This is a genomic window from Streptomyces smaragdinus, assembly GCF_009604385.1.
GTDB lineage: Bacteria > Actinomycetota > Actinomycetes > Streptomycetales > Streptomycetaceae > Streptomyces > Streptomyces smaragdinus.
The window spans coordinates 171430-217144 of the sequence record NZ_WEGJ01000007.1 but is presented as its reverse complement, the minus strand read 5'-3'; the positions used below and the strand labels follow the sequence as shown (position 1 = coordinate 217144).

Genomic DNA, 45715 nt, shown 5'->3' with positions numbered 1-45715 from the left:
CCCCGCACGCCGCCCCTCCACCCGCCGTACCGCCGCGAGGATCGCCTCCCCGGGCGCGGTCGCCGGATCGGGGTCGCCGCGCTCGCGCACCCCCGCCCCAACCCACGCCCAGGTCCGCTCGACCCGCCCCACCGCCGTCGACCCGATCAGATCCGCGAGCGCCATCACGGGCCCGTCGTACCGCACCACATCGGGGTCCCCGCCCCCCAGCGCCGCCAGCAGCCCGGACACCAACGCCTCGGCCCACGCCCGCCCGAGCACGGCGTCGGTGTCCTCGAGATCCAGATCCACGCACAGATCAAGCCGCCGCACACACCAGATCCCCGCCGGCACCTCGGCGGCGTCCAGCGCCCGGGCCAGCTCCCCGCCCACCACCGTCCGGGCCAGCCCGGCCACCCGCCCGTCGGCCTCCGGGGGAGTGGCCGCGACGAACCGTCCGATCGACAGCCGTGCGGGCATCAGCCCACCCGGACCGCGCCCACGGTCCCGTCCCGGTCGAGCCGGGATCCGCTCGACGGCGTACCGACGACTCCGTCCCCGCCGACGGCGACCGCGCCGACCACCGCCGGACCCCAGCGGGCGCCGGGCCCGACCAGGGACGTACGGCCGATGTGCAGGGACCGGCCGATGCGCATGCCCGGCCCGAGCTCGCAGATCTCCGCCTCGGTGTGGGCGGGCCGGTGGTCGGCGAGGATCCGCTCCACGACCGCCCGCTGCTCACGGGTGAGGTCGGCGGGGATCAGCACGCTGAACCGGTGGGCCGCCGTGGCGTACCCGTCCGGCGCGGCTGCCGTACCTCCCAGGGTGCCGTCGCCGAGGGCCCCGCCGGTGCGGACCGTCGCGCCGAGCCGGGCGGGGGCGGTGCTGCCGGGCCCGGCCCCGAGAGTGGCGCCGGGGATGCCGCGCAGCCGCCAGCGCTCCACCAGCACCGGCGGCCGGCCCAGGTAGATCGTCAGGATGCGGGTCAGGGCCGTCATCGTGCCGCGCCGCGCGAACAGTTCGTACGCCTGCGCGATCAGCTCCCGCCGGGCCGCCTCCGGCCAGCGCCGGTCCAGCGCCAGCCCGGCGAAGCCGGCGAGCCAGGCCAGCGCTTCCTGCGGCGTGGCGGCGGGGTCGACGAGCAGGGCGCGCCACACCGCCCGGCCGTCCAGCTCCCGCAGCAGTCCGTCGAGGGGCGCGAGGAACCGCTGTAGGAAACCCGCGTCGTCCTCGTCGCGCGACCAGGCCCGGGGGAGGTGCCGCAGCAGCCGGTGGCCGGGGCGCTCGACCCGGATCTCCCGGACGCGCGGGGTGAGTTCGGTGGTGCCCGTGAGGTCCAGCGCCAGCCACAGATAGCGGCCCGGCGCCGCCCCGACGGGCACCTCGTACGTCTCGAACCGGTCGTCCGCCGGGATCTGGACCCACGGCTGCTCCCGGCCGGTCGGCCGCCGGAACAGCGGGGCGGCGCTCTCCGCGGCGGCCCGGTCGAGGGCCGCCGCACCGGGCAGCGGCGGCGTCAGGTCGGGCCGGCGGACGGTGATCGCGCCGCGCGCCGGGGGAGCGGGGGCGACCGGATCGGTCACGGTGTCGTCGTCCGAGGTCAGGGTGCGTACGGCGACGGATGTGCCGGGCGGCAGACAGGCGTCCAGGAAGATCCGGCCCCAACGGGTGCGGTAGGCGCCGCTGTCCAGGCGGTACGTGACCACCCGGCCGGCCGGCACATAGCGCACGCTCGGCCCGCCGGTCCAGGCGAGGCCTCGCGCCGTCGTACCGCACAGCCGGCCGTGGGACTCCGCCACCGATCCGCCGTCGAAGTCCGGCTGGGCCACCGGGGCGAGCTCGAGCACGCCCTCGCTCAGCGGTGCGTCCCCGAGCGGCGCGAACCGGCGCAGCACCTGCCCCGGCGCGCAGGCGACGGCCAGCGTGCCGTCGGCGCGGACGACCAGATCGACGGCGCCCGGCACGGCCACCACCGGGCGGCCCTCGGAGTCGGCGATCAGCGGCGGCTGATCCCCGCGCCGCCAGAGCACCAGGACGGTACCGTCGGGGGCGGTCGCGATCCGCTCGGCGGCCACCGCACCACGGCACCGCGGCCGGCGCAACGGCGGCCCGGGCAGCGGCCCGCGCCTCCCGGTGACCAACAGCAGCCCCACCGGCCGCCGGGTCAGCACCAGGGCCTCGCAGCATTGCGCCGCCACATCGACCGCCCTGCGTCGGGGATGGCGCCCGCTCGCGACCGGGATCCGGCGCAGCAGCTGCCGGGACCGCAGATCGGCGACCGCCACCCGGGCGCCGGCGTCCTCCACGACGTACAGCCGCTGCAGGGCGTCGACGGCCGTCGCGGACGGGCGCGTGAACGCCCCCGCCCAGTCGAGGTCGGACGCCGACACCGTGCCCGTGGCGGGCGGCTGCACGCTCACGCGGTCGTCCTGCGGCCAACTCCGGTAGGCGTTGCCCCAGCGGTCGAACGCCAGGCCGGACCGGGACGCCGGCAGCGGTACGTCCGTCTCCGGCACGGTGTCCCGCCAGTTCAGCTGCACGCCTCCGCCCGGCACCAGGGCGGTGTTCTCGTGCCGGCAGCGGGCCCACTGGTCCGGGTGCGCCAGCAGGCTGTACGGGGCGGTGTCCATGTACGGGCCCTCAGCATTCGTCGCGCGGCAGCGGCGCGATCACCGCGTCCGGGATGGTCGGCGGCAGCGGGCGGTACGCGCTCCCCGGATCCAGCGGGGCACCCGAGACGACGGTCAGGTCCACGATCTCGGGCAGCTGGTAGCGCTCCAGCCCGACCTCGGGCACCGCCCGCATCCCGTGCGGCGCGGCGGGATCGGGTACGGACAGCAGCAGGCCCTCGAGATACTCCACGCCGTCGACCTGGACGGCCACGGCCTCCAGCTCGGCCCGGCGGACCGTACGCCCCAGCGGCCAGCCCCGGCCGTCCGGCCCGTACGGCGGCAGCGGGGCGAGGAACTGCCGCAGGATCAGCTCGACCCAGCGGCGGACGGCGTCCACCTGGTAGCCGTCGCGGACGACGACTCCCGCGGCCAGCCCGATCCGCCGGTACTCCGGCGGGATCACGTACAGCTCCGTGGTGATCAGCCGCCGGGGGTCGAGATACCGCGTGACCTCCCGCAGCAGGGAGCGGTCCGGCAGCGGCGCGGCGGGATCGCGGACGTCCTCGGCGGGGACGACCAGCACGCTGACCACGCCCGCCGCGGGCACGTCCGGCGTGTCGGGGTGCAGCAGCGGCAGGGTCTCGGCGCGGGCCACGCCGGGGACGCGCAGGGCGAGTTCGCGGAAGTCGTCGGCGGTGACCGCCCGGTCGCGGCGGTGCACCTCTCCGGGGATCCGCTCCAGGGCGGCGTCCAGCGACTCCGCGTCCCGCCCGCCCGCGGCCGGCAGCGGATTGCTCGCCGTGACCCCGGCGGTGGCGGCGACCTGCGTGATCGCCCCGGCGGCCACATTGCCCGCCGCACCGCCGCCGTACCGGTAGGCGCGGACGCGGATCCGCTCGCCGATCTGCGGCACCCGCGGCCCCTGCCCGCCGCTGCCGAAGCGCACCTCGCCCGCCGCGAGGTTCACGGTGTAGAACCGGTCGCCGGGGCGGGCCGCCGCGAAGGAGTCGGCCTCGCTCCACTGCTGCCACCGCCCGGACTCCTCGACGTCCAGCACGACCGTACGGGGCAGGATGCCGCGCTGCACCAGCGGAAAGACCTGCCCGGCCCCGCCGCTGCCGACCCCGAGGAGCTCCGGCACGGTGATCGAACGCGCCTGGGTGGCCCGGACGGCGTTGGCGCCCACCCAGCGGACCCGGTGGATCGGATCACCGCTGCCTGCCGTCCCCGGCTGCCCGGCCGCCAGCGGACGCGTGACCTGCAGCCAGGCGACGACGCGGGCGGCCCGCGCGGCGTCCTCCAGCGGGGGCGGGCTGTCGGCGCCGCCCGACGGCGGCACCGCGGGGTCGGGGAGCACCAGCGGGTCCGGCAGGGTCAGCTCGACGACGCCGGTCGTGGTCAGCCCCTCCGTCGTGTCACGCGCCACCTGTACGGGACTGAGCTCGGCGCCGTCCGCGGTCCACAGCCGCCACAGCGTCGGCGGCAGCTCGGCGTCCAGCCCCGTCGAGCGATACCGCCCGGCGCCCGCCGCGTCCAGGTCGGCCAGCCGGAACGGCCGGTCGACGGACTCGTCGAAGGCGACGCCGAGGAACAGCCCGTGACCGGCCATCTCCCGGGCCAGCGCGGCCGGGTTGGCCCCCTCGGCGTGCAGCACCGCGATCCACAGCGCGCGGTCCACGGCGTCCGCGACGGTCACCGGGGCGGCCTCGGGCGCGGCCGGGTCCGGCGGCAGCAGCCGGGGCCGGAAGAACTGCACCGGCGTCCCGGTCCCGAGCCCCAGCCGGAACAGGGCGTCGCAGCGCCGCGCCCGCTCCGCCGTGTCGTCCTCGGCCGGGGGCGGCACCGCCTCCTTGATCATGCCGAGGGTCTCGACCGGCCACGCGTACACCTCGTCGTCGGTCTCGAACGACACCGCCCCGGCCCGCAACTCGCCGCCGCGCAACAGCTGCACGCCGCCGGGCACCTCGGTGCGCAGCGCGGCGAGGACCTCGGCCGGACGCGCGGGCAGCGCCGGGATGCCCAGAAGCCGCAGGAAGGCGACCTTGGTGGCGTCCGGGATCTGGTTGAACCGGAAGAGCAGGCTCTCGCCGAGGAACGCGAACAGGTCCAGCAGCGCGATGCCCGGGTCGCTGTCGTTGTGGTCGGTCCACTCCGGCGTGAACGTCGGGATGCGCTGGATCAGTTCGGTCCGCAGCTGCTCGAAGTCCCGGTCGTCGAGCACCGGGCCGATCAGGGTCATCGTCCGCCGTTCCGGGCGGTCACATACCGGTTCCGCATGCTCCGATGATCCGCTCACCGACGTCACGGGCGCGTTGCGAGCAGCCGGTCACCGGAGATAGAACGGGTAGACCAGATCGTCCTCGCGCCGGTCGGCCGTCCGGACGTAACGGATCGAGATCCACACCAGCGCGGGGTCGTCCCCCGGCGTGACCGACACCTCGATGACCTGGATGCGGGGCTCCCAGCGGGCCAGCGAGTCGCTGATCTCCTGCCGCATCGACGTGCGCGTGGCCGGGGTGTTGGGGCGCATCAGATACCGGCGCAGTCCACAGCCGAAGGTGGGCAGCATGACCCGCTCACCCGGCTCGGTGTCCAGGATCGCCTCGATGGACTGGCGGACGAGGGCATCCCCGCCGACATAGCCGAACCGGCCGTCCGGGCCCGGACGGAAGGGGAACGCCGGGCCCTGCCCGGTCAACGCGTCGATGGTCATGATCGCCTCCGGGGCGGTTCGTCTCGGCGGGACACCGGGTCAGTCCTCCGCGAAGCCTCCGGAGTGCTGTGCCGCCTGATGGATGGAACGCGGCACCAGCAGCATGATGTTGTCGCCCTCGACGTGGTGCCACGTCAGCGGGTCGGCCGGGTCCGAGCGCAGCGCCGCCACCCGGCCCGCGTCCGGGGTGGTGGTGCCGGGCCGGAACCAGCCCTGCTGCCGGGCGTAGGCCTGGTCGGCGAGGCGGTCGTGCAGCCGGCGGTCCTTGACCGCGAGGTCGGCCCGGCGCAGGAGCACCGTGCCCACGGCGAAGTCGGTGAAGACCGGGTGGTCGTTGACGTACGGGATCGGCCGGTAGCCGGCCCGGACCAGCGCGTCCCGGTTGTTGGGCGTGAAGTCGGAGTTCCCGGGCTCCCCGCTCCACTCGCCCCGCCGGGCCACCCGGTACTTCGCGATCTCCTGCACATGGGCTCCGCCGCCCTCGTCGAACAGGAAGCACAGCGGGTCGTCGGAGAACCGGCACCACTGGCCGGTCCGCCGCTTGCGCCACACGTGGCCGTTGGTGAGGATCACCTCGAAGTCGTACTCGCCGCCGGACAGCACCCGCATGGGCGAGGCCTTGACCACCTCGAACTCGTTGCGCAGGTCGGCGGGACGGTGGGCGAGCTGCCGGCTCGTCAGATTCGCCGACGTCTTCAGCGCGCGCCGCGCCGCCGGCAGCACCTCGATCGTCGCGACCATTCGGCCGGGCGCCTGGGGGTCGGGGGAGAGGAGCAGCGCGGGACGGCCCGTGAGGTCTTTCACCGCGCCCCGGAACTGCACGATGCTCAGCAGTCCGGTGCCGGTGGCCATCAGCGCCAGCCGGCCGTACGCCGCGTCGGCCTGGGCCCGGGTCATCTTGCCCGCCCTGACCGCCTCCTGGATGGCCGCGAACTGTTTGATGAGGTCGTGGCCGGTCACCGCGATGTTGACGAGCTGACTGCCGGCCTCAAGGCGCCGCAGGACGAACCAGACCCGGGTGGCCGAGGCGGCGCGGGCCAGGGCGCCGGCCTCGGCGGCGACGACACCCATCCGTCCCACGCCGAGGGTGACGGCGGACAGGATGTCCTGGGCCAGCTCCCAGTGGAACTGGTCGGTGTCGGCCTGGGTCCAGACGCCGTGCTCCTGCTTCTCCCGCAGCCGGGCGTAGCCCGCCGCGAGCTTGATCCCGGTGCCGAGCGCGGCCGTGACCAGGAACGGCGTGCTCAGCGGGGCGAAGACCAGGCTGCCGAGGACGGCGACGCCCAGGCCGATGCGCCCGAGCCAGGTCCAGAAGGACGTGGGGGCGGTGGTCGCCATGCCGCCGGGGGCGTTGGTGACGGGGTCCCGCCAGTAGAGGTGGCCCTCGGGGAAGAAGTCCTCGTTGTCCAGCTCCTCGAAGATCTTCGGCGGAACGGGCATCCGCATGATCGGCGCCGGGTCGAAACGCTCGCGGCTCAGCCCCTCGATGGCGTTGACCTGGTGCCGGGTGCGGACGTACCGCTTGTCCCGGCGGGGCGCCGTGAGGTCGTGCAGCTGCCACTCGAAGCCGGTCGGGACGGTGCGCTCACTGGTCGGCTCGGGCGTGCGGACCAGGTAGAACTGCCAGGGAATGGCCCTGGCCACCGGGCGGGGGCGCCCCGTCTCGTCCGTCTTCTCCGACACGTCCTCCTTGGGGTAGAAGACCGCCTGCACCTTGAGCGCGTGGGGGTGGGCGAGGAGGAACGCCGCCTGGCGTTCGTGGAGTTCGCGCGTGTACTCGAAGCTCTCGACGAGGTCCTTGCTGCCGCCGGCGGCCCGGAGGTCCGCGAGCAGGAGGTCGTCGAGCTGGCGGGTGGCCCACCGGAACTCGCCGAGAGCGGTCCGCCAGCCGGCGCGGTCCCGGGCGTCCTGGACGGCGTTCACGGCGGTCAGCAGCCGGGTCTCGCGGCGGCCGGCGGGGAGGTCCTTGTCCGGGACCCGGTCCGGCCCGGCGGCCGGCGTGCCCGTACCGGGCCAGGAGGGGTGTACGGGCGGCAGGGTGGCCCAGGGAGCGGCGCCCGACGCGAGGTCGCGGCGCTGGTCCGAGGCGGAGGCGTGGCAGCCCGACGGGCAGGGCGACTGTCCCGGGCGCCGCGGGCCCGAGGGCTGGGAGGCCAGTCGCTGCTCGGCCACGTCCAGGCCGCGGAACAGGGCGCTCACGCTCGCGTAGAAGGCGACGAACCAGGGCCGCAGCGGGTCGGTGACCGCGGCCGGGGCGTCCTGGCCGGCGCTCGCGCGGAACACCGCCTCGAGCACGACCGCCGCCTGCTCCGCACGGGCCCAGCTGTCCTTCGTCCGGGGGCTGAACCGGCTGCCCGCCCCGGGGAGCGCACCCCGGCCCGCGGCCAGCGCGCGGTCGAACAGCTGGAGCCGCAACTGGGCCTCGGCCTGCCGTGACGCGTCGATGTCACCCTGCACGGTGGTCGCCTGCCGGTCGAGCTCCGCGCCGTGCCCGGCCCGGTGCAGACCCGGCCAGCCCGCCCGCAGCGCCGCCTGGTGCTGCTCCTCCTGCCGGCGCCGCTGCTCGGCGGCCCGGCGCTCCGCCTCCTGGCGCTGCTCGTCGGCCGTCTGGTGACAGTTCACGTTGCAGATCACGGTGGTCGAGCCCCGCGCCGGCTGGGCCGCACCCGGGGCGGGCCACTGCCAGGGGCCGGAAGCCGGGGGCTGGGCGCCGGTGTTGCCGCCGCCCTGCGCCAGCCAGGCGCGGATCGCTTCGGTGTCCTGCTCAGACAGACCCCCGTCGCCCTGGGCCACGACCGTCCCCGGGGACGCGGCGGACGAAAGCCCCGGGCGGGACGCACCGCCGGACTGCTGTACGACGTGGGCGATCTCGTGGGCCAGCCGTTCGGAGCCGGCACCGGTGAAGTCGTACAGCCCGCCCGGGGAGACGATGTCGTGGCCGACCGTGAAGGCGGGCAGCCGGGGCGCGTCCCGCCGCAGCCGCTCCGGCGTCCGGTGTACGCGGACGGGCCCCAGATCCGCGCCGGTCCGGCGCTCCAGCGGCTCGCGGAGGTGTACGGGCAGCGGTGCGCCGCCCGGCACCCGGACCGGGGGCTTGCGCAGGGGCGCGGCCGGTCCCGGCGCGGCGGCCCGGGCAGGCGTCCGCGCGGCGCGTGCGAACCGGCGCGCCTCGCTCTCGAATCCCGGCATACGGAACCTCCTTCGCCGCCGCCCTCCAGCCAACCGGTCCTTCGTCACCGGCGCGTTCCCCACGGACGCCTTACGGCGGGCAGAGCGGATCGTCCGGCTTGCCCTCGGGCACGGGCGGGGCGGGCGGTACGGCCTTGCCCGGATCGAGCCCCCGGACCAGATCGCCGACCTGCGTGGGGTCGTCGTCGAACAGCGGGACGTCCGCGAGCTGGCCCGCCGCGTCGACCGTCTCCATCACCTCGTCGAGCTCGGCCCGCAGCTCCGCGGACATGGCCTCGAGCGTGCCGCCGCCGTCGAAGTACGCCTCCAGCTGGGCCAGCGCCGTCGCCTCGCTGGGCAGACAGAAGCGCAGGATCAGCAGCCACCACAGCTGGAAGACGAACACCACCACCGGCAGGAACAGACTGAACACGAACATCGAGACGATCACGAAGATCTCCAGCGCGAACGTGCACCGGCTGGTCGTCAGACCCAGCCCGGCGCTCGGCGTCGGCGGGAAGCCGCTCGCGTTCATCCGCAGCTGCGACCCCGGCGGCTGGACGATCTCGACGCCGCCGGGCCCGGGCGGCCGGCCGGCGCGCGCCGCGACCGCCCGGAAGTCGGGCATGGTGATCGTCACGCGGTGGTTCTTCGTCCCGTCCGGGTCCATGTGCGGCGCCACCCGGTACGGCAGGGTCGGCTCGCTCCAGAACAGGCGGTCGGGGCAGTGCTCGTGACCCGGGCCGGGATGCCTGCGGGCCAGACAGCGCACCCGGTAGACGGTGCGGTCGTCCAGCCGGGGCCGGCCCTGGTCGTCGACGTCCGCCGCGTGGGTGGGGACGACGCCGAACCACAGCGACCGGCTGCGGGCGGGGGCGCAGTCCCCCTCCCGCGGGGGCAGTTGATACATCGGCAGCTCCAGCTCGCCGTCGAGCAGCGCGGGCGGCGCCTGGTCGTCCACGGCCCGCCAGCCTCCGGTGCCCGCGGGGCCGGTCACCCAGGCCTCGACGATCCGCCGCGGCCGTACGCGCTCCAGCAACTGCCGCTGCTCCGGGGTGAGGGGGAGCCGGGCCGCCGTGCCGGCGAACGCCACGTCGTCGAGGTCGTCGGTGTCCGGGACGGCCGACGGGACCGGCGACGGGTACTGGGCCCGGTACAGCGAGTCCGTCAGACTGCGGGCCAGCTCCCGCAGGGCCTGGGCGTCCGCCACCTCGGTCCGCTCCCGCCGTACGACGAACGACAGGTCCACGCCCTCGACCTGACCGGGGCGGGGCAGCCCCGGCTCGTCGCAGAACAGCTCGACGACCACCGCGTAGAACCGGGAGTGCAGCGGCTGGTACAGCTTGCGCAGCGGCGACAGCACCATCGCCTGGTCGACGAACCGCAGCCGGCCGCTGCCCCTGCCCCCCTTGGGCACCGTGACGGGGAAGCCCCAGCGGTCCTCGGGGAGGAACCTCAGGCTGTCGCGGGGGTCGGCGAGCAGCCGGTCCACGAAGTCGGCGCCGCCGTACTTCTGCAGGGCCGGCCGGCGGGCGTCCGCGTCGAACGGGGTGAGTCGGTCGCGCTCGCGTACGTACCACGGTGCGCGCAGGGCGTAGGGGTGGTCCATTCCGATCACCGTCACAGGAGGTTGCAGACGCCGGGGGAGTACACCGGGGAGGCGACGGACGCGTTGGCCTGCAGCACCTCGCAGCGCACGATGCCGCTGAAGGTGGCGACCGGGGTGTCGACGTCCACCTTGGCCGCCGTCACCGAGACCGAGGCCGTGGCGCGGACGTCCACCGACGTCGCGGTGACCCTGACCGAGGCGCCGCCGGCGATCCGCACGGTCACCGTGCCGGTCCCGGCGTCGTCCAGGGTCACGTGGTGTCCGTCGCGTGTCCGGATGCTGATCCGGGCCGAGGCGCCGTCGTCGAACTCCAGCCGGCTGCCGGAGCGGGTCTTGAGGACGCGTACATCGTTGGCCCGGGTGGCCGGAACGGGCAGCGGAGCGGTGCCGTTCCAGGCGCAGCCGATGATGTACGGGCGGCGCAGGTTGCCCGCCTCGAAGGCCACCACCACCTGGCTGTCCGGCTCCGGCAGGATCTGCAGGCCCTGGTCGCCGTCGGCGTACGGGGAGCACAGGGTGGCCCAGGCCCGTACGTCCCGGTCGCCGTCGGTGCCCAGCCAGGGGAAGCGGACCTCGATCCGGCCCAGCCGCCGTGGGTCCACGACGTCGGTGACGACCGCCGGATAGACGCCGAAGTAGCCGGGGGCGGAGCCGTCCGCCGGGGTGTCCGGGGCCATCACGCCACCTCGTTCACGGTCGCCCGTTCGGCCTGGACGCCGGTACGGAAGCCCGCGACCTGGTCGAAGGTGTGCCGGACATGCGTCACGTAGTAGCCCCCGCCGTCGAACGGGGCGCCGACGTCGGACAGCTCCAGCCGGCCGCCGACGACCACGTCGGCGTTGCCCCGCAGCACGCCGCTCATCGTCACGAAGCGCCGGCCCCGGCGGAGCATCTCGGCCCGTGCGTACGACCGGGCCTCCGCCGTCGTGAGCGCCGCCTCCCGGACCCGGTAGGCGGCGGCGTCGCAGGCCAGCGCGTCGCGGACCAGCCGGGCCCCGGTGCGGCCGCCGGAGATCTCGGCGTCCAGCACCTCCGGTCCGGCCCGCTCGTCGATCACCCGCTGGGTGTCCGCGTCGTACCCGGTCACCGTCACGCTCGAACGCTGGTGCGCCAGATCGGCGCCGATCCGCGCGGACAGCAGATGGTTGCCCTGCACGGCGACGACCTTCGTCCCCTCGCGCTGATCCCTCGTACGGAAGTGCAGCGTGCCGCCGGTGCACCAGAGCTCGGCCCGGACGAGCCGGGCCCGCTCGCGCAGGAACGCCAGATCGCTCTGGTTGAACTGCTGGACCACGTCGTACGTCTCGCCGGCCGCGGCGACGTCCGCCTCGAGGCCGTGCGCGCGGGCGATGTCGCGGGCGATCTGCTCGTCGGTGGTGTCCCGGTACGTACGCATCCGCCGGGTCATCCGCAGCCGCATCAGCCGGTCCTCGGCGTAGAGGATCACCACCGGGGCGCTGCCGTCGCGGAATTCGGCCTCGACGGCGGAGACCGTGCCGTCGAAGACGTGCCGCTGCCGGTCGTCCGGCCCGAGGCTGACCTGGATGCCGCTGCCGAGGTCGACCTCGCGGCCGTCCAGATGCCGCATCCGGTGCGGCGGGCCGGTCGCGGCGGAGTCCGTGGCCACGAGATGCAGGCTCATGGTGCGCAGGCCCTCCGTACCCTCGGCGATCTCCAGCCGGACGCAGTCGCGGGCCAGGTCCGGCTGGAGCCGGTCCCGCACCCGGAAGACCGGGGCGGCGACCGCCGGGGAGGTCTCAGTCATCGAAACCGTCGGCGCGGGTGCGGGCCTCGATCCAGTCGAGCCGGCCGCGGGTCTCGCGCCAGCCCGCCTCCGCCGCGCCGGGCACCACGCCGGGCTGTCGCGGGCGGCCGGTGTCGGTGACGATCCGCGTGTGCACCTCGTCCACGCTCACCGTGCTCGCCCCGGAGTCGTTCCCGTCCATCAGCACTCCCCTCCCGGCTTCCACCTCATCGTCGTCGGACGGGCGTCACGGGCGCGTTGTGCGGCGTCGGCCTCCGCGCGTCCGCGGGCGCCGGGCGTGAGCCGCTCCCACGGCGTGCCGCCCCGCGCGGACACCGGCGCCTCCCGCGGCCGGGCCCGCGCGGTGAGGCTGGTGGCGCCGCCCGCGCGGCCCTCGGCGGCGGTGGCGGCGTGGGGGCGGGCCCGCAGCGGCAGGCCCCGGCCGTAGCCGAGCAGGCGCGGATCCGGGGGACCGGCGGCCTCGGGTGCCGTCGCCGCCGGTACGGCGAACGAGCCCCGGGCCGCCGCGACTTCGGTACGCGCCGACGTGGCCGCGAGCCGCCCGGACGCCGCGGTGACGCCGCCGGCGGCGGTCAGCTGTATCCCGGCGGGGAGCAGACCGGCCGAGGCCGAGACGGCCGCGCCCGCCACCTCCGCGGCGTCGTCCCCGGACCGGGCGCCCACGGTGGCCCCGGCCGCGAAGCCGGGGCTGACGCCCACGCCCGCCGACAGCTCGATCTCGGCGCCCGCCCGTACGGTCAGCCCCGCCGTGAGGCTCAGCGGGTCGTCGACGCCGCCGGCCAGGGCCCGCCACGCCGCCGGATTCCCCCCGACCCGGACGGCCAGCCCCGCCAGGCTCTCGCCGTCCAGCGCCGCGACCGCCAGCCGCGGGCCGGCCGTGCCGCTCTGTCCGGGACCCGATCCCGGCGGCGCGTCCAGCGGCCGGGGCGCCGGTACGGGCCGGGGGGCGCCGCCCGGTTCGGCGGCGCGGTCGTCGGTGCGCGCGCCCGGGCCGACGGCGTTGGCCTCGAGCGCCGGGTCCTGCTCGGTGATGCTCAGCGTGAGCTTGGCCCGCAGGGGGCGGCCGTCGGGGCTGAAGTAGTCGATGTCCTCCGTGACCTGGGTGACCCGGCCGTTGAAGAGGAAGCTCCCCCACAGGAACTGGACCAGCGGGGCCGGGTCCTTGGGCTTGTCCCGCGGCGGGCGGACGAACCGGCGCACCGCGGCGGTGAGCGTGCGGACGTCGACGTCCGGGGTCTCGGCGGTGTCGTACTCGAGGTCGAACGACAGGACCGCGGGCTGGACCGACGCGTTCTGCCGGGACTGCGCCCTGGACGTGACGCCCCCGGCGTCGGCGTTGTTCGCGTACGTGACCTTCATCGAGGTCGGGTTGAACTGGACGTCGATGACCTGCTCGGGCGGCGAGAACGTGGCCCGCTCCCGCTTGGTGGCCGCGGTCACCACCCTGACGATGCCCAGGGACGCCTTCACGAACTCCGCCATCAGGGCACCAGCCTCAGACCCTCGTGCACGATGTGCAGCTCCTCGACGGCGATCTCGCCGGTACGGGCGTTCAGCGCCGGGCCGGCGATCCGGGCCGGCAGCCCGCGGACGAACCGCCAGGTGGCGAGCGGGGGCTCCCGGCGGGACCCGTACACGTGCACGGTCCCGTTGACCCGGCGGGCCGGCGCGTCGCCGCGGACCATGTCCTGCAGCCACACCCACAGCGCCGGATCGACCTGCTCGCCGGGGCTCCTGGCGAACATCCCGCGCTTGAGGACCAGCGGCTGCAGCTTCACCCGGCCCACCCGGCGGATCACCCCGTCGTTGCGCCCGCCCTCCAGGTACTCGCGGACGTCGGCCTGGAGGTCCAGGCCCGTGCACTCCTGGAACGAACCGGTGCCGAGGGTGCCGGCACCGCTGTCGCCGCCGGGGCTGTCGGTGAGGGTCACCTCGAAGCGGAACGTCTGGAGCACGTCCCGCGGCTGCGGATTGGCCTGCGGCGGACTAACCACGGGGCACCTCCTGGACGTTCACGGCGTCGTCGTCCCGGGTGATCCGCAGGACGACGAACTCCAGCGGGCTGCTGGGGGCGATCCCGACCTCGAGCACGATCCGGCCCAGCGCGATCGACTCGGGCGGGTTGAGATCGGTGTCCGCCCGTACGAAGTACGACTGCTCCGCGGTGGCCCCGGCGAACGCCCCGGCCAGGAACAGGCCGTGCAGCAGGTCCGCGACCTGCAGCACCAGCACCTGCCGCAGCGCCGCCGTGTGCGGTTCGAACACCGCCCACTGGCTCTCCCGGTCCAGGGTCAGCCGCAGCATCGTGACCAGCCGCCGGACCGTCAGCCGGCGGTAGTCGGGGTCGCGGGAGAGGGTCCGCGCCGCGGTCAGCCGGAAGCCGTCGCGTTCGGCGCGGAAGACGTTGATCCCCTGCGGATGCAGCAGGGCGTGCTCGGCGTCGGTGACCTGGTCCGCGGCCGTCACCGCCCCGGCGGCGAGCTCGTTGGCGGGCCCCGTCGGGAGTCCGGCGGCGAGTTCGCGCGCGGCGATGATGCCCGCCGCGAAGGCCGAGGGCGGGGTGAGCCGGGCGGTCGGCGCGGGCCCGTCCGGCTCGGGCGGCAGGGCGCCGAGCCAGGGGTGGTACGCGGCGGCGTATCCGCTGTCGAAGCCGGAACACCAGTCGGCGACGGCGTCCGCCGGCAGGCGCCGGGGGGCGTCGAGGAGGACGACGAAGCGCTGCGCCGCGTCGGCCAGCTCCGTCAGCCACCGCTGCCGGGCCTGTAGTACGGCGAGCTCGTCGGGCAGCCGGGCGTCGAGACAGGCGGCGTCCACGCCCGGGGTACGCAAGCGGGCGGGCGGCCGACGTGCGGCGCAGGGGACGAAGCCGTCGGGCGGCGGGTCGGGCGGCTCCTCGGTCTCCCGGGCGGGGACGACGCCGTTCCAGGCGAGGTCGGGGACCAGGAGCAGCCCGAGGTCCTCCACCCGGGCCAACTCCTCCGCGCCGCGGTGCGGCCGTTCACCGGCCGGGTCGGTGTCCGGGGGCTCGGTAGCGGGGCGTCCCAGGAGGTCCTCCTCCGCGACGTCGGCGTACCGGTCCGTGCCCGGGCGCTCGAGCCGGGACCCGATGCGGGGCAGCAGGGGGTCGGGGAGGGCGATCCGCAGATCGCCGCCGGCCGCCTCCCGGGCCCAGTCGGATTCCGGTACGACCAGCAGGGATTCGGCGGCCAGCACGTCCGCGAGCCACCGCGGATGGCGCGGGGCGAGGCCGACGTCGAAGGTCTCGGGCGTGGGCCCGGCGGGGTCGTTCACCGTGACCGTGGCGAGGATGAGCGCCAGCGGCCGGTCCGGGTCCGGCAGGGGGGCGTCCAGGACCCAGACCGTACGGCGCAGTCCCGGCCGTACCTCCCGCTCGGCCGTCTCCTCGATCCAGCGGACACCGCCGGCGGCCGGCTGCAGCAGGGATCCGGCGGGCGCCCGCAGCCCCGCGGGAGGAAGCACCGTCCGGTCGGTGCCCGTCGGTTCGACCGTGAAGCGCCGCCCGCGGACCGCCGTCAGCGTGACCGTCAGCCCGTCCCCCCAGGCGCCCTCGTCCCGGGCGGTCCAGCGCACGGGCAGCGCCCGCCCGCCGTCCCCGGTGACGCACAGCGGGACCCAGCGGCCGTCGGTGTACGTGCCCTGCCCGACCAGCGCGTGCGCCTGCTCCGACGGCGGCGGCGCCACCCGCAGCACGTGCGCCAGCCGGCCGCCCTGGGCGAAGAACGCCGCGACCGCCGGCGCCAGCAGACCGGGCCCGAGGCCGAAGCGCGCCAGGAACTCCGGCCAGCCGCGCACCGCGACGGGCACGTCCACCGGCCCGCGCGGCGCCACCCCGGCGAAGCCGGCGGCATCCAGCGCGACCGGCCGCAGACCGGTGTCGCCCTGATCCGCCGGAACCCGGTACACCCCGGGGGCACCGAGGCGGAGGCCGCCCGTCATCGTCAGGTGTTCCGGAAGTCGATGGACTCCGCGACCAGATGCAGCTCCTCCATGGCCACCTCACCGCCGCCCTTGCCGCTGAGCGTGGGGCCGACCCACTTCTTGGGCTGGGCGCTCAGCAGCGTCCACGAGCAGGCGTCGGCGCCGCGCTCGTCCATCAGGACGATCACGACCGTACGCGGGTCGAACTCGCCGTCCCGGGTGGCGTCCAGCCACTGGAACAGCCGCAGATCGCCGATGACACCGCGCTTGAGGGTCACGTCGTCGGTCGTGTTGATGTTGGCGATCTTGCGGACGTGGTTCTCCGCGTCGTTGCCGTTGCGGTACTCCGCGTACTTGATCTCGTTGCCGAGCCCGCTGACCTCGGAGAAACCGGCGACGAAGCCCTCGTCGGCCTCGTCCCCGAGCTTCACCCGGAACTTGAACGCACCGTAGGGATTGTCCCTGGTGGGCATGATGTCCTCCGATCGATTCTCAGGAGCGCTGCGCGTCGGCGGTCCACTGACCGATGCGGAAGATCACGAACTCGGCCGGGTAGGTGGGGGCCACGCCGATCTCGCAGATCAGGCGGCCGTTGTCCAGGTCGTTCTGGCTCATCGTGGTGCGGTCGCAGCGTACGAAGAAGGCCTCCTCGGGCTTGGTGCCCAGCAGCGCCCCGGTGCGCCAGACGACGAGCAGGAAGTCCTCGACGGACTGGCGGATGTTGCGCCACAACCGTTCGTTGTTCGGTTCAAAGACGGCCCACTGGGTCGCTTTGTCGATGGAGTGCTCGAGGTAGATGAACAGCCGGCGCACGTTCACATAGCGCCACTCGGGGTCCGAGCTCATCGTCCGCGCACCCCAGACCCGGTTGCTGCGGCCGGGGAAGAACCGCAGCGCGTTGATGCCCTCCGGGTTGAGGACGGCCTGCCGTCCGACGTTGACCGCGGTCTCGAACTTGGTGAGGCCGAGCACCACCTCGTTGGCAGGCGCCTTGTGCACCCCGCGGTTGACGTCGCTGCGGGCGTAGACGCCCGCGACGAAGCCCGACGGCGGCAGCATCAGCGTGGCCGGGGCGGAGCCGGGGTCGGGGCGCTGCGTGGGGTCGGTGATCTGCATCCACGGGTAGTAGAGCGCGGCGTACGTGGTGTCGAACTGGGAGCGGAACGCGCGGACTTCGGACAGGGAGCTCTCGGCCGGCGGGTCGACGATCGCCATCCGGTACCGGAGCCGCTCGCAGTGCCCGATGATCGCGTCGGTGGCCGTCTTGATCTGGCCGGCGTCGTCCATCCGGACGATGTCGGGGGTGGCCACCAGCGCGATGTCGTCGATCTCCGCGAGGGCGTTCAGCCCCGTGCCCGGGCGGGTGGGGTCGTCGTCGTCCGGCTCGGTGCCGAGCAGGTCGTCGGGGGCGAGGGCGGCGCCGTCGGTGCCGTTCGTCCCGTCGGTCAGATAGCCCTGGCTGCCTGCGTCCAGGAGGGCCACCGCGAGCTGTCCGGGGGTGGGGGCGGTCGCGTCGGCGGGGACGGGCTGCAGCCACACCTGGGCCAGGTCGTCGGCGGGGTCCGCGGCGCGCAGCACCCGGTACACGGAGCGCGGATGGCCGGGGTGCGGGGCGAGCTGGGGGTACGTGTCCGAGCGGCCGTCGGCGGAGGAGACGGTGACGTCCAGCTCGAGCTGGTAGCCCGAGGTCCCGGGGTCGACGGGGGTGACGCCGCCCTGCCCGTCGTCGAAGCCCATGACCCGGTCGGGGCCGCGCCGGGCGACGAACACGGTGGCCGGGTCGATCGGGTCCCGGGGTCCCGGCACCGTGCCGCGGGGGAGGACGACGACGGCCGCGAGCTCGCTGACGCCCACCAGCCGGGCGACGGGCGCGTTGCCGACGGTGTCGACGACGATCCGGTCACGTCCGAGCCGGCGGGTCACCGTGACCTTGATCCGGCGGCCGGCGGATCCCGGCCAGCGGGCCCGCCAGACGGGCAGCGCCACGGGGCCGCCGCCACCGGGCGCGGCGAGGGCCCGGCGGGCGAACGCCGCGTCGAGCTGCGCCGGGTCGATGTCGCCCTCGCCGTCGCGGAGCCAGGGGAAGACCCGGGCCACGTAGAGCCGCCGGCCGCCGTTGGCGAAGAAGGCGCGGGCCGAATGCGCCAGGTAGTTGGCCTTGCCGTCGTCCGACGGGGAGGCCAGATCACCGAAGGCCCGCTCGAACTCCGCGTACGAGGTCACCAGGGTGGGCGGTACGGGCACCGCCGTACCGTTCGGCAGCACGTACGGCAGGGGGCCGTAGCGGGTGAGACCCGCCATCCCGAAGGTACTCGTCGGCACGCCCTCGATCGATGTGGACCGGTAACTCGTCTCCTCGACGTAGACACCGGGAGTCAGGTACTCGGGCATGTGCGGGGCTCCTTCGTGACGAAGCGGGTCAGGGGGTGAACTGCAGGGGCTCGGGCAGGAGCAGGAGATCGCCGACGGCCACGTCCACCGTGGGCACCGGCGCCGTCGACGGCACGTACCCGGCGGGCGGCGACACGCCCCGCAGCAGCGGGTTGTCGAGGTCCGCGGGCAGCGGCGGGGACGACGAGCGCGGCACCGACTCCAGCGGCAGGTCCGCGAGGGGGTCGGGGGACGGCTCGTCGAGGTCGCGGGCGTGCACCAGCAGGTCGACGGTCAGCTGCGAGGGGACCGGCGGGGGCAGCGCGCCCGGGCCGGTGAGGGGGAGCAGGAATTCGCCCCGCTCGTCGCCGTGCGTACGGCCGACGACGATCCCGCCGGGACCGCGCGCCGCGATCCGGGGCCAGCGCACCGGCACGTCACCGCGCGCGACCCGGCCGCGGACCGCGGTGAACCCCGGCCCCGGCGCGCCGGCCGTCCCGGGCGCGAGCCAGACCCGCAGCAGACGGGAGGCGGCCGGGACGAAGGGGCCCGGGGGCACCTCGTCGGCGGCCTCCAGCTCCGCCGGGGCCCACAGCGGGATCCGCAGCCGCCGGGGCACCGTCTGCCGGGTGGCGTCCGTGATCCGCAGGTCGGCCCGGTCACCGGTCCCGGGGCGGGCGCGCAGCAGGAAGCGCCCGCCGCCCACGGCGAGCAACTGTCGCCGCGAGCCCTCCCGTCGTACCTCCACAGGAGCCGTGACCGGGCGGGACGTGAGCGCGCCCAGCACCTCCACCGCCAGCGTCAGACGGTGCAGCACCCGCTGCCCGCCGGGGAGGACGGTCACGGCGCCACCCGCCCCGGCCGCAGCCCGGCAGCCACCGTGGTGACCCGCTCCGCGCTCTCGCTCCGGCGGCCGTCGATGCGGATCACCCGGGCGAGATACGGCAGACAGACCCGGTAGTCGGTGGTCAGCGCCTGGAACGCCTCACTCATCGACTCCAGCGCCACGTCGTCCGGCACCACCGAGACCAGATCCGACGGATCCCAGTCCCCGGAGGGATGCAGCAGCGGCCCCGCCAACAGCCCCTCCGACTCCAGCACCTGGCCGGCCAGCCCCAGCCACTCCAGCTCGCTCTCCGCGAACGTGTCCCACGCCGCGACCAGCAGATGCATGCGCAGCGGCAGCCGGGCCGGCCCGTCGGCGGTCGCCGTCGCGGAGCGGGTCTCGCGGTCGATGGACAGCCGGTAGCAGTACACGGACACGGCCGGGAACTGGATCACCGCGCCCGGGCTGCTGACCTCGTCGAAGTCCCGCGTCGTGGCCAGCACGGCGGTGGGCCGCCCGGGCCCCGGCAACGCCTCGGCGAACCTGCGGTTCAGCAGGTCGACGATGCTGCGCCCGACCGCGGCCAGGGCTCGGTATCCGGCCATGACGGCAGGGTGCGGTGCCCGGCGTCACCAAGGCGTTGTGCGCCGACGCCGCCCGGCACGGCGACGCTCCGGTGACAGCGCCGCCCCGATACTGCGGCGAGTACCGAGCAGGGCGAGCACCCACCAAGGAGGGACGATGGCCATCAGCAACCCGGGGCGGACCAGGCCCGATCGCGACCACCACCACTGCGCACCGCACCCCGAGGACTGCGACCTCAGCGGTGTGGACGACCTCGCCTGCGAGTCCAGGGGGGTCGCGGACCGGGCCAAGTACATCGCCGACCACGAGGCCGCGCTGAAGGAACGCCGCGCCACGTACGACACCACCCGGACCGCCTACACCACGGCGCGTGCCGCGGCGGCCGCGGACGTGGCGGCGATCCGCAAGGATCTGCACCGGATCCGCGAGCAGTTGCACTGCCAGCTCGACCAGGACACGACCGAATGCCTCGACGAGGCGTGGGACGAGATCCGCGAACGCCTCGGGCACTGCGGCGTGCCGCACGCCGGATGCTGCGTCGAGGACTGCGACTTCGACGAGGAGTGCGCGGGCCACGAGGACGACACCATCGACGAGCTGACGGCCCGGATCACCCGGATCGACGGCCGGGTGACCGCCGCCGAGGCCTGCTTCGACGCGCTGACCGGCGAGCCCGCCGCGCTGACCGCGCGGGTGGCCGGCCTCAGGACCGCCGTCGACGCCCTGCTCACCGAGATCTCCGACCCCAAGACGGTCGACCCGAAGCACGCGTACGCGACCCTGCGCTGGCTCTGGAGCCGGTACGACGGCATCTGGTGGGGCTTCCCGCGGGTGCGGGACTTCCAGGACTGTCTGTGCCGGGCGCTGACTTGCTCGGTCACCGGCCGGCGGCTGCTGGGCGTGCTGACCGGCCGGCTGGGGGTCCTGAAGTGCCGCAAGGAGGCCGCGGACCAGCGCTGCGAGACGCTGCGCACCCATGTGGTCGACGAGGTCCTGGCGGCGTACGCCCGCCGCTGCCGCCCCTGCCCGGACGGCGGCTCCGGGTCCGGATCCGGTTCCGGTCCGGCGGACGAGGCGGAGGACGGGGACGACTGCGGGGAGGAGAACCGGGCGGGGGAGCGCGGCGGTTCGGGGAGGAGCCGCGGGTCGAGTTGGTGACGGTTTGACCAGTCATTGTCCGTAACGGGACGGTGACGTAATAAGCGGCATACTGTGAGCCTCACACTCGGGGGGTGCCGCATGGTTTCTGCATTGGTGGAATCGCTGACCGGGGCCGACAGCGGCTGCAACAGCATGATCCATTTGTTCGGCGGGCCGTTCGTGACCCTCGGGGGACGGCGCATCGAGGTGCCCGAGGGCAGCAAGCGGCTGCTCGTGTTCGTCGCCCTGCAGTCGGGGCGGGTGGAACGCCGTTATGCCGCGTCGTCGTTGTGGCCGCAGGGGGACGAGCTGAGAGCCTGCGGCAATCTGCGCTCGGCGCTGTGGCGGCTGCGTCAGCTCGACCTCGAGCTCATCGACGCCGACAAGACCTTCGTCCGGCTCTCGCCCGGGGTCAAGGTCGATGTGCGGCTGGTGTGCGACTGGGCGCAGCGGCTGATCCGTGACGAGCTGCTGCCCTGCGATCTCGCGCCGGTGCCCTGGCGGCTCGACGACCTCGACTTCCTGCCCGGCTGCTACGACGACTGGGCCCTGCTGGAGCGCGAGCGGGTACGCCAGCGCCTGCTGCATGCGCTGGAGGCGCTGAGCCGGGCGCTCATCGACCGGGACCGCTGCGCGGAGGCGATCGACGTGGCGCTGACGGTGGTCAGCGTCGACCCGCTGCGGGAGACCGCGCAGCGCCTGCTGGTGGAGGCGCATCTGGCGGAGCGCAACTGGCGGGAGGCCCGCCGGGCGTTCGCCCTCTACCGGAAGATACTGCGGGCGGAGCTGGGGGTCGAGCCCGGGCGTGACCTGCTGCGGCTGCTCGAGCAGGGGCTGCCGCCGGCGCCGAAGCCCGCACTGAAGCCGGCGCCGAAGCCACCGCCCGCCGCGGCGGGGCGATCCGCGAGTCTTCTCCCCGCGCACTGAATCCACACCAACCGGTCCAGACCACTGGCCGGTTCGAGAGTCCGTGTCAATTCGGATCGTTCACCTCGTATCGACCATATTCCCTGGAATATCCGGCATTTCCTGTCCGGCGGCGCATGGTTGGTCGCCGCCGTGGCTGCTCCGCGCTCGGTGTGCACCGCATTTACCTGGGAGTTCACGCTATTCACGGGATTTCGTAGGGGCGGGTTTTCCGTGCGTTCGCAGGGTGCTGAAGCCGTTACCCCGGGTACAGGTCCTCATCAAATTGGTCCAGACCTATTGACCCTTGGTCTGGACCTCCATAGTCTCGCGGCGCATTGCTATGGCCATGCCACGCGATTCGGCGCGGTGCGGCCGGGCATGGTGCGGGACCCCCCTGCGCCGACCGCAAGTCAGACCGACCAGGAGCGACACGTGAGTACTGGCACCCCCGAATCCACCCCCGAGCAGGGGAGACGTCGCCTGCGGCGGCGGCTCACCGCCGGAGTGGCGACCCTCGGACTCATCCTCGCCGGCTACGCCGGCTTCGCCTCCGAGGCCCAGGCCGCCGGTGAGGCGACCGCGACGTACACCAAGACCCAGGACTGGGGCACCGGCTTCCAGGCCAGCTGGACGATCAAGAACACCGGCACCGCCGCCATCAGTGCCTGGACGATCGAGTGGGACTTCCCGGCGGACACCAAGGTGACCTCCGCCTGGGACGCCACCGTCACCAACTCCGGGAACCACTGGACCGCCAAGGACAAGGGCTGGAACGGGAGCATCGCCCCCGGCGCCTCGCTCACCTTCGGCTTCCTCGGCACCGGCTCCGGCGCGCCGGCCAACTGTTCGCTGAACGGCGGCTCCTGCGACGGCGGCACCACGGCGCCTCCCGGCGACGCGGCTCCGTCCGCCCCCGGCAAGCCGGTCGCGTCGGGCGTCACCAGCAGCTCCGCGAAGCTGACCTGGACCGCCGCCACGGACGACAAGGGCGTCAAGAACTACGACGTGCTGCGTGACGGCGCCAAGGTCGCCACGGTGACCGGCCTGACGTACACGGACAACAGCCTGAGCGCGGGCACCGACTACTCGTACGCGATCCAGGCCCGCGACACCGCCGACCAGACCGGCGACGTCAGCGCCTCCACCGCGGTGCGCACCCCCGGCGACACGACCACGCCCCCGTCGACCGGCGGCAAGGTCAACCTCGGCTACTTCACCGAGTGGGGCGTGTACGACCGGAACTACCACGTCAAGAACCTGGTGAGCTCCGGTTCCGCGGACAAGATCACGCACATCAACTACAGCTTCGGCAACGTCACCGGCGGCAAGTGCGTCATGGGTGACTCGTACGCCGCGACCGACAAGGCGTACACCGCCGACCAGGCCGTGAGCGGTGTGGCCGACACCTGGGACCAGCCGCTGCGCGGCAACTTCAACCAGCTGCGTGAGCTCAAGGCCAAGTACCCGAACATCAAGGTGCTGTGGTCCTTCGGCGGCTGGACCTGGTCCGGCGGCTTCACCGACGCCGCGAAGAACCCGGCCGCGTTCGCCGACTCCTGCTACAAGCTGGTCGAGGACCCGCGCTGGGCCGACGTCTTCGACGGCATCGACCTGGACTGGGAGTACCCGAACGCCTGCGGTCTGTCGTGCGACACCAGCGGCCCGGCGGCCCTCAAGGCCGTGACGCAGGCCATGCGCGCCAAGTTCGGCTCGAACAACCTGGTCACCGCCGCGATCACCGCCGACGCCTCGGCCGGCGGCAAGATCAGCCTGACGGACTACGCGGGCGCCGCGCAGTCCCTCGACTGGTACAACGTCATGACGTACGACTTCTTCGGCGCCTGGGCCAAGACCGGCCCGACCGCCCCGCACTCGCCGCTGACGTCGTACGCCGGCATCCCGCAGGAGGGCTTCAACTCCGCCGACGCGATCGCCGCGCTCAAGGCGCAGGGCGTGCCCGCGAGCAAGCTGCTCCTCGGCATCGGCTTCTACGGCCGCGGCTGGACCGGCGTGACCCAGGCCGAGCCCGGTGGTTCGGCCACCGGCGCGGCTCCGGGCAAGTACGAGGCGGGCATCGAGGACTACAAGGTCCTCAAGCCGCGCTGCCCCGCCACCGGCACCATCGCGGGCACCGCGTACGCCAAGTGCGGCAGCGAGTGGTGGAGCTACGACACCCCGCAGACCATCGCCGGCAAGATGACCTGGGCGAAGAACCAGGGTCTGGGCGGCGCGTTCTTCTGGGAGTTCAGCGGCGACACCACCAACGGCGAGCTCGTGAGCGCCATGGCCAGCGGACTGCGCTGACTGTAACTGCCCGGGGCTGACTCCCGGACCCCCGGCCGGTCAAGAAGCCGGCCGGGGGCCCCGGGGAGCGGCGCAACGAAATCCCGGGCAACACCCCCCACATCAGGGGGTCCGCATACCGACCGCCGGGGCGACCGGACCTGCCCCGGTCCCCCCGGCGGTCAACCATGCACCGGAGGACACCCGCACCCTTCCAGCCGTCAGGAGACCACCGCGATGACACCCCCCGTACCTCCCCCGCCCCGCCGCCGCGCCCGGCTGAAGGCCGCCGCCGTCGCGGCCGCCGTCGTCGCCGCGGGCCTCGGCGTCCTGCCCGCCGTGGCGTCCGCCGACGTCACCGGGATCCTGCTGCGCAACGGGGACTTCGAGACCGGTGACACCAGCGGCTGGACCTGCACCGGAGCGTCCGCGGTGACCACCGCGGCCCCCCACGCGGGCAGTTACGCCCTCTCCTCCACCGCCGGCGCCTCCGACATCGCGCCGTGCTCGCAGGCCGTGGCGGTGCAGCCCAACACCCGCTACACGGTGGGCGCCTGGGTGAAGGGCTCCTACGTACAGCTCTCCGCGACCGGCACCGGCGTCGAGCGCTCGACCTGGGCCGGCTCCGCCACCTGGACCCGGCTCACCCTCGACGTGCTCACCGGCCCGTCGACCGACCGGCTCACCGTCGGCGTGAGCGGCTGGTACGGGACGGGCGCCGTGGCCGTGGACGACGTCACGGTGGAGGGACCGGCCGGCGGCACCCCGAGCACGTCCCCGACGCCGACCCCGACGCAGACCACCCCGGCCCCGACCGCCTCACCCACGGTCAGCCCCACCCCCACCACCCCCGGCAGCGGCCCGACCGTCGACGTATCCGACAGCAAGGGCCTGAAGGCCGCCCTCGCCGCCGCCGTCCCCGGCCAGACCATCCGCCTCGCGGACGGTGCGTACTCCGGCAACTTCAAGATCACCCGAGCCGGCACCGCCGCCGCCCCCATCACCCTGACCGGCTCGGCGAACGCCGTCCTGTCCACCCCCACCGGCGGCGGCAACGTCATCCAGCTCACCGCCGCCCCGTACTGGACGTTCCACGGCATCAGCGTCACCCGCGGCCAGAAGGGCATCATGGCCGACTCCTCCGACCACGTGGTCGTGGACGGCGTGGAGGTGCACCATCTGACGATGGAGGGCATCCACTTCCGCACCTCCAGCAGCTACGGCGTCGTACGGAACTCCTACATCCACGACACCGGCTCCTCGGGCAACGGTATGGGCGAGGGCGTCTACGTCGGCAGCGCCAACACCCTCACCGACCGGAGCGACCACGTACAGATCCTCGACAACCGCATCGGCCCCGGCGTCGGCGGCGAGAACATCGACATCAAGGAAGGCACCACCGGCGGTCTGATCCGCGGCAACACCTTCGACGGCAGCGGCCTGACGGGCGCCAACTACGACGACTCCTGGGTCGACGTGAAGGGCAACGGCTACACCGTCGAGAACAACCGCGGCGTCCACACCACCAACGACGGCTTCCAGACCCACAGCCAGTACCCCGGCTGGGGCTGCGGCACCGTCTTCCGCGACAACACCGCCGACCTGACCGGCGCCACCGGCGCGACCCGGTACGCCATCAACGTCACCGTGTACGATCCGGCCTCCTGCCCCGTCACGGTCACCGCCGGCAACCGGGCCATCGGGGCGAACGCCCTGGTCAACCCCGGTATACCGGTCACCTGAGCGCCCCGCCCCCACGCCGCCTGTTCACCCGTTCGCACGCGGACCGGCGGCGTGGGGCACGGCCGTCCGCGACGCTGGGGGGACGGACGTGTGCAGGGAGGATGCCGTGGGCGGTGCCCCAGTCGTGGTCGGTGTGGACGGGTCGGAGTCGGCGCTCGGGGCGGTGGGCCTCGCCGCCCGGGAGGCGCGGCTGCGCGGCACCGGGCTGCGGATCGTGTTCGCCTTCATCTGGCCGCTGATGAACGTCTCCCTCGACCCGTCCGCCCCCGCCCCGCAGGAGGCGGGACTGCGCCACCAGGCCGACATCTTCGTGGACAACGCCGTCCGGCGCGCCGAGGAAGAGGCGCCGGGGGTGGCGGTGGAGGGGGCCGTCGTGATGGGCGACGTGCTGCCGGTGATGATGGAGGAGTCCCGTACGGCCGGGCTGATCGTGGTCGGCAGCCGTGGACGGGGCGCGTTCACCGGGCTGCTCCTCGGGTCCACGGCCGTTCATCTCACCGCGCACGGGCACTGCCCGGTGCTGGTGGCCCGCGGTGAGTCGAACCCGCGGGGCCCGGTCGTGGTCGGTGTCGACGGTTCGCCGGCGGGGAGCGCGGCGATCGACTTCGCGTTCGCGGAGGCGTCCTGGCGCGGCACGAGCGTGCGGGCCGTCCACGGCTGGAGCATCCTCGGCGCGCCGCCGCCCGTCGACCCGGTCGTGATGGGCGCCGACCCGAAGGGGACGTTCACCGACACCGGGGAGCGGCTGCTGGCCGAGGTGCTGGCGGGACGCGTGGCGGATTATCCGGAGGTACGGGTCGACCGGACGGTCACCAAGGACGGCCCCCGCCAGGCCCTGATCGAGGCCAGCCGCGACGCGGCCCTCGTGGTCACCGGCGCCCGCGGGCGCGGCGGCTTCGCCGGCCTCCTCCTCGGCTCGGTCAGCCAGGCCCTGCTGCATCACGCCCACAGCCCGGTCGCGGTGGTCCGGGGCGAGGGGTAGACGCGTTACACGCTCCGACAGCGAGCGAATGATCCGGTCGCGGGGACAGACCCGGGCCACCTCGGCATCCCGTGGGGGCCGGCCGGCGGTGCGTCTGAACGGGCAGTCATGTACGCGGCGTTGACAAACCGGTGACCCCATAGAAACCTGGCTGCCTGAAGCCGCAATTCCTCAACTATTCCATGCAAATCTGCAATCAGCTTCCGTAACTTCCGGGCATGCCTGCAGGTTTACTTCGGCGTGCCCTCATCTGTCCGCGCTCCACCCCACATCCGGGGCGCGTCCACCGCGCCCCGGCGGAACAGAGGACGTCATGAGAGGGAAGCACGTCATCCGCCGGCTGATCACCGCCCTGGCCACCGCCGGGCTGCTGGTGACCGGCCTCCTGCCGGCCCGTACCGCGGTCGCCGCCGAGGGGCCGAACCTGGCCCTCGGCAGACCCGCGTCCGCCAGCGGCGCCACCGGCCCGTACACCGCGTCGAACGTCACCGACGGCAGCCAGGCCTCGTACTGGGAGAGCCCCAACGGCACCTTCCCGCAGTGGGTGCAGATCGACCTCGGGGCGAGCACCCGCGTCGACGAGGTCGTCCTGAAGCTCCCGGCCACCTGGGAGCAGCGCACCCAGACGCTGAGCGTGCAGGGCAGCACCGACGGCGCCGCGTTCGACGCCGTCTCTGCCGCGTCCGCCCGGATCTTCGCGCCGGGCTCGGGCAACACGGTCACGGTCGGCTTCACCGAACGCGACCTGCGCTACATACGCGTGCACATCACCGCCAACACCGGCTGGCCCGCCGGACAGCTGTCCGAGCTGGAGGTGTACGGGCCCGGCGGCGGCCCCGTCGACCCGGGACCAGGGACGAACCTCGCCCGGGGCAAGCCGATCGAGGCCTCCTCCCACACCCAGACCTACGTCGCCCCCAACGCGGTCGACGACAGCACCGGCACCTACTGGGAGGCCGCCGGCCAGTCCTCCACCCTGACCGTCGACCTCGGCGCCGACGCCGCCCTGTCCTCCGTCGTGGTGAAGCTGAACCCCGACCCGGCCTGGGGCCCGCGCACCCAGAGCTTCGCCGTCCTCGGCCGGGGCCAGTCCGCCGGCTCGTTCACCACGCTGAAGGCCCGCACCGACTACCAGTTCAGCCCCTCGGGCAACCAGAACACCGTGACCGTCCCCGTCACCGGCTCCCATGCCGAGGTCCGGCTCGAGTTCTACGGCAACACCGGAGCCCCCGGCGCCCAGGTCGCCGAGCTCCAGGTGGTCGGCACCGCCGCCCCCAACCCCGACCTCCAGCTCACGGACCTCACCTGGACCCCCGCCCAGCCCTCCGAGGCCGACCCGATCACCGTCACCGCCACCGTCCGCAACACCGGCACCGCCCCCTCCGCCGCCACCACGGTGAACGTCAGCCTCGGCGGTACCGTCGCCGGCAGCGCACCGGTCTCCGGGCTGGCCGCGGGGGCCTCGGCCACGGTCCCCGTCACCGTCGGCAAGCGGGCCCAGGGCAGTTACCCCGTCACCGCCGTCGTCGACCCCTCCGACACGGTCCCCGAGCTCGACGACACCAACAACAGCCGCGCCGCGGCCACCCCCCTCACCGTGAGCCAGAGCCCCGGCCCCGACCTCGAGGTCCGCGCCGTCACCACCACCCCGGCGAACCCCGCCCCCGGCGCCCCCGTGTCCTTCACGGCGGAGGTCCACAACCGCGGCACCAGCACCGCCGGAGCCGGCACCACCCGCCTGACCGTCGGCCAGACCACCCTGAACGGCGCCACCCCCGCGATCGCCGCCGGCGCGTCGACGACCGTCGCGCTCACCGGCACCTGGACCGCGACCAGCGGCGGCGCCACCCTCACCGCCACGGCCGACGCGACAAACACCGTCGCGGAGACCAACGAGAACAACAACACCTACGTCCGCTCGATCGTCGTCGGCCGCGGCGCCGCCGTCCCGTACACCGAGTACGAGGCGGAGCAGGGCACGTACGACGGCACGCTCCTGACCTCCGACGCCAAGCGCACCTTCGGCCACACCAACTTCGCCACCGAGTCCTCCGGCCGCCGCTCGGTACGCCTGGACGCCACCGGCGACCACGTGGAGATCACCACCACCGGCGCCACCAACTCCGTCGTCGTCCGCAACTCCATCCCCGACGCCCCGGGCGGCGGCGGACGCGAGGCGACGATCAGCCTCTACGCCAACGACCAGTTCGTACAGAAGATCACCCTGTCGTCCAAGCACAGCTGGCTCTACGGCAGCACCGACGACCCCGAGGGGCTGACCAACAACCCGGGCGCCGCGGCCCGACGTCTCTTCGACGAGTCGCACGCGCTGCTCCCGCAGACCTACCCGCCCGGCACCCGGCTGCGCCTGCAGCGCGACGCCGGTGACACCGCCGAGTACTACGTCATCGACCTGATCGACCTCGAGCAGGTCGCGCCGGCGAAGAGCAAACCGGCCGAGTGCACCTCGATCACCGACTACGGCGCCGTACCCAACGACGGCATCGACGACACCGACGCCCTCCAGCGCGCCGTGACCGACGACCAGAACGGGCGCATCGCCTGCGTCTGGATCCCGGCCGGCCAGTGGCGCCAGGAGCAGAAGATCCTCACCGACGACCCGCTGAACCGCGGCCAGTACAACCAGGTCGGCATCCGCGACGTCTCGGTGCGCGGCGCCGGCATGTGGCACTCCCAGCTCTACACCCTCACCCCGCCCCACCAGGCCGGGGGCATCAACCATCCGCACGAGGGGAACTTCGGCTTCGACATCGACGACAACACCCAGCTCTCCGACCTCGCGATCTTCGGTTCCGGCACCATCCGCGGCGGCGACGGCAACGCCGAGGGCGGCGTCGGCCTCAACGGCCGCTTCGGCCGAAACACCAAGATCACGAACGTGTGGATCGAACACGCCAACGTCGGCGCCTGGGTGGGCCGCGACTACTCCAACATCCCCGAACTCTGGGGCCCCGGCGACGGGCTGGAGTTCTCCGGCGTACGCATCCGCAACACCTACGCCGACGGCGTCAACTTCGCCAACGGCACCCGTAACTCCACCGTCTACAACTCCTCGTTCCGCAACACCGGCGACGACGCCCTGGCCGTGTGGGCCAGCAAGTACGTCAAGGACCAGTCCGTCGACGTCGGCCACGACAACCACTTCCGCAACAACACCGTCCAGCTGCCCTGGCGGGCCAACGGCATCGCGGTCTACGGCGGCTACGGCAACACCATCGAGAGCAACCTGGTCTCCGACACCATGAACTACCCGGGGATCATGCTGGCCACCGACCACGACCCGATCCCGTTCTCCGGCCAGACACTGATCGCGAACAACGGCCTCTACCGGACGGGCGGCGCCTTCTGGGGCGAGGCCCAGGAGTTCGGCGCGATCACGGTCTTCCCGGCCGGCCCGGACATCCCCGGGGTGGTCATCAGGGACACCGAGATCCATGACTCCACGTACGACGGCATCCAGTTCAAACAGGGCGGCGGCGCGGTGCCGAACGCCCAACTCACCAACATCACCATCGACCGGTCGAACAACGGTGCGGGAATCCTGGCGCAGGCCGGGGTCCGCGGCGGCGCGACCCTGACGAACGTGACCGTCACCAACTCGGCGGACGGCGACATCGTGGTCCAGCCGGGCTCGCAGTTCACCTTCACCACCGCTCCCGGCCTCGCCTCCCCGCAGCGGGCGCCGATGCGCTGACGTACGCCTGGACGGGGCCGGTCCCGAAAGGGGCCGGCCCCGTCCGGTTGCGGGCCGGTAGCGGGGCTCCCGAAGCACTATTGCCAACCCCTCGGAACGAGTCCAGGATTGGTCCCCTTCACCCGGCCGGTGTGTCCTGGGTCACCTCAATGCCGGAGTCCGCGAAACCGTGACGGGCACCCGGCAGTTCTCAGGGCGCGCGGACCGCGGCACGTACGCCCCGCGTGAGCCCCGCCCGTAACAGCGCGGAAGGCCCGGAGCCAGCCGTCGCCTTCCGCGCACCGAACGCGAAGGAGACCGGAGTGGACTTCGGACTCGTCCTGCAGACCGATCCGCCCGCATCGGCCGTCGTCGAGCTGATGCGCCGCGCCGAGCAACGCGGCTTCACCCACGGCTGGACGTTCGACTCCACCGTGCTGTGGCAGGAGCCGTTCGTCATCTACAGCCGCATCCTCGAGCACACCGACGCGCTCACGGTCGGCACCATGGTCACCAACCCCGGCACCCGCGCCTGGGAGGTCACCGCCTCCGCCTTCGCCACCCTCAACGAGATGTACGGCAACCGCACTGTGTGCGGCATCGGCCGCGGCGACTCCGCCATGCGGGTGGCCGGCCGCAAGCCCAACACCCTCGCCCGCCTCAGCGACGCCATGCGCGCGATCCGGGACCTGGCGGAGGGCCGCGAGACGGACGTCGGGGGACAGCCGCTGCGGTTCCCGTGGGTACGGGACGGCAGGCTGCCGGTGTGGATGGCCGCGTACGGGCCCAAGGCGCTCGAGCTCGCCGGACGCGAGGCGGACGGGTTCATCCTGCAGCTCGCCGACCTCTATCTGACCGAGTTCATGGTCAAGTCGGTACGGGACGCCGCCGCGGCCGCCGGCCGTGACCCCTCCGAGGTGTCGATCTGCGTCGCCGCCCCCGCGTACGTCGGCGACGACCTGGCGCACGCCCGCGACCAGTGCCGCTGGTTCGGCGGCATGGTCGGCAACCACGTCGCCGACCTCGTCGGACGCTACGGCGAGCACTCCGACGTCGTACCCGAGGCGCTCACCGCGTACATCAAGGAACGCGAGGGCTACGACTACTCCCACCACGGCCGGGCCGGGAACCCGTCCACGGACTTCGTCCCCGACGAGATCGTCGACCACTTCTGTCTCCTCGGCCCCGTCGAGGCGCATCTGGAGAAGCTGCGGGCGCTGCGCGAACTGGGCGTCGACCAGTTCGCGATCTACGCGATGCACGACGCCAAGGAGACGACGATCGACGCCTACGGCCAGTACGTGATCCCGGAGCTGTCGGGCCCCTGACCCTCCTCGCGGTCCGAAACACCCGATGACCCACGCCCCTCACTCGCCCCGCACGGCACCGTCCCCGGCCCTGCCCGCTCCAGCGAAAGAGGAACACCGTATGACCGCGACCGCCCCACCGCCCGCCGGCGGACAGATAACCGACGCCCAGGGGCGGGTCGAGCCCGTCCCCGGCTCGATCCCCACCGAGAGCGACTTCTACAACGACGACCTGCGGCCCGTCCCGGCCGCCGAGCGCACCTGGAAGACGTACAACTTCATGGCCCTGTGGGTCGGCATGGCCCACTGCATCCCGTCCTGGACGCTGGCCTCGGGGCTGGTCGCGCTGGGCATGGACTGGCGCCAGGCGGTCTTCACGATCACCCTGGCCAACCTCCTGGTCCTGCTGCCGATGCTGGCCACCGGGCACGCGGGGCCCAAGTACGGCATCCCGTTCCCGGTGCTGGCCCGCGCCTCCTTCGGGCTGCGCGGGGCGAATCTGCCGGCGATGATCCGGGCGGCCGTCGCCTGCGGCTGGTTCGGCATCCAGACCTGGATCGGCGGGCAGGGGATCTTCATCCTGCTCGGCGGGGTGTTCGACGCCAACTGGGCGGCGTACGACGAGATCGGCGGGCAGCCGTGGCCGCTGTGGGTGTGCTTCCTGCTGTTCTGGGCGCTGCAGATGGCGATCATCCACCGCGGGATGCAGACGCTGCGGCGCTTCGAGAACTGGGCGGCGCCGTTCGTCATCGTCGGCGCGATCGTGCTGCTGATCTGGATGGCGGACAAGGCCGGGGGCCTGGGCCCGCTGCTGGACCAGCCCTCGAAGCTGGGCTGGGGCGCCGACTTCTGGCCGGTGTTCTTCCCCTCGCTGATGGCGATGATCGGCTTCTGGTCGACGCTCTCCCTGAACATCCCCGACTTCACCCGCTTCGGCCGGGGCCAGCGCTCCCAGGTGTGGGGCCAGGCGCTGGGACTGCCGACCACGATGACGCTGTTCGCGGTGCTGTCGGTGCTGGTCACCTCCGGCTCGCAGGCGGTGTACGGGGAGGCCGTCTGGGATCCGGTGCTGCTGGCGGGGCGCGCCGACAACACGCTGGGGCTGCTGTACGCGCTGGTGACGGTGCTGATCGCGACGATCTCCGTGAACATCGCGGCGAACGTCGTCTCCCCGGCGTACGACCTGTCCCATCTGCTGCCCAGGCTCATCGACTTCCGTAAGGGCGCGCTGATCACCGGCGTGATCGGGATCGTCATCTTCCCGTGGAAGCTGATCGAGTCGCCGGACATCTACATCTTCACCTGGCTCGGCACCGTCGCCGGTCTGCTCGGCACGGTGGCGGGCATCCTCATCGCCGACTACTGGCTGCTGCGCCGCACCGTGCTGGACCTGGCGGACCTGTACCGCCCGGGCGGGCGCTACTGGTACTCGGCGGGCTGGAACTGGCGGGCGGTGGCGGCCTTCGTCGTCGGCGGGGTGCTGGCGGTCGGCGGCTCGCACACCGACGCGGGTACGGACGGGCCGTTCCCCGAGGACGGGGTGATCCCGTTCCTCCAGCCGCTCTCCGACTACGGCTGGGCGGTGGGCCTGGGGGCGTCGATGCTGCTGTACACCGTGCTGATGGCGCCGGTGGTACGGCGGCAGCGGGACACCGCGGGGTAGCGCGGCCGGCGGAGGGAACGCGGGCCCCGCCCGCCGGGATGTCAGGATCCGGCGGGCGGGGCCCTTTCGGTGTGTACGGGTCCGGGGCCAGACCTCCGATGTCTGGCGATCCGGCCCCAAGGCACCCGCCGTCGTGTCCGCGTAACCACCCGTCAACCCCTCATTGGGCGGGGCGGTGCCGGCCGGTGATGCGGGTCGGCGATTTCAGGACGTGGCGGCATCCAAGGTCCGCGACTTCAGGTATTGGCGAGAAGCGAACGTCCGTCCGATGCGAACGAACGCCAATTCGCGCAGGTCATCACCCAGTTACGGCGCAACCCCTTGACAGGTCCACCGCTATCCAGCACCGTGGGAGCGCTCCCAAGGCTTCAAGGCTTGCAACACCCCCCACCAGAGCCGCGAGGAGGGGATGAAGTTCCACGGCCGGGTCGGACCCCGGACGCGGTGCTTCGGCGACACCTGTCCGCGTACGCACGGCCGCCGTCGGCGACGGCCCGGGCGTCCGCGACGGCGTGCGCACCTCCCGCTTACGGAGAGAGGATCCAGCAATGCCGCTGGCGCCCAGACCACCGGCCAGAAGCCGGCGCCGGAGCATCACCACGTTCTTCGCGACCGCCCTGATGGCGGCGTCCGTCGCCGTCGCCCTGCCGGGCGCCTCCGCGTCCGCCGCGGACCCGACGCTGCAGCAGGTGGCCGCGTCCAAGGGCAAGTTCTTCGGGTCGGCCAGCGAGGTCAGCTCGCTGAACGAGGCCCCGTACGCCGCGATCCTGGGGACGGAGTTCGGGCAGATCACCCCCGCGAACTCCATGAAGTGGGAGAACACCGAGCGCAACCAGGGCCAGTTCACCTACTCGGGCGGCCAGTCGATCGTCGACTTCGCCCAGTCGCACAGCCAGACGGTCCGCGGCCACACCCTGGTCTGGCACAACCAGCTGCCCGGGTGGGTGAGCCAGCTACCCGCCTCCCAGGTGCGGCCCGCGATGGAGAACCACATCGCCAACGTCGCCGGGCACTTCGCCGGCGACATCTACGCCTGGGACGTGGTCAACGAGGCGTTCAACGACGACGGTACGTTCCGCTCGTCGCCGTTCTACAACGCGATGGGCAAGGACTACATCGCCTACGCGCTGCGCGCCGCCCGGGCCGCCGACCCGAACGCCAAGCTGTACATCAACGACTACAACATCGACGGCATGGGCGCGAAGAGCGACGCCATGTACAACCTCGCCCGTGACCTCAAGGCCGCCGGAGTGCCGCTCGACGGCATCGGCATCCAGGGCCACCTCGCCGTCCAGTACGGCTTCCCGTACCAGATGCAGCAGAACTTCCAGCGCTTCGCCGACCTCGGCCTGGATGTCGCGGTCACCGAGCTCGACGTCCGGATGCAGACGCCGTCCACCACGCAGAAGCTGGCCACCCAGGCCGACTACTACCGCCAGGTGGCCGCGGCCTGCGCCGCCGTCACCCGGTGCGTCGGGATCACGGTGTGGGACTTCACCGACAAGTACTCCTGGGTTCCCGGTACGTTCGGCGGCGAGGGCCTGGCCTGTCCCTGGGACGACCAGCTGCGGCCCAAGACGCAGGTCATCGACGCGATCCGAACCGGCTTCGGCTACGACTCCGGCCCGGGCGACACGGATCCGCCGACCGTCCCCACCGGTCTGCGCGCCACCGGAACCACCTCGTCGTCCGTCTCGCTTGCCTGGACCGCCTCGACCGACGACACGGCCGTGACCGGCTACGACGTCTACCGCGGCGGCACCCGGGTCGGCACCGCGTCGGGGACGACGTACACCGACACCGGCCTGGCGGCGTCCACGACGTACAGCTACACCGTCCGGGCCAGGGACGCCGCGGGCAACGTGTCCGATCCGTCCGCGGCGGCCGGCGCCACCACCCAGGCGGGCGGCGGTGAACCTCCCGCGGGCGGGCTGAAGGTCCAGTACAAGACCAACGACACCAGCGCCACCGACAACGCGGTGCGGATGACGCTCCAGCTGGTCAACACCGGCAGCGAAGCGCGGAGTCTCACCGGGGTCGAGGTCCGGTACTGGTTCTCCGACCAGGCGTCCTCGTACACCACCTGGTGCGACTGGGCGCAGCTGGGCTGCGGCAACTTCACCCACTCCGTGGTCGCGAACGGCTCGACGGCGGGCGCGGACCACTATCTGAGGCTCACCGCCACCGGCGGCAACCTCGCGCCGGGCGCCGCCACGGGTGAGATCCAGCTGCGGCTGCACAAGGCCGACTGGTCGAACTTCAACGAGTCGGACGACTACAGCAAGGGCACCGCCACGTCCTTCACGGACGCGCCAAAGATCGGCGTGTACGTCGGCGGCCAGCTGATCTGGGGCACCGCCCCATAACAGACCCGGTCCGGGCTATCGCCCCAGCCCGGACCGACCCCGCGTGCCGCCGTGCCGTGGACCGGGAGCAGCCCCGGCACGGCGGCACTTTCCACAGCACGAAAAATCCGCAAAAAAATCGAGATAGCACGGCAACCAAAAGACGCCGGGCGGCAACTCAACAGTGTCGACCAGCCCAAGGGCCCGGACCGACCGAGAACGTGCCGCCGTGCCGGTGGACCGGGAGCAGCCCCGGCACGGCGGTACCTCCAAGCGCCACCGCAACGAGCCGCAGCCCCTCACGCAACGCCGCAACGCCGCAACGCCGCGAGAGCCGCACGCCGTACGCACCCCCCCACGAGCCGCACGTCCCGTACGAGCCGCGCACCACCCCCGCACTCCCCGAACCCCCATATCGATGGAGGATCCGTGTCCGACCACCCTGACATGTCCGATAAGTCTCTGTTGTCCCGGCGTTCGTTCACCGCGGCCGCCGGCGGCGCCCTCGTCGCCCTCGGGGCCGGGCAAGCCCTCGCCAACGCCGCCGAAGCCCCCGCGGCGTCCGACGCCAAGCCGGCGGCCGCCGCCGCGGACGGCCCGTACACCCAGGCGTTCCTCACGCAGTACAACAAGATCAAGGACACCGCCAACGGCTACTTCAGCCCCGACGGCATCCCCTACCACTGCGTCGAGACGCTGATCGTCGAAGCCCCCGACCACGGTCACCAGACCACCTCCGAGGCCTTCAGCTTCTGGATCTGGCTCGAGGCGGCCTACGGCAGAGTCACCGGCAACTGGACCCCGTTCAACCGGGCCTGGGAGGTCGCCGAGGCCTCCATCATCCCGCCGCACATCGACCAGGCGACCAACAGCGGCTACAACCCGTCCTCCCCGGCCACCTACGCCCCGGAGCACCCGGAGATCTCCAGCTACCCCTCGCGGCTGGACTCCGGTGTGTCCGTCGGCGCCGACCCCATCGCCTCCGAACTTGCCTCGTCCTACGGGACGATGGACGTGTACGGCATGCACTGGCTGATGGACCTCGACAACGTCTACGGCTTCGGCAACAAGCCGGGCACGGGCGACGAGCTGGGCCCCGGCCGGATGGCGTCGTTCATCAACAGCTATCAGCGCGGCGCGTCGGAGTCCGTCTGGGAGACCATCCCGCAGCCCTGCACCGACAAGTTCCGCTACGGCGGCACCAACGGCTACCTCGACCTCTTCACCGGCGACGCCCAGTACGCCCAGCAGTGGAAGTACACCAACGCGCCCGACGCCGACGCCCGCGCCGTCCAGGCCGCCTACTGGGCGCTGACCTGGGCGACGGCACAGGGCAACGCGAGCGCCGTGTCCGCCTCCGTCGCCAAGGCCGCGAAGATGGGCGACTACCTGCGCTACTCGATGTTCGACAAGTACTTCAAGCGCGTCGGCAACTGCACCAGCCCCACCAGCTGCCCCGCCGGCACCGGCCGCGAGGCCCAGCACTACCTGCTCTCCTGGTACTACGCCTGGGGCGGCTCGCTCGGCTCCGGCGGCGCCTGGGCCTGGCGCATCGGCGACGGCGTCGCCCACCAGGGCTACCAGAACCCCCTCGCCGCCTGGGCGCTGTCCACCGTGCCCTCCCTCACGCCCAAGTCCCCGACCGCCAAGGGCGACTGGCAGAAGTCCCTCACCCGCCAGCTGGAGTTCCTGCGCTGGCTGCAGTCCACCGAGGGCGCCCTGGCCGGCGGCTGCTCCAACAGCTGGGACGGTGCGTACGCCACGCCGCCCGCCGGCAGCCCCACGTTCTACGGCATGGCCTACGACTGGCAGCCGGTCTACCACGACCCGCCGAGCAACAACTGGTTCGGCATGCAGGTCTGGTGCATGGAGCGGGTGGCGCAGTTCTACTACGCCTCCAACAACGCCCAGGCCAAGGCCATCCTCGACAAGTGGGTCCCGTGGGCCTCCTCCCAGACCACCGTCGGCGCCGACGGCAGCTACCGCATCCCCTCCACCCTCTCGTGGACCGGCCAGCCCGACACCTGGAACCCGACCACCCCCGGCTCCAACGCCGGCCTGCACTGCACCGTGGCCGAGTTCGGCGACGACGTCGGCGTGGGCGCGGCCCTGGTGATGACGCTCACCTACTACGCCGCCAAGTCCGGCAACGCCAACGCCGCGGGCCTGGCCAAGTCCCTCCTCGACGCGATGGCCGCGCACACCACCACCAAGGGCATCGCCGTCCCGGAGACCCGGCGCGACTACAACCGGATGGACGACGCGGTCTACTTCCCCCCGGGCTGGACCGGCACCTCCCCGCAGGGCGTGCGGCTCGGCTCCGGCACCACGTTCATGAGCATGCGGCCGTGGCTGCGCGAGGACCCCGACTGGCCCAAGGTGCAGACGTACCTGGACGGCGGCGCGCCGCCGGTCTTCACGTACCACCGCTTCTGGGCGCAGTCCTCGCTGGCGCTCGCCCTGGCCTCGTACGCGGAGCTCCTCGGTGACGAGGACGGCGGCGGCGGTCCCGACGACGACCTCGATCCGCCGACCGTCCCGACCAGCCTGCGGGTGACCGGCACGACCAGCACCAGCGTGTCCCTGTCGTGGACGGCGTCCACCGACAACGTCGGCGTGGCCGCCTACGACGTCTACCGCGACGGCATCCCCGTCGGCACCCCCACCGCGACCACCTACACGGACTCCGGCCTGACCGCCGCCACCCGCTACGCCTACTCCGTGCGTGCCCGGGACGCGTCCGGCAACGCCTCCGACCCGACCGCCGAGGTCCCCGCGACCACCCAGGAGGGCGGCGGCAACCCGACGGGCGGGGTGAAGGTCCAGTACAAGAGCAACGACTCCAACGCCACCGACAACTCCATCCGCCTGGCCCTGAAGGTCGCCAACACCGGCACCGGCGCGCTCAGCCTCTCCACGGTGACCGTGCGCTACTGGTTCACGACCGACGGCGGCACCTCGTACACCACCTGGTGCGACTGGGCGCAGCTCGGCAGCTCCAACGTCACCCACCGCGTGGTGAACATGCCCAGCGCCAGGACGGGCGCGGACCGCTACCTCGAGGTCGGCTTCACCGCCGGCGCCGCGAGCCTGAACGCGAACGCCGACACCGGTGAGATCCAGCTGCGGGTCCACAAGGCCGACTGGGCCAACTTCAACGAGGCCGACGACTACAGCCGCGGCACGAACACCTCGTTCGCCGACGCGACCAAGATCACCGCCTATGTCAACGGCCAGCTGGCCTGGGGGACCGAGCCGTCATGATCCAGCGCATCAGAAGGCTCGCGCGCGCCGGTGTCGCCGGCGCCGCGGCGGGGGTGCTCCTCGCGGGGGCGGCGCTGATCGCGGGCGCGGGGCCGGCGCAGGCCGCGACGGTCACCGACTGCACCCAGTGGGGCACCACCGACGTGCAGAACGGCGAGTACACGTACCAGCAGAACGAGTGGAACTCGGAGCTGCGCCAGTGCGTCAGCATCGACACCACCACCGGTGCCTGGACTCTGACGGAGGCGAACTTCTCCACCGCCACCAACGGGGCGCCCGCCACCTACCCGTCCAGCTACAAGGGCTGTCACTGGGGCGCGTGCACCAGTGACAGCGGGCTGCCGATCAAGGTGTCGGAGCTGGGCAGCGCCCGCTCCACGTACGACACCAAGCAGGTCGCCTCCGGTGCCTGGAACTCCTCGTACGACCTGTGGTTCAACTCCACCCCCACCACGGACGAGCAGCCCGACGGCACCGAGCTGATGATCTGGATCAACCACCGCGGCGGCGTCCAGCCCATCGGCCGCGTCACGGCCACCTTCACGTCCCAGGGCCGCACCTGGGACGTGTGGACCGGGCCCGGCGCGTCCGGATGGAAGGTCATCTCGTACGTGCTGCAGGGCGGCGCGACCGCGGTGAACGACCTGGACGTCAAGGCCCTCATCGACGACGCCACAGCGCGCGGCCAGATCAACCCCCAGCACTATCTGATCGACGCGGAGGCCGGCTTCGAGATCTGGCAGGGCGGCCAGGGCATGGGCGTCAACCAGTTCTCGTTCGAGGCCAGCACGGGCCCGGGCAACGGCGACGACACCACCCCGCCCACCGCCCCGGGCAACCTCCGCGTCACCGGCACCACGGCCTCCTCGGCGAGCCTCGCCTGGGACGCGGCGACGGACGACCGGGGCGTGACCGGGTACGACGTCTACCGCGGCGGCACCCTCGTCGGGTCCACGGCGGGGACGACGTACACCGACTCGGGCCTCACGGCGGACACCACGTACAGCTACACCGTACGGGCCCGCGACGCCGCCTCCAACCAGGGTCCGGCGGCCGGTCCGGTGACCGCCACGACCACCGGCGGCGGCGACCAGGACACCGAACCCCCCACCGCCCCGGGCAACCTCCGGGCGACCGGCAGCACGTCCTCGTCGGTGAGCCTCGCCTGGGACGCGGCCTCGGACAACAGGGGCGTCACGGGCTACGACGTCTACCGTGACGGCGTCCTGCAGGGCTCCACCGCGGGCCTGACGTACACCAGCTCCGGCCTCAGCCCGTCCACCGCGTACAGCTACACCGTGCGGGCGAAGGACGCGGCCGGGAACGTGGGTCCGCCCGCCGGACCGGTCACCGCCACGACCAGCGGCGGCGACCCCGGGAACGGCGCGCTGAAGGTGCAGTACAAGACCACCGACAGCAGTGCCACGGACAACGCGGTGCGGATGACGCTGCAGCTGGTCAACACCGGCAGCAGTGCGCAGTCCCTGAACGGTGTCGAGGTCCGGTACTGGTTCTCCGACTCCGCGTCCTCGTACACCACCTGGTGCGACTGGGCGCAGATGGGCTGCGGCAACCTCACGCAGTCGGTGGTGGCGAACGGCTCGACGGCCGGCGCCGACCACTACCTGAAGGTCACCCCCACGAGCGGAAGCCTCGCGGCCGGCGCCAACACCGGTGAGATCCAGCTGCGGCTGCACAAGGCCGACTGGTCGAACTTCAACGAGGCGGACGACTACAGCCACAGCACCAGCACCTCCTTCACGGACGCGCCGAAGATCGGCGTCTACGTCGGCGGCCAGCTGGTGTGGGGCACCGCGCCCTGACCCCCTCGAACTCCCGGTGGCGGGATCCGCCTTCCCGCTGCCCCCCGCCACCGGGCGCACGATCCCCCCGTCAGATCCGGAAGGAGCACCAGAGCCGCAATGAACACCACCAAGAGACTCCGCAGCCGCTTCAGGCTCGCGGCGTTGCTGCCGACGCTCGCCATGGGCGCCGCGCTCACCGTCGCGTTGCCGGCGCCCCAGGCGGCGGCCGCGCGTGTGGAGAACCCGTACGTGGGCGCCACGCCCTACGTCAACGAGGACTGGTCCGCCCGGGCGGCCGCCGAGCCCGGCGGCTCCGCGGTCGCGAACGAGCCCAGCTTCGTCTGGATGGACCGGATCGCGGCGATCGAGGGGACCTCCATCAGCCGCGGTCTGCGTGCCCACCTCGACGCCGCGCTCGCGCAGGGCGCCAACATGTTCCAGGTCGTCATCTACGACCTGCCCGGCCGTGACTGTGCCGCGCTGGCGTCCAACGGCGAGCTTCAGATCGCCGACCTCCAGCGCTACAAGACCGAGTACATCGACGAGATCGCCGGCATCCTCGACGACGCGGCGTACGCGAACCTGCGGATCGCCGCGCTGATCGAGCCCGACTCGCTGCCGAACATGGTGACGAACGCGGGCAGCCAGGCCGGGTCGACCCAGGCCTGCCGGGACGTCAAGGCCTCCGGGGTGTACGAGAAGGGCGTCGGGTACGCGCTGAACAAGCTCGGCGACATCCCGAACGTCTACAACTACATCGACGCGGGTCACCACGGCTGGCTGGGCTGGGACACCAACCTGGACCCGTCGGTCGACGAGTTCAAGGTCGCCGCGACCTCCGAGGGCGCGACGGTCAACGACGTTACCGGCTTCATCGTCAACACGGCCAACTACTCGGCGCTGCACGAGCCGTACTTCAAGGTCACCGACACGGTGGCCAACAACCCGGTGCGGTCATCGACGTGGATCGACTGGAACCAGTACATCGACGAGCTGTCCTTCGCCCAGGCCCTGCGTGACCGCCTGGTCAGCCGCGGCGGGTTCCCGTCCGGCATCGGCATGCTCATCGACACCGCCCGCAACGGCTGGGGCGGCCCGGACCGGCCCACCGGTCCTGGCCCCACGACCTCGGTCAACGCCTACGTCGACGGCAGCCGGATCGACCCCCGCTACCACGCCGGCAACTGGTGCAACCAGGTCGGTGCGGGGATCGGCGAGCGCCCGCAGGCCGCGCCCGAGCCGGGTATCGACGCCTACGTGTGGGCCAAGCCCCCGGGTGAGTCCGACGGGAACAGCCAGCCCGAGGACAACGACGAGGGCAAGGGCTTCGACCAGATGTGCGACCCGACCTATCCGGGCAACGACCGCAACGGTCACAACCCCACGGGTGCCATGCCGAACGCGCCGCTGGCCGGACACTGGTTCTCCGCGCAGTTCCAGATGCTCCTCGCCAACGCCTACCCGCCCCTGGACGGCGGCGGCCCCGTCGACGACGAGGCGCCCACCGTGCCGAGCGGCCTGCGGGTGACGGGCACCACCTCGTCGACCGTGTCGCTGGCCTGGACCGCCTCGACCGACAACACCGCGGTCACCGGCTACGACGTGTACCGCAACGGCGCCGTCGTCGGCACCGCGACCGGCACCACGTACACCGACAGCGGGCTGAACCCGACCACCGCCTACCAGTACCGGGTGCGGGCGAAGGACAGGGCCGGCAACGTGTCCGACCAGTCCTCGCAGGTGACCGGCACCACGACGGCCGGGCAGGGCGGCGAGGACCGCGACGCCCCGACCGTGCCGGCGGGTCTGCGGGTGACGGGCACCACCGCCTCGTCCGTGTCGCTGTCGTGGACGGCGTCCTCGGACAACGTCGGTGTCACCAGCTACGACGTCTACCGTGACGGTGTCATCGTCGGTTCGCCGACCGGCACCACGTACACCGACACCGGCCTCACCGCCACGACCACGTATCAGTACCAGGTGCGCGCCCGTGACCTGGCCGGCAACGCCTCCGCCACCACCTCGCAGGTCACCGGAACCACGACCAGCAGCGGCGGCGGCCCCTCCGGTGCGCTGAAGGTGCAGTACAAGACCAGCGACAGCAGTGCCACGGACAACGCGGTGCGGATGACGCTGCAGCTGGTCAACACCGGCAGCAGCGCGCAGTCCCTGAACGGTGTCGAGGTCCGCTACTGGTTCTCCGACTCCGCCTCGTCGTACACCACCTGGTGCGACTGGGCGCAGATGGGCTGCGGCAACCTCACGCAGTCGGTGGTGGCGAACGGCTCGACGGCCGGCGCCGACCACTACCTGAAGGTCACCCCCACGAGCGGAAGCCTCGCGGCCGGCGCCAACACCGGTGAGATCCAGCTGCGGCTGCACAAGGCCGACTGGTCGAACTTCAACGAGGCGGACGACTACAGCCACAGCACCAGCACCTCCTTCACGGACGCGCCGAAGATCGGCGTCTACGTCGGCGGCCAGCTGGTGTGGGGGACGGCGCCGTAAGGCGCGGCTCTCCCCGGTAAAGCTCCACCCCTCTGCGCGCCCCCGGTACGGAACGTTCTACGCGGTGACCCCCATGAGCCGCGTCCGAACCGGGGGCGCGCCCCTTTCCCCAGAGACCTTCCCCCACTCCCGAAGGCTGCCGAACTCATGGGACCTCTCGACAGAAGACGCTTCCTCGGCATCGCCGCCGCGACCGCCGCCGTCCCCGCCCTGACCCGCCTCCCGCAGGCGTACGCCGCCCCGGCGCCCGTCGCGGACGCGCCCGCGCCGACCGAGTCCCCCTGGCACAACGTGCGGATCGACGGCGGCGGCTTCGTGCCCGGGATCATCTTCAGCCAGACCCGCAAGGACCTGATCTACGCCCGTACGGACATCGGCGGCGCGTACCGCTGGGACGCGAACACCTCCTCCTGGACCCCCCTCCTCGACTGGGTGGGCGCCGACCGGTGGGGCTGGAACGGCGTGGTGTCCGTCGCGATCGACGAGTCCGCGCCGGACAAGGTGTACGCGGCCGTCGGCATGTACACCAACAGCTGGGACCCCGGCAACGGCGCCGTCCTGCGCTCCGGTGACCTGGGCGCCAACTGGCAGGCGGCGGAGCTGCCGTTCAAGCTGGGCGGCAACATGCCGGGCCGGGGGATGGGCGAGCGCCTCGCCGTCGACCCCAACGCGGGGAACGTGCTGTATCTGGGGGCGCCCAGCGGCAACGGGCTGTGGCGCTCGACGAACGGCGGGGTCTCCTGGGCGAAGGTCGCGAGCTTCCCCAACCCCGGCACGTACCGCTCCGACCCGAACGACTCGAGCGGCTACGGCTCCGACATCCAGGGCGTCGTCTGGGTGACGTTCGACCGTACGACGGGCAGCGCGGGCACCCCCAGCCGCACCATCTACGCGGGCGTCGCCGACCCGGCCAACACCGTCTACCGCTCCACCGACGCCGGCGCCACGTGGTCCCGGCTGGCGGGGCAGCCCACGGGGTACCTGGCGCACAAGGGCGTCCTCGACCACGTCAACCAGCGGCTCTATCTGGCGACCTCGGACACCGGCGGCCCGTACGACGGGGGCAAGGGCGACGTGTGGCGCTACGACGTCGCGGCCGCCTCGTGGACGCGGATCAGCCCCATCCCGTCGGAGAGCTCCGACGACTACTTCGGCTACTCGGGCCTCACGATCGACCGCACCAACCCCTCGACGATCATGGTCGCCACCCAGGTCTCCTGGTGGCCGGACGCGATCGTCTTCCGCTCGAAGGACGCCGGCGCCACCTGGACCCGGATCTGGGACTGGACCGGCTACCCCGCCCGCTCGTACCGCTACACGATGGACATCACGTCCGTCCCCTGGCTGTCCTTCGGCGCCAGCCCCGCGCCGCCCGAGGTGGCGCCCAAGCTCGGCTGGATGAACGAATCGCTGGAGATCGACCCGCACGACCCCGACCGCATGATGTACGGCACGGGCGCCACCATCTACGGCACCACCGACCTGCGGACATGGGACACCGGCGGGCAGATCACGATCCGGCCCGCGGTGAAGGGCCTGGAGGAGACGGCCGTCCTGGACCTGATCAGCCCGCCCACCGGGCCCGCCCTCTTCTCCGCGCTCGGCGACATCGGCGGCTTCGCCCATACGAGCCTCACGTCCGTGCCCGCGATGATGTACACGCAGCCCAACTACACCTCCACCACGTCGATGGACTTCGCGGAGCTGCAGCCGGCCGTGCTGGCGCGCGTCGGGAACATCGACAGGGAGGCCAACCCGCAGGTCAACCGGGCCGCGTTCTCCACCAACGGCGGCTCCAGCTGGTTCCAGGCGTCCGCCGAACCCGGCGGAGTCACCGGCGGCGGCACCATCGCCGTGGCCGCCGACGGGCAGGCGGCGGTGTGGAGCCCGCAGGGGGCCGCCGTGCAGCGGACCACGACGTACGGCAGCTCCTGGACGCCGGTCACCGGGCTGCCGCAGGGGGCGCTGGTCCGGGCGGACCGGGTCAGCCGGCAGCGGTTCTACGCGTACGCCGGCGGGAAGTTCTACGCGTCCACCGACGGCGGGGCGTCGTTCACCGCGACGGCCGCCACCGGGCTCCCGGCGCAGAAGGCCGCGTTCAAGCCCGTACCGGGGAAGGAGGGCGAGATCTTCCTGACGGGGGAGGGCGGCATGTGGCGCTCGCTGAACGGCGGCGCGTCCTTCACCGCCGTCGCCGGCGTCACCAAGGGCGTCAACCTCGGCTACGGCAAGGCCGCCCCCGAGGCCACCCAGCCGGCGATCTATCTGGCCGGCACGGTCAACGGCGTCGCGGGCGTGCACGCCTCCGACAACGCGGGGGCGACCTGGCGCCGGGTCAACGACGACAGGCACCAGTACGGCAACATGGGCGACGCCATCACCGGCGACCCGCGGGTCTACGGCCGGGTGTACCTCGGTACCAACGGCCGCGGCATCCTCTTCGCCGACGTCCCCGCCGACGGCCGCCCCACCGACGACGACATCGAGGACCCCACCGTCCCCACGG

At 72.9% G+C, this 45715-nt stretch carries 29 protein-coding genes and 1 pseudogene (1 of these 30 cut by a window edge); 14 read left to right on the top strand and 16 right to left on the bottom strand.

Translation table 11 applies throughout. The features are described from left to right. The 16 genes from SRB5_RS13845 to SRB5_RS13770 all read right to left on the bottom strand — a co-directional run. On the bottom strand, positions 1–459 hold a 459-nt coding region (locus SRB5_RS13845; RefSeq protein WP_228390025.1), incomplete at its 3' end, for a hypothetical protein. Further along, a complete protein-coding gene (locus SRB5_RS13840; protein ID WP_153452227.1) occupies positions 459–2609 on the bottom strand; it encodes a phage tail protein in 2151 nt (716 codons plus the stop codon). The genes SRB5_RS13840 and SRB5_RS13845, both read right to left, overlap by 1 nt. A gap of 10 nt (positions 2610–2619) precedes the next feature. Beyond that, a complete protein-coding gene (locus SRB5_RS13835; RefSeq protein ID WP_153452226.1) occupies positions 2620–4830 on the bottom strand; it encodes a putative baseplate assembly protein in 2211 nt (736 codons plus the stop codon). 87 nt (positions 4831–4917) lie between these two features. Further along, complete coding sequence (locus tag SRB5_RS13830) at positions 4918–5304, bottom strand: GPW/gp25 family protein (RefSeq protein ID WP_153452225.1); 387 nt, start codon at positions 5302–5304, stop codon at positions 4918–4920. Positions 5305–5343: 39 nt separating this feature from the next. Next, positions 5344–8493: an eCIS core domain-containing protein gene (locus SRB5_RS37095; RefSeq protein WP_153452224.1), complete on the bottom strand. Its 3150-nt coding sequence runs from the start codon at positions 8491–8493 to the stop codon at positions 5344–5346. Between the two features lie 70 nt (positions 8494–8563). Further along, a complete protein-coding gene (locus SRB5_RS13820) occupies positions 8564–10081 on the bottom strand; it encodes a hypothetical protein (protein WP_153452223.1) in 1518 nt (505 codons plus the stop codon). 11 nt (positions 10082–10092) lie between these two features. Next, positions 10093–10758 carry a phage baseplate assembly protein V gene (locus tag SRB5_RS13815; RefSeq protein ID WP_153452222.1) on the bottom strand — a complete coding sequence of 222 codons (666 nt, stop codon included), beginning with the start codon at positions 10756–10758 and terminating at the stop codon, positions 10093–10095. Further along, complete coding sequence (locus SRB5_RS13810; protein WP_153452221.1) at positions 10758–11846, bottom strand: phage late control D family protein; 1089 nt, start codon at positions 11844–11846, stop codon at positions 10758–10760. The genes SRB5_RS13815 and SRB5_RS13810 overlap by 1 nt, the downstream gene beginning before the upstream one ends. Beyond that, positions 11839–12027 carry a hypothetical protein gene (locus SRB5_RS13805; protein WP_153452220.1) on the bottom strand — a complete coding sequence of 63 codons (189 nt, stop codon included), beginning with the start codon at positions 12025–12027 and terminating at the stop codon, positions 11839–11841. The genes SRB5_RS13810 and SRB5_RS13805 overlap by 8 nt, the downstream gene beginning before the upstream one ends. Beyond that, complete coding sequence (locus tag SRB5_RS13800; protein WP_153452219.1) at positions 12027–13328, bottom strand: CIS tube protein; 1302 nt, start codon at positions 13326–13328, stop codon at positions 12027–12029. The genes SRB5_RS13805 and SRB5_RS13800 overlap by 1 nt, the downstream gene beginning before the upstream one ends. Beyond that, entirely contained in the window at positions 13328–13840 is a 513-nt protein-coding gene (locus tag SRB5_RS13795; protein ID WP_323377876.1) for a phage tail protein, read from the bottom strand. The genes SRB5_RS13800 and SRB5_RS13795 overlap by 1 nt, the downstream gene beginning before the upstream one ends. Beyond that, positions 13833–15803: a phage tail sheath family protein gene (locus SRB5_RS13790; RefSeq protein ID WP_153452218.1), complete on the bottom strand. Its 1971-nt coding sequence runs from the start codon at positions 15801–15803 to the stop codon at positions 13833–13835. The genes SRB5_RS13795 and SRB5_RS13790 overlap by 8 nt, the downstream gene beginning before the upstream one ends. Positions 15804–15805: 2 nt before the next feature. Further along, a complete protein-coding gene (locus tag SRB5_RS13785; RefSeq protein WP_153452217.1) occupies positions 15806–16258 on the bottom strand; it encodes a phage tail protein in 453 nt (150 codons plus the stop codon). A 19-nt stretch (positions 16259–16277) separates the two neighbouring features. Then, a complete protein-coding gene (locus SRB5_RS13780; protein WP_153452216.1) occupies positions 16278–18176 on the bottom strand; it encodes a phage tail sheath family protein in 1899 nt (632 codons plus the stop codon). Positions 18177–18204: 28 nt separating this feature from the next. After that, positions 18205–18999 (bottom strand): hypothetical protein, encoded by a 795-nt coding sequence (locus SRB5_RS13775; protein ID WP_153452215.1) that lies wholly within the window; start codon positions 18997–18999, stop codon positions 18205–18207. Continuing rightward, a complete protein-coding gene (locus tag SRB5_RS13770) occupies positions 18996–19586 on the bottom strand; it encodes a Pvc16 family protein (protein ID WP_153452214.1) in 591 nt (196 codons plus the stop codon). Before SRB5_RS13770 ends, SRB5_RS13775 begins: the two co-directional genes overlap by 4 nt. A 136-nt stretch (positions 19587–19722) precedes the next feature. Between SRB5_RS13770 and SRB5_RS13765 the strand changes: the two genes are divergently transcribed. The 14 genes and pseudogenes from SRB5_RS13765 to SRB5_RS13700 form a co-directional block, all read left to right on the top strand. Then, positions 19723–20724, top strand: a complete 1002-nt coding sequence (locus SRB5_RS13765) for a hypothetical protein (RefSeq protein ID WP_153452213.1) — start codon at positions 19723–19725, stop codon at positions 20722–20724. An 81-nt stretch (positions 20725–20805) separates the two neighbouring features. Beyond that, positions 20806–21633 (top strand): AfsR/SARP family transcriptional regulator, encoded by an 828-nt coding sequence (locus SRB5_RS13760; protein WP_153452212.1) that lies wholly within the window; start codon positions 20806–20808, stop codon positions 21631–21633. A 414-nt stretch (positions 21634–22047) separates the two neighbouring features. Beyond that, positions 22048–23919 carry a glycosyl hydrolase family 18 protein gene (locus SRB5_RS13755; protein ID WP_407703915.1) on the top strand — a complete coding sequence of 624 codons (1872 nt, stop codon included), beginning with the start codon at positions 22048–22050 and terminating at the stop codon, positions 23917–23919. Positions 23920–24135: 216 nt separating this feature from the next. Next, positions 24136–24519, top strand: a pseudogene (locus tag SRB5_RS36465) (carbohydrate binding domain-containing protein); the annotation flags it as partial. Positions 24520–24639: 120 nt separating this feature from the next. Next, positions 24640–25641 (top strand): right-handed parallel beta-helix repeat-containing protein, encoded by a 1002-nt coding sequence (locus tag SRB5_RS36460; RefSeq protein ID WP_407703916.1) that lies wholly within the window; start codon positions 24640–24642, stop codon positions 25639–25641. Between the two features lie 106 nt (positions 25642–25747). After that, on the top strand, positions 25748–26623 hold the full coding sequence (locus tag SRB5_RS13745; RefSeq protein WP_323377875.1) for a universal stress protein: 876 nt from the start codon (positions 25748–25750) through the stop codon (positions 26621–26623). A gap of 313 nt (positions 26624–26936) precedes the next feature. Next, positions 26937–30338 (top strand): CARDB domain-containing protein, encoded by a 3402-nt coding sequence (locus SRB5_RS13740; protein WP_153452209.1) that lies wholly within the window; start codon positions 26937–26939, stop codon positions 30336–30338. Positions 30339–30640: 302 nt separating this feature from the next. Next, positions 30641–31645, top strand: coding sequence for a TIGR03842 family LLM class F420-dependent oxidoreductase (locus tag SRB5_RS13735; RefSeq protein ID WP_323377874.1), 1005 nt, complete (start codon positions 30641–30643; stop codon positions 31643–31645). A 100-nt stretch (positions 31646–31745) separates the two neighbouring features. After that, positions 31746–33287, top strand: coding sequence for an NCS1 family nucleobase:cation symporter-1 (locus SRB5_RS13730; RefSeq protein WP_153452208.1), 1542 nt, complete (start codon positions 31746–31748; stop codon positions 33285–33287). Positions 33288–33835: 548 nt separating this feature from the next. After that, entirely contained in the window at positions 33836–35653 is a 1818-nt protein-coding gene (locus SRB5_RS36455) for an endo-1,4-beta-xylanase (protein ID WP_228390024.1), read from the top strand. Positions 35654–36079: 426 nt separating this feature from the next. Beyond that, on the top strand, positions 36080–38896 hold the full coding sequence (locus SRB5_RS13715) for a glycoside hydrolase family 48 protein (RefSeq protein WP_153452207.1): 2817 nt from the start codon (positions 36080–36082) through the stop codon (positions 38894–38896). Continuing rightward, the gene (locus tag SRB5_RS36445; RefSeq protein WP_228390023.1) at positions 38893–40719 is read left to right on the top strand and encodes a GH12 family glycosyl hydrolase domain-containing protein; all 1827 of its coding nucleotides are present in this window, start codon (positions 38893–38895) and stop codon (positions 40717–40719) included. The genes SRB5_RS13715 and SRB5_RS36445 overlap by 4 nt, the downstream gene beginning before the upstream one ends. A gap of 162 nt (positions 40720–40881) precedes the next feature. Beyond that, complete coding sequence (locus SRB5_RS13705; RefSeq protein WP_153452253.1) at positions 40882–43209, top strand: glycoside hydrolase family 6 protein; 2328 nt, start codon at positions 40882–40884, stop codon at positions 43207–43209. A gap of 147 nt (positions 43210–43356) precedes the next feature. Continuing rightward, a protein-coding gene (locus SRB5_RS13700) for a cellulose binding domain-containing protein (RefSeq protein WP_153452206.1) crosses the window boundary here: on the top strand, positions 43357–45715 show its 5' portion. It continues 713 nt past the right edge of the window; the window shows 2359 of its 3072 coding nt (coding positions 1–2359); its start codon is at positions 43357–43359; the stop codon falls past the right edge of the window.

Bases quoted from the DNA above. Each gene is read 5' to 3' on its own strand.
- SRB5_RS13765 (WP_153452213.1), top strand. From the start codon at position 19,723: ATGGCCATCAGCAACCCGGGGCGGACCAGGCCCGATCGCGACCACCAC.
- SRB5_RS13740 (WP_153452209.1), top strand. From the start codon at position 26,937: ATGAGAGGGAAGCACGTCATCCGCCGGCTGATCACCGCCCTGGCCACC.
- SRB5_RS13820 (WP_153452223.1), bottom strand. From the start codon at position 10,081: ATGGACCACCCCTACGCCCTGCGCGCACCGTGGTACGTACGCGAGCGC.
- SRB5_RS36445 (WP_228390023.1), top strand. From the start codon at position 38,893: ATGATCCAGCGCATCAGAAGGCTCGCGCGCGCCGGTGTCGCCGGCGCC.
- SRB5_RS13815 (WP_153452222.1), bottom strand. From the start codon at position 10,758: ATGGCCCCGGACACCCCGGCGGACGGCTCCGCCCCCGGCTACTTCGGC.
- SRB5_RS36455 (WP_228390024.1), top strand. From the start codon at position 33,836: ATGCCGCTGGCGCCCAGACCACCGGCCAGAAGCCGGCGCCGGAGCATC.
- SRB5_RS13790 (WP_153452218.1), bottom strand. From the start codon at position 15,803: ATGACGGGCGGCCTCCGCCTCGGTGCCCCCGGGGTGTACCGGGTTCCG.
- SRB5_RS13715 (WP_153452207.1), top strand. From the start codon at position 36,080: ATGTCCGATAAGTCTCTGTTGTCCCGGCGTTCGTTCACCGCGGCCGCC.
- SRB5_RS37095 (WP_153452224.1), bottom strand. From the start codon at position 8,493: ATGCCGGGATTCGAGAGCGAGGCGCGCCGGTTCGCACGCGCCGCGCGG.
- SRB5_RS13770 (WP_153452214.1), bottom strand. From the start codon at position 19,586: ATGGCCGGATACCGAGCCCTGGCCGCGGTCGGGCGCAGCATCGTCGAC.
- SRB5_RS13730 (WP_153452208.1), top strand. From the start codon at position 31,746: ATGACCGCGACCGCCCCACCGCCCGCCGGCGGACAGATAACCGACGCC.
- SRB5_RS13785 (WP_153452217.1), bottom strand. From the start codon at position 16,258: ATGCCCACCAGGGACAATCCCTACGGTGCGTTCAAGTTCCGGGTGAAG.
- SRB5_RS13805 (WP_153452220.1), bottom strand. From the start codon at position 12,027: ATGGACGGGAACGACTCCGGGGCGAGCACGGTGAGCGTGGACGAGGTG.
- SRB5_RS13810 (WP_153452221.1), bottom strand. From the start codon at position 11,846: ATGACTGAGACCTCCCCGGCGGTCGCCGCCCCGGTCTTCCGGGTGCGG.
- SRB5_RS13780 (WP_153452216.1), bottom strand. From the start codon at position 18,176: ATGCCCGAGTACCTGACTCCCGGTGTCTACGTCGAGGAGACGAGTTAC.
- SRB5_RS13705 (WP_153452253.1), top strand. From the start codon at position 40,882: ATGGGCGCCGCGCTCACCGTCGCGTTGCCGGCGCCCCAGGCGGCGGCC.
- SRB5_RS13800 (WP_153452219.1), bottom strand. From the start codon at position 13,328: ATGGCGGAGTTCGTGAAGGCGTCCCTGGGCATCGTCAGGGTGGTGACC.
- SRB5_RS13760 (WP_153452212.1), top strand. From the start codon at position 20,806: ATGGTTTCTGCATTGGTGGAATCGCTGACCGGGGCCGACAGCGGCTGC.
- SRB5_RS13830 (WP_153452225.1), bottom strand. From the start codon at position 5,304: ATGACCATCGACGCGTTGACCGGGCAGGGCCCGGCGTTCCCCTTCCGT.
- SRB5_RS13840 (WP_153452227.1), bottom strand. From the start codon at position 2,609: ATGGACACCGCCCCGTACAGCCTGCTGGCGCACCCGGACCAGTGGGCC.
- SRB5_RS13835 (WP_153452226.1), bottom strand. From the start codon at position 4,830: ATGACCCTGATCGGCCCGGTGCTCGACGACCGGGACTTCGAGCAGCTG.